The organism is Acinetobacter sp. AOR12_HL (assembly GCF_027855275.1).
GTDB classification, from domain to species: Bacteria; Pseudomonadota; Gammaproteobacteria; order Pseudomonadales; family Moraxellaceae; genus Acinetobacter; species Acinetobacter baumannii.
Genome location: NZ_JAKTIJ010000001.1, coordinates 1 through 55,448, shown reverse-complemented (window position 1 = coordinate 55,448; position 55,448 = coordinate 1). Strand labels below are relative to the sequence as shown.

Genomic DNA, 55,448 nt, shown 5'->3' with positions numbered 1-55,448 from the left:
CAGGGCGCTTAGCTCAGTTGGTAGAGCGTCTGCCTTACAAGCAGAATGTCGGCGGTTCGATCCCGTCAGCGCCCACCATAATTTTTTAAAATTTAAAAAATTAAATACACTAATTTATTTGGTGTTTTTTGCGTTTCTGCTCTTCCTATTTTTTATCTATCTATTTTATCTTTTTTTAGTTAATCCTTTATTTTCCATACTTAATTTTTGAGTTCAGATTTTATTACTTTAAATTATTATTACTAGCGGGTTTAACTAAAGCTGCCATGCTGGAAAGCAATAGCAGCTTTCTGAACCAAGATTAATACTCGTTTAGAAGCCAACCACTCGCGTACGCAAAATATTCACGTAGCCAAGCGTTGTAGCGAGTAATTAAAGGTGTTTCTGCAGCGACCATATAAACCTGTGTATAGCCTTGTTTCTTTGCAATAGCTGCAGCTCGTGGTGTATGGAAGTCACTTGTAACAATTGCAATAGGTTGATTAACATTAATATGAGCTTGTTCAAGTAAAGGTTTACTATTTTTAAGATTAAGTTCTGTACTTGTGCTTTTGTCTTCAAGGATCATTCGATCTTTTGTTATATGAAAATGTTGTTTCAAGTAGCGTGACATGACTAATGCTTCAGGTTCTTTTTCTGAAAAGTCCAAACCTCCTGTTAAAATAACCTTTGCTTGCGGTTGTGAAAGGGCAACTGGAGCTGCTGTGTCAAGACGCTTTGCAAGAATAGCTGAAGGCTGTCCATTTTCGACGCCACTACCTAAAACAATAATTGCTTTAACTGCGGGAAGATTTTGACTTGCGTCTTTATTTTCTTTAATAAAATTAAAAAAATAGCCTAAGCCAATTAACCAAATCCAGAAACACAACCACCCAAAACGCCAAAGAGTATGAAGCCGATAGTGATAGAAGAAAAACCGTTCTAAATGATAATAAAATAATGCATAAAGACAGAAGAATGCTCCTAAAACTAAAGGAACAAGTGTGCCTACATGAATTTTATTTAGAAAAGCTAGAAATAAGCCGTCCAAAAATAAAATTGAACCAATGACTGCTAAGAAAATCCGAATCCACTTACTGACTTGCATTGTGTTTAAAGCTGCAATTTAAATTGCAGACAGTGTATGCAAAATCATTCCAAATTCAATGCTGATTGTAATAAAAAGCCGAGTAAAGCATTTTGGCTATTACTCGGCTTTGTTATTTATTGATATTTAATAAACATCACGGCGATAACGGCCTTGTTGTCTTAACTCATCGACTTGTTCTTCGCCTAAAATATGAATAAGTGCTTGATCGACTCCACTTGCCATTCCATCAATACTGCCGCATACATAGAGTACTGCACCGCGTTCAATCCAGTTGATTAACTCCGCTGCATTTTGTCGGATGATATCTTGAACATAAACACGTTGTTCTTGATCGCGTGAGAATGCAAGATCAAGTCGTTTTAATATTCCCATCGTTTGCCAAGCTTCAATAGTTGATGCATAGAAGAAATCATGAGTGCGTTGGCGTTCACCGAAAATTAGCCAGTTTTCAGTATAGTTATGGCGAGTTCGTGTATGAAGTAAGCTCATTAAACCAGCGATTCCCGTTCCATTACCAATACAAATAATTGGACGATTATCATCAATCAAATGAAAAGACTCATTGGTACGGATACGCAGTGCAACATTTTGATTAATTTCTGTATGTTGAGTCAGCCAACCTGATCCTAAACCTAAATCACCAGACTCATCATATTGTTGACGAACAACTAGACGTAATACTTGCTGAGAAGGGATGCTAGCAATTGAATATTCTCGCGTTGGTAGGGTGGGGAGTTGTTCTAATAAGTGGTCCAGATTGGCAAACGGTTCAATTTCACCAGTTAAATCTTTATTCCAAAGTGCCTTTTCAATAGAAACCTGTAGCGAGTCTACCACTGCATTTTTAAGAATGTGATGATGCTGTAAAAACTTATTAATACGTTCAGGGCTGTTACCTGGTTGTATTTCAGCAATGTCTCCAGCTTGCCATATAGCTTCATGACTGGCAGTAAGTTCAATATTGTAGGCAGGCTGACCTAGACTATTTGGATTGAGTAAATCACGTTGTTGTAATGTCCAATTATCAAACACTTTTTCGATATTAACAGCATGCAAATCTAGTTTAGTTGCTTTTACAAGCGCCTGATTCCAGTTTTGAATATCTGCCGGATTTGCATTATCTACTTCTATAGTATCGAAGAGGGCTTTGGCTCCATTGTTTTTAAGCCATTCATCTACTATGTGGCCAAAACTACAATAAGTATCCGGATATTCCTTAGAACCTAAAGCTAATACTGCATATTTGATATGTTGAAGTCTTAAATTAGTTTTTAATAACTTTTTAGCAAAATTAGAAGCTAAGTCAGGTGCTTCTCCAGTACCATAGGTGCTAATCACAAATAATATTTGTTCATGTTGCTGTAAATCAGCTTCGGTTAGTTGTTGTACAGATTTAACCTGAACTGGTTGATGCGCCTCTTGTAAGCTCGTTGCCGTACTCCACGCGAGTTGTTCCGCAACTCCAGTTTGGGTGGCATAAGTGATTAACCAAGGCTTAGCATTTTGATCGATATAATGGCCTGCTAAAGACTGGCGAGCCGCTTGAGTAAGTTTTTTCTGCTTACGGCGTTTAAGGTAAAGCATCCATCCGGTAACAAAGAATAATGGCATGGCTAAAGAAGCAAGCATCGCCACAAATTGATAAACTGGTCCGAAGAAACTACCTCGGTGCACAGGTAACATACTGCTCATAATTTTTTGATTAAGCTTTTTATCTTCATAAAGCTCCATTTTTTCAATATTGGCAGTTTTATAGTTATAGACAGCTTGGTTACGTGCACGTTCGTGTTGTGGCGTTGCATCTACAAAACTTAATTCAATTTTTCCATCATCTTTTTTAGGTAAGTTAACTGTTAAAGTCGAATAATCACGTCCAATCTGATTATTAAAACCACTCCAAGTTTGGTTGAGTGCTGTAATCAGTTGAGCATTATCTAGTTGAATTTTAGGCAATTGATCTTTATTTCGCCCAGATCCACCATGGCCTTGCATTTTAGGTTGTTCTACACCTAATACTTTGAACATACCACTACGCCACCAGTCATATGACCAATATAGACCTGTACATGCAAAAAGAAGATAAAAAACAATAACCCATGTACCTACAACAGCGTGTAAATCCCAAATAAAATTTCGACCTTTAAGTTTGGGTTTGACAGCAAGCCATTGACGTGCAGAGTGCTTTTTCGGCCAGCGTAAATATAAACCGCTCAAAACAAAATATATGAGCATTAGGGCACAAGCACCGGTAATTTGTTTACCGAACTCACCAGCAGTTAAGTTTCGGTGAATTTGTTGTATTAATAAAAGTAGCTTACGACCTTGTACCTCTGGTAATACCTGAGCTGTATAAGGGTTAACCATCATATTGTAGCCGCGTCGTTCGCCTTCTTTTTCAATGTTTACTACGGATGAGGCGGTAGGATCTTTGGCAATTGTAATGCTATTAATTTTAATTTCAGGCTGGATTGTTGTGAAATGCTGGTAAAGCTGAGCAGGGGTAAGCTTAGGCGAGCTTTGTACTTGCACAACATAACTATCTGTATTTACCCATTTTAAAATTTGCTGATCATAAGAATAAATTGCGCCTGTAACACCCATAATGGATAAGATGAGGCCAGCACTAATACCCAGAAACCAATGAATTTGAAATAAAAACTTTTTAAACATGGTCGAATAATGTAAATATGATGGAGATCTTGTAACGAAGTATAGCCGAAGATTGAGTAGATAATATGGATTTTGGAGATAATATTAATTTTCATTATCATTTATTTTTAGCATAATAAAAAACCTCCTGTAAAGGAGGCTTTTTAAAGAGGTGAAATTATAAAGTTTTCGGTTCACCTACACTTTCTTTCAAATGCTTACGAATTGTATTGAAAGAAAAGTTTTTAGAGTCCATACGTTTAGGCAATATATATGCACCTTGTTGTTCCTGACCTTTAGGATCTTTTACTTTAAAGTTAACTAAAATAAAGTCAGGGGTGTTGTACCATTCATAGATATTTTTCCATCCGATAGTTCCAACGCCTTCTTGTAAGCCCATTTGCTGGCGCATTACGATACCGTGAGGTTGTACGCCTAAGCGAATACCCTTGATTTCCTGCACAGGAAACTCATTCATCTTACGCTTAACATACCATTCCAAACCATATTTACGGCCAAGGTAATAAAGTACTACACAGACAATGGCAACCCAGCAAATCACTGTAGAATAGTTCTTGATAAAGATAAGACCTAAAATCGCAAGGGCTAAAATTACGCCCATAATCGCCCAGATTTTTGTGCTGATTTTATTGGTGCTGCGCCAGATAAGAAGTTGTGCATTACGTTGCTCAGCTTCTGATACCTCGTAAGGAATAGGCTGAAGCGTATAAGCATATAAAGTTTTCGCGGTCATAGTGCAAATAACAAATTGTAAACTGTTTTAAGTTTAGCATTAATTGGCATAAGTCAGGAAAGGATATTATGCCAATTTCATACTAAATTCTGACTCAAATTTATAATGATGCAAGTTCGCTAGCATCATTATCCAGATCATGACTTAGCCGTTGTTTTAACATACTAAATCGATTTAATACACTGAGCATCAGCGATAATTGCTGTAAAATAATGAGCGATTTTTGGTCATCTTCATCATTTTGGCTTAAGCGCTGACGTATCGTCTGTAGCATATTTTGTGCCGTAAGATCAGGCATTTCATCTCTTAACAAAGCACCTTGTATATCATCTAATGCTTGATCTAATACGTTAAGAACCGCTTGATCCTGAATCTTTTCCCGATGTGCTCCAAGTGCAGCGATATAACTTAAAAATGTATGATTGAGGCATAAAAATTCAAATATATCGGACTTACGAGTAGGGTCGAAGTCCGGCTCTGTTGCTAAGGTAGAAATAAGCGAAGCGACTTCTGCATCAGTATTATGTGCTGCTCGGCGGACAATACGGTAGTTGAGGGCATGATTATGGCCTTCATGATATTGTTTTACCACTTCAGCTAAATAATTACATTGTGCTTGTAAGGAGCGTCGAATACTGCGCGGTAGGCGACGGAATTTCCAGTCAGGCCAAATAAAGGTCACACCAAACCATGCTAAAGCACAACCAATTAGAGTATCAACAAACCTAGGAATAGCTGCAGCGACTGCTGAACCGTCCAGATTAAAGTTAATTAATGCCAAAATAGTAATAAAAGCAGTTGCTTGAGCATATTGCTTACTACGTAACTCGAAAAACAGTACGCCACTCAAAATTAGCATGACTAATTGCCCTTCCACAGAAGGTACTAAAAATACTATGCTAAGGCCGACAATAATCCCGACTAATGTACCTACAATACGTAAACGTAAGCGACGTTTTGTTGCGTTAAAGTTAGGTTGGCTAACAAATAAAGCAGTCAACATAATCCAGTAGCCATATTCGATATGGGTCATTTGAATAAATACATATCCAATAAAAAGAACAATCGAAACTCGTATGGCATGACGGAATAGTACAGATTCAGGTGTTAGATTTTGTTTTATTCGGACAACAATATCATTCCAACCTTTTAGATCATCATCTTTAAGTTGGTTTTCAGCCTGCTTTACTTTGTCAGACTGAATATGCTGTTCCGTTTCTAAGTTGAGTAATTGTGAATCAATAGACTTTAAGTTTCGGTATAAGGCAAAAAGAGCATTTACCCACAATAAGTCATACTGCTGATCATCTCTTAACTTTACTAAAGATAAGCGTAAATTCTCGAAACTCTGCTTAAAGCGTTTGTTATGGATATAGGGTTTACGCTGTAAAATACATTCATTTAGCTCTTGGCAAGCTTTACCCTGAATTGCCAAAATGCGCTGAAACCTAAATAAAATATCACTGTGCTGGAAAATTTTAGCTAATTTTTGATAGTCAATATGGGCAGAATCTGCACGTTCATGGATATCTTGTGCGACAAAATAATAATGTAGGCTACGGCGAGTACCTTTTTGTCCACGGTCACCCTTTAAACGGGTTAAAAGGGCGGTTTTAAGATCATTAAAAATCGTTATTAATTTGCCATTTTCTAATGAAAGATCAATCATGCTTTGCTGATAACTCGCAGGAGTCATATCGACATCAAACAAATTGGATTTGGCAAATAAAAAGTCGCCTAATGAAGCATAAGAGGCCGCAAGTTTATCTTGAAGTTGGCGAACCGGAAATAATAAAAAGCTAATGGTTGCAATAAGTCCGTACCATGCTGCTCCCGCAACCAAAAGAGCTGGCTGAATATACCACTGGTCAAATAAATGAACTCCCAGCATGGTATAAACTGAAACAACCAGACATCCATAAGAAATTGTTGCGTAACGGCGGCCTAATGACCCTAGTAAAATCCAGCCAATACAAGAGGCAATCAGCCCTAGCGCAAAAAGCATTGGATAAGGGAAAAGTAATTGTACGGAAGCTGCGGTAATGAAGAAACCAATATAGGTGTAAATCAAATTCATGATTCGCACTGAAAAGCGATCATCAATATCACTTAAACCAGCTGCGACCACACCTAAAGTGAGGGGAATTGTTGCTAATTGATGTCCTAGAAAATAAGGCGCGAACGCAGTTCCTGAAAAGGCAATCAGCATCCGCACGTTATACATAAATGATGTGTTATAAGTCGCTCTTTTTAGGCGTTTAAACCAAGATTTCAAATGAAGTCCTTGCTGATCAACCTGAGTGATAAAGGATTTGCGTATTTCTACACCAATGTTGCACAAATCATACGATAGACAGTGTAAGCTTGTCTGTATGCAAATGATTGAAAAATGAAATATCGTTATGTCTGAACAAACAGCCCAGCGTCAATATTCTATTGGCTGGATTATGTTGCTCGCTTTACTCACGGCTTTAGGGCCATTATCCATTGATATGTACTTACCTGCGTTGCCTCAAATGGCCCATGATTTTGGGGTGAGTACGCAAATGGTAGCAAACACATTGCCAGCTTATTTTTTTGGTTTAGCCATTGGACAACTGGTGTATGGACCTTTAAGCGACCGTATTGGTCGAAAAAAGCCTCTTTATTTTGGGCTTGCGCTTTATGCAGTTGCAAGCTTGTTCTGTGTGCTCGCTACAAATGAATGGAGTCTAATTGCTGCCCGTATTTTACAAGCCTTAGGTGGTTGTGTGGGGGTGGTTATGGCTCGTGCTGCTATACGAGATAGATTAGATGTCCAAGGCTCGGCACAAGCTTTTTCAAGCATGATGATCGTAATGGGCTTAGCACCTATTTTGGCCCCGATGATTGGGGCCTGGATATTAATCTGGTTTCCATGGCAAGCGATTTTTATTGCGCTTTCAATTGTAGGGGCAATCTGTTGGCTATGTGTACATTTCTTTTTTAAAGAAACTTTGGCAATGGATAAGAGGCTCAAGTTATCTCTATATCAAGTGGCTACCTTATATGGTGCTATTTTCAAAGATGCAAGCTTCCGTTTACCTATGTTTGCAGGATGTTTAACAGGTGCAGCGTTATTCTGTTATATCAGCTCAGCTCCAGCCGTTTTTATGGATCAATATGGCTTAAATCAGCAAGAGTTTGCGTATGTATTCGGGCTAAATGCTTTTGGCATTATGTTAATGTCATCTTTAAATAAGCACCTAACCACACGTGTTGAAATCACTAAGCGCTTAAAAGCAGGTTCAATGGTACAAGTGACAGGTGCAAGCATTGTGTTGATTGCTGGTTTAATTTCTGCAGCACCTTTATGGCTAGTAATGTTAGGACTGTTCTTAGCAATTTCAGGAATTGGTTTAACTGGACCAAATGCTATGGCTCTAGCCATGTCAAAGCAAGGTGCTCGTGCAGGAACAGCCAGTGCAATTATGGGCAGTATGCAATTTGCTTGCGGTTTATTGGGTGGAGTATTGCTTAACTTCCTTATTTGGTCTGCATCACTCAATATGGGAGTGATGATGGTGTTATTTACATTAAGTGGTTTTATTGTTGTTTTAAAAGCGATTCGTCAAGCAAAAAGCCAATCACTCTCTTGATTTTAAGAGAGTGATTGTCTTGCATCTTTAATCAAGAAAAACTGCAAAATTCTCAACAGGCTCTCTAGGCGTAATAAAGGTATTCACAATATGTTCAGGGTCGGCATGACCTAGTGCAATTGCACATACCAACTCTTCATCATCTGCTGCGCCTAAAATATCTAACACTAGGGGATGAAAATGGTTCCAAGCTGCTTGAGGGCAGGTGTCTAATCCCCGAGCCTTGGCAGCGACCATGACATTTTGAATCATCATAGCGATATCCATTTTGGAACCAATTCCCATTGCTTTATTGACTGTAAAGAAAATTCCGACTGGAGCATCAAACAGTTTGAAGTTACGTAACTGCTGAGCAGCCATTTTTTCTTTTTCACCTTTTTTGATATCTAACAAACCATAGAGTCCCCAACCATTTTCACGGCGGCGGTCAATAAAAGGAGAGACCCATTTTTCAGGGTAATATGCAAAAGTTTCTTTATATTGCTCTGCAAGTTCGGGATTTTTGGAAACCTCAATCTGTGCTGCACAAACACGCTCTACCATTTCATCACGTTTATGACCTGTGACTACATAAACTTTCCATGGTTGAGTGTTGGTACCGGAAGGTGCTCGACTTGCGACTCTTAATATATCTTTAATGACTTCTGGCTCAATGGGAGTGCTTAAAAAAGCACGGACAGAATGTCGAGAGGTAATTGCTTCGTCAACAAGGCGGACTTGTTCCAAATTCATGAGTACTCCTGATCTTTTTCCTCAATATTTAATACTTTTTGAGATGCAATTTTATATGCTGAAATTGCTGTATTTATAAGCAAAAAATATTAGAAAACAGATATCCTTATATATATGATTAATGACTTGGGTCAGACATGATGTCTGCTCAATGATAATTCGAATATGCCACTTTAGGCTTAAAATGGTAAAGTGGTGTGACTTTGATAGTCATTCGATTAAAGCCAAAATAAGGGTTGAGTGAAAATTGCTCAATTAGAAAAAAGGTATAATATGTTTAAAAACAGTACAAAACAGATGTTTTTGCATAAAAAATAATCTTAAGTAGCATAAACTTTTAATGAAAAACATACACAAAATTTTAAATTTCTGCATAATACCGACTTTTTTACGCAGGTATGATTTCTCCATACTCACGTTAGGAAAAAAGTAGTGGCTGCAAATAAAATACTTTTACAGAAAGGATTTTGTGCAGAAATGGAGAAATACACGAGGTATAAGGAGCTTTACATGAGTTTACCGCTCATCAACAAGCAGTTCATGAAACAAGGATTGGCGATTACCATTGCAACCATGAAAATGAACGTAACTCACGCAACTACTGAGCCACAAGAAATACAACAGCTTGGTACAGATCTCAATGCACTCTTCTTTAATGAAAAAGAAAAGGGCACAGATAGTCGTGTTATAACGATGGCTTGTTACAGTCTTTGAAATTTAAATCCAGTTTAGACATTCGCCCAAAAGTATATGTAAATATGCTTATTGGCTTAAATCCAGTTTTTATAACTCGATTAATTGATGGGAATCATTAAACGAGCTGATTTAGCGGTGGTCATTTGTTAGTTTCCAAGTTTGTAGCCGAGTCGATGCATTCTGTTCACCCAAATGGGAATATGTTCAGTGGTGCGATGAATTTATTTTATCTGAAGGGTGCTTTCTCTCATGTAACCTTCAAAGGCTTAGTGCTGGGCATGATGTTGCTTAAACTTGTGACGGTAATTGCTATTCAAGTGACATTAAAAGTTTTTCCTTAAATGTACTGAAGAAGTCCCTATTTTTAGGGGCTTTTTTGTTTATTGCAGTATTTTGGCTTGTGCTAATAGCACATTAGCAAGAACGTAAGCGGACCGAGTATGAATGAACAACTCAATGCCACACTGATGTCGTGGGTACAATTTTTTAATGAACCTTTATGGGATTTTCTGGTTATTTTCTTGCTGGCCGTCGGTATTTTTTATACGGTCTTAACAGGAGCAGTGCAAATTCGCATGTTCTTGCAAAGTATTCGTGTTATGAAAAGCAGCCGTACAGAAGGCGAAGATGAGCATGGCCTTACACCTTTCCAAGCGTTTGTAACAGGTCTTGCGAGCCGTGTTGGGGTAGGTAACATTGCTGGTGTGGCAATTGCGATCGCAATTGGTGGCCCAGGCGCTGTGTTCTGGATGTGGGTAACCGCTGTACTTGGTATGAGCTCTGCTTTTATTGAATCCACTCTTGCTCAACTTTTTAAGGTGAGAGACAGTAATAGCAAGCAATTCCGCGGTGGTCCAGCCTACTATATTACTCAAGGTTTACGTAGTAAAACTTTTGGTGTGATCTTCGCGTTAGCATTGATCTTTACTTATGGTTTTGTATTTAACTCAGTTCAAATCAATGCAATTGCTAATGCATCTTCACACGCGTGGGGTTGGGATAAAGCTAACCTAATTGCGCATTTAGGTGGTGTTGATTTAGAAATTTCATGGGTTGGTCTTGCTCTTGTTGTGATGGTTGCATTGGCAATTTTTGGTGGTATTAAACGTATCGCTAAATTCGCAGAGATGTTTGTTCCTTTAAAAGCAGGTCTTTATCTCTCTGTAGCGTTATATATTGCATTAAGCAACTATGCGATTTTGCCTGATGTTTTAAAACTGATTGTGACTGAAGCTTTCCACTTTAATGCTGCGGCAGGTGGTTTCTTCGGTGCTGCTGTATCAATGGCAATGATGCAAGGGATTAAGCGCGGTTTGTTCTCAAACGAAGCAGGTATGGGTTCTGCACCAAATGCGGCGGCTGCGTCTGATGTAAAACATCCTGTAAACCAAGGTTTGGTACAAATGCTTGGCGTATTCGTAGATACATTCATTGTATGTACAAGTACAGCAATCATCATTTTAGTTTCTGGCGTTTACCAAGATGCTGGTTTCGTCGGTGTTGAATTAACCCAACGTGCACTAGAGACTCAAGTGGGGCACTGGGGAGCTGACTTCTTAGCTGTTCTATTATTCTTGTTCTGTTACTCAGCTGTATTAGGTAACTATGCTTATGCAGAAAGTAACGTACAGTTCATTAATAACAACCCGAAAGTCATGTTCATCTTCCGTATTTTTGTATTGGTGATGGTGTATTTCGGTGCAATTGGTAGTGTGCCATTAGTATGGTCAATGGCAGACTTGTTTATGGGTATTATGGCTACCATTAACTTGGTCGCAATTTTACTCTTAACCCCAATGGCTCGTACTTTGTTGAAAGATTACCGAGCGCAATTGAAGCAAGGTATTAAAGAACCTGTATTTAAAATTAATAAATATCCAGAGTTGAAGAAAAAAGTCGATTCAGATATTTGGTAATTTTGTAAGAAAAGCCTCTTAGAAATAAGGGGCTTTTTTTCGGCATAATAAAAACACTTGAGTATAAAAATTAAACATGACAAATTAAATAAATTCACTACAGCATTTCACAAAACGAGCAACTAAAATTGCAATTCGAAAATTAACGTCACAGTGCAAAGATGGGCCATGAAACAGCTTAAATTGTGGGTTCTCGGACTTTCTATGGTGTTGGCTGGGTGCCAAACCACCTCACACTTATCTGCCTTAAAACCGCAAACGGCAGAGGCATACTCACGTTTCGTCGATCAGCCTTTTGCACAGCTTAAGAAGCAGCATAAGAAACCAGTAGTCGCATTAGTACTAGGTAGTGGTGGTGCACGAGGATATGCACATATTGGTGTTATTGAAGTTTTAGAACAGCATGGTATTCGTCCTGATTTCATTGTTGGAACCAGTGCAGGAAGTATTGTTGGTGCAATTTATGCGAGTGGAAAAACACCCGATGAACTTCGCGATACTGCATTGAAAATGAAAGCTGCAGATGTTCGTGACATCAGTATTGGTTTAAAAGGTTTTTTTGATGGCAAAAAAGTTGAAGACTATGTAAACCAACAAGTAAATAACTTGCCGCTCGAAAAAATGAAAATTCCGATGTATGTAGTGGCAACAGAGCTAAAGCATGGCACCAAAACCGTATTTAATTATGGCAATACGGGACAGGCCGTGAGAGCATCAGCCTCAATACCAAGCATGTTTGTGCCGACTAAAATTGGTAAATCTGAATATGTAGATGGCGGTTTAGTCAGTCCGGTACCTGTTGAAGTAGCCCGTGATTTAGGAGCCGATGTCATTATTGCTGTCGATATTCTGGCTCAACCCATTTATACGGAAACCTCAAATGTATGGGGACTCTTTAACCAGAATATCAATATTATGCAAGGACGTTTGGCTGCCGAAGAACTTCAATATGCAGATGTAGTAATTCAACCGGATTTAAGAGAAAAAGCACATATTTTTGATGTAAAAGGCCGTGAAGCAACCATGAAGGCAGGCATAGATGCAGCAAATGCAAAACTGTCTGATATTCAGTTTGCGATTGATGAAAAAATAGCTGAACAGAATCTATCTACTGACGGTTTAAGTGCGCAAACGCAATAAATTGAAAGCAAGTATATGAAAAATTAAGTAAAAGCCCGCTAAGGGCTTTTTTGTTGAAAAATAAAAGATTTGTATGTGCTGACAAAAATTTTTGTATAGTGGAGCTATGCTGAAAACTACTCATGACACATATGAGATATTCATGCTATTTTTCAAAAAAATAATTGATTTGTAACATATTGAGGCCAGCTACTTAGATGATTCAGCAACAGGTAAAAAATGAGTTTCCAACATTAGAAGATATACATGCCGCTGCAGAGCGTTTAGATGGTTTAGTTGTTAAAACACCTTTTGTTTTTTCAGAAACCATTTCTAAAACCTTAGGGGCTGAAATGTGGCTGAAATTTGAGAATCTACAGTTTACGGCTTCGTTTAAAGAAAGGGGCGCACTAAATAAACTTTTGAGCTTATCTGAACAAGAAAAACAACATGGTGTAATTGCAGCTTCAGCTGGTAATCATGCGCAAGGGGTCGCTTATCATGCACAGCGCACAGGAGTCACGGCAACTATTGTTATGCCAAAATCGACGCCCAATGTGAAGGTGCAACGAGTACGTGAATACGGTGCGCGTGTTATTTTGCATGGACAAGACTTTTCGGAAGCTGCTGCTGAAATGCACCGTGTGGCACAAGAAGAATCTTTAACCATTATTCATCCATTTGATGACGCTGAAATTATTGCGGGTCAAGGTACTATCGCGCTCGAAATGCTGGAAGCTGTTCCTGATTTAGATATCTTGGTCGTACCTATTGGAGGTGGTGGTCTCATTTCTGGTATTGCGATTGCTGCAAAATCAATAAATCCTAAAATCAAGATTATTGGAGTTCAGTCGGTTGTTTATCCAAGTATGGCGAAACTGCTTTGTAACTATCAACTCGCGGTTTCAATGGGTTCAACGGTAGCTGAAGGTATTGCGGTTAAAACTCCGGGCGAGCTGACCACACAAATTGCTAAGCATTTTGTAGATGATATTGTGGTAGTCACTGAAGATATGATTGAGGAAGCGATTGCGCTATTACTCAACATTGAAAAAACAGTGTGTGAAGGAGCTGGCGCGACTGGAATTGCTGCAATTATGTCTCGTCCCGATCTATTTTTAGGCCATAAAGTTGGTGTGGTATTATCTGGTGGCAATATTGATACACGCGTAATGGTTTCAGTATTACAGCGTCACTTAACGCGTACTGGCCGTATGGTTCGTATTCGCGTTGAATTACCAGATAATCCGGGTGCCTTGGCGCGTCTAACAGCAATTATTGCGGAGCAGGGCGGTAATATTTATGAACTTCGACATGAACGCTTTGCAGCAACAAGCCGTGCTAAAGAAAGTGCGGTGAGTGTCGATATTGAACTAAAAAGCGCTCCAGATCTGGAACCATTAATTCAGGCTATGCAACTTGAAGGCTATATTGTTCGTAAAGAAGAGATTTAAACGTACATATGGCTGTGATATAAAAACTGTATATGGCTCTTAGGGGAGCCATATACAAAGCAATTTAAACGGATTAAATTGCATAAAGGGATGAATTTACAAAAAAACGATCAAATCCTTCAATGAAATGGGAAAAATTGACAATTCTCTAAACTTTAGCCTTCACAATTTTAAGGTTTAGGTTTTAGTATTCCTTTCATTGTAAATTTGAAGAAATATAGGGATATCAACACTCAATGTTCAAATCATTTTTTCCATCACCACGGTATTTCTTTATATCTGCGGTTATTTGGATCGCGCTTAATATGGTGCTTTGGTATTCTGGTGGTAGTACATGGGGGAGTTTCATTGGATTCCATCAGGGTTACCATAGTGAACAATTACCAATTGGTGTTAGCCGCTTCTGGTCTCCGACTTTTATATGGTTTTATATTTGGTTCCTAGTTTCTACAGCAATTTTTGCAGGGTTTTGGAGAATTATTTCTAATCATCCATGGCAACGTTGGTCAGTTTGGGGCTCTGCTTTTATTTTATTTAATATCTGGTTTGGCGTGCAAGTCAGTGTTGCCGTTAATGCATGGTATGCACCTTTTTATAATCTTATTCAAGCAATGCTAGATCATGGTGGCGGTGATATTAATAAGCTATATAGCGGAACAGTTACTTTTCTTTTAATTGCCATGGTTGGCGTGACTTTAGCCGTGATTAATGCATTTTTTGCTAGCCATTATGTATTTCGTTGGCGTACGGCTATGAATGAATATTATACAGAGCATTGGGCGAAACTTCGCCATATTGAAGGTGCTTCACAGCGTGTGCAAGAAGACACCATGCGTTTTGCATCTGTTTTAGAAGATTTAGGCGTAAACTTCATAAAGGCAATTATGGTATTGATTGCATTTTTACCTATTCTATTTGAACTTTCTAAGCAGGTTAAAGTATTACCTATTGTAGGAGAAATTGATCATTCATTAGTATGGGCAGCAATTGTATGGGCTATTTTTGGTACAGTTCTACTCATGGTGGTTGGTATTAAATTACCCGGTCTACAATTTAATAACCAGAAGGTAGAAGCTGCTTATCGTAAAGAGTTGGTTTATGGCGAAGACTATGAAGAACGGGCACAGCCAAAGACATTAAAAGAATTATTCTCGAAAGTCAGATTTAATTATTTTCGATTATACCTTCATTATTCTTATTTTAATCTGGTTAGTATCTGGTATCTACAATTAGATATTTTATATAGCTTGGTTGTTTTATTTCCGTCTATTGCAGCAGGTAAAATGACATTAGGCTTAATTACGCAAATTAGTAATGTCTTTGATAAGGTCCGTGAATCATTCCAGTATTTAATTACTTCATGGAAAACAATCATTGAACTACTTTCAATTTATAAGCGTTTGAGAACATTTGAAGATACTTTAAATTAAAAGTAATCATCATTCTTTAAGGTGCCTTGATTCAAGCCAGGGCATCTTTAAAATATTGAGTATTTAGTAAAATAACCTGTTATGTATGGCTCTTTATTTATAATTTTGATTTATATAATAAAATATATTTTTTGAAATATTATATTTTCGCGGTATAGAATTTGCTTCTATATTGATTTTAATTTTGCTATTCGCTTAATTAATAAAAAAATAATCAATTTAAATCATTGTTTTAGATTATTAAATATTTAAATACGAGGTTAAGTCTTTGAAATCTATTTTACTTAAAAGTGCTCTTACGATTGCACTTATGTCTTCTGCTAATTTGGTACATGCGGAATTAGTGACAACTTCTCAAATCAAAAAAATATCAGGTATAGATCAACAATATATTGATTCTTCTATTAGTGAAAAGAACGATTTTTATGCTCATGTAAATGGTATTTGGTTAAAAAATACTGAAATCCCAGCTGATAAAGCAAATTGGGGAGCTTTTAATCAGCTCCGTGAGTTATCAATCAGTCAAGTACATGGGATTGTAGAAGAGCTATCTAGAAAAAAATGGGCGGATGGTAGTTTAGAGCAGAAAATAGCTACTTTATATGCGAGCTTTATGGATGAAAAAGGCATTGAAAAGCAAGGTATTATCCCCCTACAAGCTGAGCTACATCAAATTGATAGCTTGAAAAATAAGAAGCAAATAGCAGTTTTAATGGCCTATTTTGCTCGTATTAATGTTAATAGCCCGATTGGCTTAGGCATTGAACAGGATATGAAAAAATCTACCGAAATGGTGGCTGGATTGGAGCAAAGTGGTTTGGGTCTACCTGACCGCGATTATTATTTAAAAGATGATAAAAAATTTATCGAAACTCGTGCACAGTATTTAAAGTACATTGAAAAAACTTTATCACTTGCAGAAGATTCACAAGCCGCGCAACATGCTCAGGAAATCTTAAAACTTGAAACTCAGTTAGCACGAATACAGTGGAGCAATGTACAAAACCGTGATCTTGCAAAACGCTACAATAAATACAAACTCGCAGATTTGTATAAATTGACCCCCGATTTTGATTGGCAAGGTTATCTAACTGCAACTGAATTAAAAGGAAAAATTGATACTATTCAGGTAAATCAGCCAGATTACTTTCAGGGCTTAAATACAATTATTCAAGATACACCCTTAGATATATGGAAAGCTTATTTTAAACTGCATTTGATCAATAATTTTTCTCCATTACTAAATAGCGCTTTTGTAGATAATAAATTTGATTTTTATAACAAGACACTTCGAGATATTACTGAACAAGAAGCGCGTTGGAAGCGTGGTGTACAGCTTGTTGATAAGGTGCTGGGAGATGGTATCGGCAAACTTTATGTTGAAAAATACTTTCCAGCTGAGAAAAAACAACAGATGGAATTATTGGTTCAAAATCTGATTCGTGCTTATGACCAAAGCATTACAGAATTGGACTGGATGAGTCCTGCAACGAAAATACAAGCTCGTAAAAAGCTTTCTCACATGTCAATAAAAATCGGGTATCCAAAAAAGTGGCGTGATTATTCTGACCTGCACATCGCTAAAAATGATTTAGTTGGGAATATAATTCGCGCAAGTGAGTTTAGATATCAATATGAACTTAATAAATTAGGTAAGCCGGTTGATCGTGATGAATGGTATATGAAACCACAAACGGTGAATGCCTATTACAATCCATCATTGAATGAAATTGTATTTCCAGCAGCGATATTACAACCACCTTTTTTTAATATAAACGCAGACGATGCAGTAAATTATGGTGGTATAGGTGCTGTGATTGGCCATGAAATTAGTCATGGCTTTGATGATCAGGGTAGCCAGTTTGATGAATTGGGCAATATGAGAAACTGGTGGAATGCTGAAGATCACCAGCATTTTAAAGCTAAAACACAAGCGTTGATTGAACAATATAACCGTTATGAACCGATTGCTGGTTATCATGTTAATGGTGAATTGACATTAGGTGAAAATATTGCAGATAACTCTGGGTTAGCAATTGCCTATAAGGCCTATCAAATTGCATTAGGCGGTAAGCCCGCCCCTGTAATTGATGGACAAACTGGGGAGCAACGTTTTTATATGGGGTGGGCTCAAGTTTGGCGTGCGAAAACCCGCGAAGCTCAAGCGATTATCTATTTAAAAACTGATCCTCACTCTCCTGATAAAGTACGTGGTAATGGAGCTTTAATGAATCAAAAACCATTTTATGAGGCTTTTAAAATAAACGAAGATGATCAGATGTATTTACCACCAGAGAAACGGGTAACTATTTGGTAATTAAGAAAGCCCGCGAAAGCGGGTTTTTTATGGTTATTGATTTAATGGGTTGCGTTATAAAAATTAAGGATAGGGCCAACTAGAAACTGCTGCGACTTATCTAAGGTGACTTGAATCTCTTTATAGTTAAAAGTGTCTTCATCATCATACTTGGCAATACCATGGGTTTTATTGTTCACTTGAGGAATTTGGTAGCTAAAAAAAGCGACTTTTTTAGAGGGATGAACAATATTGATAAGGTTTTTAGGGTCTTTAAAACCACCATATTCATTTTCAAGACTTTCTTTTAATAGTTCAGGAAAATAAAGCGTTGCATTGGGTAATCCACATCCAACGCAAAATGAAGAGTCATAAAGCTTTATCGCTTGCTTTTGATCTGGACTCATGATTAGAGCAAAACCAGTTCCATTTGCGCCTGCATTTGCTTGAATATCTTGCCAGTTACGTGGAACAAGTACTACACCTACTTCAGGTAATGCAAGAAGCTTTAATTGCTTGGCATGTTGAGCATCAAGTTTAAAATTAAAACTACAGCTTTTAAGCGTACATTTTTCAAAATTTTTAAGTAAACCATCTTCTATTGGGTTTTGTGCCGTAACGCCATAAAAAGGGACTACAACGCCGTTTAAAAATTTTGCCTCTCCAAGAGCATAGAATTGATTGTCTGCTTTGCGGGTTGCAGCAGAGTTATAAAATTTGGGGAAATGAGGAGTAAAGCTTTTTACTTCTGCATAAGCAGTTGAATTTAGGCTGACTAATGTTGCCCATAATAAAAAATTTAGTTTTTTCATTTTTAGAAAGTAATCAATTTAAATCTTATATAAATCTAACATATTCTTTTAAACTAGGCGGTAACTCAAAATTTAACACTGTTGTTAACTTCATAATAAAACAGACGTGTAGAGACATGAAAAAATGAAAAATATGCTTTCAATTTGTTGTTTGGCAGTAATAAGTTCTTATAGTTTTGCTCAAGATATAAAAGGTATTTCATTTTCTCACCAAGAGTGGGAAATCTCTTGCAGTAATACGGGCACCTGTAAGGCAGCAGGGTATCAAAACGAAGAAAATGGTGATAATCCAGCTTCAATTTTATTAACACGTAAAGCAGGCCCAAAACAACCTGTGCAGATTGAGTTTGCTTTGTCTGACTATGAACAAAGCATACCTGCAAACCAGCTTAAAAATATCCATTTTTATATAAATGGCAAAGATTTAGGTATGGTGGGTGTAGATGGTACTGAGCTGCCAATTATGGGTAAGCTAAACAGCTCGCAAGTCAATGCTCTACTACAGCAGTCCAAACAGAAGACTGAAATTGTATTTAAAAATGCGCAGCATAAATGGAAAGTTTCCGATGCTGGGATGACTGCCGTATTATTAAAGATGGATGATTTTCAGAAGCGTATAGGGACTATTGGTGCTTTGGTTAAAAAGGGCAGTGCCAATGAAAATCAAGTGCTTATGCCTGAACCAAAACTAGTTGTGAAGCGTATTAAGACTTCAACCAAACCTTATTTAACTTTACAGCCTAAAAATAAACAGTACCAAGCAATACACCGTAGTTTGATGGCTGCTAAACCGAATCCGAAAGAAGACGGCTTTTGTGAAGGTATTTATGGTGGTAACAGTGATGGAACCGAACCACAGAAAATTGAGCTATATAAACTAACCAATAAGAAAGTTCTGGCGACTACATTGTGTTGGAGAGGGGCTTATAACGAAGGGTATGGGGCATGGGTACTCGATGAGTCTTTAAACGGTAAGGCCGCGTTTGTAACTGAGTCCGCCTCAGATTTTGATAGCGGTATTATTAGTAGTGCTCAAAAGGGACGAGGCATTGGAGATTGCTGGGCAAGTGAAGAATGGGTATGGGACGGCAAGAGTTTTGTGCATACTAAGGATATGTGGACGGGTATGTGTAAAGGCTTGGCAGCAGGTGGAGTGTGGGAGCTTGATCGAATAGAGTCTGTGGTGAAATGACTACTTTGTGGTTACAGAGTCATAACAGGTAACTTTAGTGACTCTGTGATAAAAAGAACAGATTGTTTATTGGAGCTAGACCTATGTCACGTCATCTTTATGCTATTGCTCGCCGTAAGTTTTCACATCTGAGCCGTTCAATATGTGTGGCGGCGACTGTACTGGGTGTAACACAAATTGCGATGGCTGGTCCAACAGTTGATCAGCTCAGTGATTGTTTAGTTAAAGCAACGACAGCTTCGGATAAAACCACAGTGCTCCAATGGACATTTACAGCTTTAGCAGCTCATCCTGATTTAAAAGCATTTAGTAATGTAACGCCTGAGCAAAAAGATCAGTTAGATCAAAAACTGGCTCAGGTTTTACAGCGGATAATTGTAGAGCAATGTTCTGCTCAGACCAAAGCTGTAATTCAGGCTGAAGGTGTGAAGGCAGTTGGGGAGGCTTTCCAGCAGTTAGGCCAAAGTGCGGGTGAAGATATTGTTAAGGACCCAGCCGTTAAACAGCAGTTGCAGGGCACATTACGCTATATCGATTTAAATAAATTGGTGACAACGTTTTTAACACCAGAAATTTGGAATAAATTAGGAATTACAAGATAAAAATCTAGTTTTCTATTTTAGTAATAAAGCCTGCTATCTAAATTCAGGCTTTATTGTATTTGGGGTGAAGAATCTTTTTAGATACTAATCTTAGCGCCTAAAACTTTCACAAATTGTGCTAACCAAGCTGGATGTGCAGGCCAAGCCGGAGCCGTTACTAAATGTCCATCGGTAACGGCATCAGTTACAGCAATGTCTGCATATTGCCCACCTGCTAATTTTACTTCGGCTGCACATGCTGGATAAGCCGAGCAGAGGCGGTCTTTTAAAATGTCTGCTGCAGCGAGTAACTGAGCACCGTGGCATACGGCTGCAATTGGTTTTTTCACTCTATCGAATTCACGTACAATTTCGACAACACGTTCATTCATGCGTAAATACTCTGGCGCACGACCACCTGGGATGACTAAACCTACATAGTCTTCGGTATTAACGGCATCGAAATCATAGTTAATCGCGAAGTTGTGGCCACGTTTTTCGCTATAAGTTTGCTCACCTTCAAAATCATGAATAGCCGTCGCAATATGATCGCCGTTTTTTTTATTTGGGCAAACAGCATGCACGGTATAACCCAAACCAGTTAAGAACTGGAAAGGAACCATAGTTTCATAGTCTTCTGCATAGTCACCGACCAACATTAAAATCTTTTTAGACATGATTTATCCCTCTTTTTAAAATATAAGTGATTTCAATTTTTAATTTAAATTAGCACAGCCGTTATGTGATTTTTTAGAAAAAAGAATATTCTTTAGTCGAAGTGTATCTTGTAGGTCATATAAAAAAGCCCCGATAAATCGAGGCTTTTTTGTTGAGTTAGTTAATGAAATTAACCAATCAATTTTTTCATTAATTCATTTACTTGTGCAGGGTTAGCTTTACCCTTAGAAGCTTTCATGACTTGACCAACAAGACCGTTAAAGGCTTTTTCTTTACCAGACTTGTACTCTTCAACCATTTTTTCATTGGCTGCAAGTACTTCTTTAATGATTGCTTCAATTGCACCCGTGTCAGTTTCTTGCTTTAAGCCTTTTTCCGCAATAATGTCATCGGCAGATTTACCTTCCGATTCCCACATAAAGCCAAAGACTTGTTTAGCAATTTTACCGCTAATGGTGTTGTCAATAATACGCGCAATCATGCCACCAAGCTGTTCAGCAGAAACAGGTGAGTCTGTTAACTCTAGGCCCGCTTTGTTTAAAGCACCAGAGAATTCACCCATTACCCAGTTTGCAGCAATTTTACCTTGCTTCGCACCACCAGCCGCAGCAACAACAGCTTCATAGAAGTCCGCCATTTCGCGTGAGAGCGTAAGTACGTGTGCGTCGTATTCAGTTACGCCAAAGTCTGCAATAAAGCGTGCACGGCGTGCTGCTGGCAACTCAGGCATAGTTGCTTTGATGGCCTCAATTTGCTCATCTGGAATAATTACTGGTAACAAGTCTGGATCAGGGAAGTAGCGGTAGTCATTCGCTTCTTCTTTAGAACGCATAGAACGTGTTTCCATTTTATTTGGATCGAACAAACGAGTTTCTTGGTCAATTTCGCCGCCCCATTCCAAAATTTCCATTTGGCGTTCAATTTCTACATTGATCGCTTGCTCAATGAAACGGAATGAGTTGAGGTTTTTAAGTTCACAGCGTGTACCGAATGGCTGTCCCGGACGACGTAAAGACACGTTACAGTCCGCACGGAATGAACCTTCAGCCATGTTACCGTCAGAAATACCTAACCAACGTACTAGTGTGTGAATTGCTTTGATGTAGGCAACAGCTTCTTCAACCGAACGCATGTCCGGTTCAGAAACGATTTCAAGCAAAGGCGTACCAGCACGGTTTAAGTCAATGCCAGACATACCTTCAAATTGGTCGTGCACAGACTTACCCGCATCTTCTTCAAGGTGAGCACGAGTTACGCCAATGCGTTTAGTCGTACCATCTTCAAGCTGAATATCGATATGGCCCAAGCCCACAATCGGGTTATCCATTTGGCTAATTTGATAGCCTTTTGGAGAGTCAGGATAGAAGTAGTTTTTACGTGCAAATACTGAAGCTTGGTCGATGTAAGCATCAATCCCTAAACCAAAACGAATTGCGAGTTCAACCACTTTTTCATTTAAAACCGGCAATACACCCGGCATCGCCAAGTCTACAAGGCTCGCTTGTGTATTTGGGTCTTGACCAAATTCAGTTGATGAACCTGAGAAAATTTTAGAATTGGTTGCAAGCTGAGTATGAATCTCAATACCAATAACGACTTCCCAACCGTCAATCAATTTCAACTTTTGAGCTTCAGCCATTATGCATTCTCCTCAGCAATTGCCGCACGTTTGGTGTGCCAGTCAGTGTTTTGTTGGTATTGGTGAACAATCGACAACAATTGTGATTCTGACCAGTAATTACCGATTAACTGTAAACCTACTGGTAAGTTGTCTTTATCAAAACCAACAGGAGCATTAATCGCTGGCAAGCCCGCTAAGTTCACTGCGATGGTATAGATATCGCCTAAGTACATTTCAACAGGGTCTAAAGATGCACCGATTTTGTAGGCAGTTGTTGGTGCAGCAGGTGCTGCAATTACATCTACATTTTCAAAAGCTTTTAAGAAGTCTTGTTGAATTAAACGACGTACTTTTTGTGCTTTTACATAGTAAGCATCGTAATAACCCGCAGAAAGTGCGTATGTACCAATTAAAATACGGCGTTGAACTTCTGGACCGAAGCCTTCTGAACGCGAACGTTTGTAAAGATCCATCAAGTCAGCTGGGTTTTCACAGCGGTAACCGTAGCGAACACCGTCATAACGTGACAAGTTAGAAGATGCTTCCGCTGGCGCGATGAGATAATACGTTGGTACATATGCTTCAGTCATGTTGAGGTCGATTTCAACAAGCGTTGCGCCCATTTCTTCAAGCTTTTTCAAAGACTCTTCAACACGTGCTTTTACGTCCGCATCTAAACCTGCAACGTTAAAGTATTGTTTAGGAATACCAATGCGTAAGCCTTTTACAGATGTGTTATTTAGGTTTGCAACGTAATCATCGACTTCTTTTTTAACCGAAGTTGAGTCTTTAGCATCGTGACCTGCAATTACATTCATCAGGTAAGCACAGTCTTCAGCAGAGCGTGCCATTGGACCTGCTTGGTCTAATGATGATGCATAAGCAATGATCCCGAAACGAGATACACGACCATAAGTTGGTTTTAAGCCTGTTAAACCACAGAAAGAAGCAGGTTGACGAATTGAGCCACCTGTATCGGTACCTGTAGCAAATGGTGCTAAATCAGCCGCTACAGCCGCAGCAGAACCACCAGATGAACCGCCAGGAACATGGTCAAGTGCCCAAGGGTTACTCGTTGCACCTACATATGAACTCTCAGAAGTTGAGCCCATCGCAAACTCATCCATGTTCACTTTACCTAAAGTAACCAGACCAGCTGCTTTAGTTTTTTCAACAACGGTTGCATCGTAAGGTGAAATGAAGTTATCGAGCATTTTTGAACCAGCAGTGGTTTTAATACCTTTGGTACAAAAGATGTCTTTGTGGGCAAGAGGAATACCCGTTAAAGCAGTTGCATTGCCAGCTTTTAATGCGGCATCGGCAGCATCGGCTTCGCGAAGTGCCTGTTCTGGAGTAACCGTCACATAGCTCTTAACTTGCGGGTCGATTTTAGCAATACGTTTTAAATAATGTTCAGTCAATTCGCGAGATGAAAACTTCGCTTGGCTTAAGCCTTCAGCAAGTTCGCGAATTGATAAGCGATGTAAATCAGTCATGAGTAAAATTTCTTTACATTCAAAATAGGGAGGATGGGTTAATTGATTAAAAGTTATTCAATCACGCGAGGAACAAGATACAAACCATCTTGAGTTGCAGGTGCAACTGCTTGGTATTCGTCCCGATGATTGCTTTCAGTTACCACATCAGCACGTAAAGGTTGAGGATTGTCAAAAGGACTCTTTAAAGGTTCTACGCCTTCCGTATCAATGCCTTTTAAGGTTTCCATCATGCCTAAAATTTTATTTAGACTTTGAGCATATTCAGCAGATTGCGTATCATTGAGCGACAATCGAGCAAGATTGGCGATTGCTGAAACTGTTTGTGCATTTAAATCTGCTGAATGCTGTGCATCCGATGTAGACATAACATCACCTAATCAGTATTAAAAATTTTCAAAATATCGTGCGTTATAATAAGCGATTGACTTGTTCAAATCATCACATTTAGTTTAAAGTTGCCACCTTGCATCCACATGAAAGTTTAACTGAGAACGAACCGTGATTCTAAAACGACTAATTGGCTTGTTTTCGCCGGATCTAGCCATTGATTTAGGTACAGCAAATACACTTATTTATGCACCAGGCCGCGGCATTATATTAAATGAACCAACAGTTGTGGCAATTCGTCACAGTGGTTCACAAAAAATTGTTGCTGCTGTAGGGCTAGATGCTAAGCAAATGCTAGGCCGTACACCTGCGAATATTTCTGCAATTCGTCCAATGAAAGACGGTGTAATTGCAGATTTTGAAGTGACTGAAACCATGTTGAATCAGTTTATTGGTAAAGTTCACGAAAAACGTTTGTTCCCACCTGCACCTCGTGTAGTTGTATGTGTACCATGTAAATCAACTTTGGTCGAGCGCCGTGCAATTCGCGAAGCCGTATTTAATGCGGGTGCTCGTGATGTACGCCTAATTGAAGAGCCAATGGCTGCTGCAATTGGTGCTGGCATGCCAGTTGAACAAGCATGTGGTTCTATGGTTGTGGATGTTGGTGGTGGTACAACTGAAATTGCAATTATTTCATTGCAAGGTTGTGTCTATGCTGATTCTTTACGTATTGGTGGCGATGTATTTGATGAGCAAATTATCAATTATGTTCGTAAAGCTCACGGTTGCGTAATTGGTGAAACCACAGCTGAAATTATTAAAAAAGAAGTTGGTATGGCTGTTTCTGATGGTACGACATTAGAAATTGAAGTACGTGGCCGTAACCTTGCAGAAGGTGTACCTCGTGCAATTACCGTAACTTCTGACGAAATTACTCAAGCAATTTCTGACCCGTTACAAAGTATTGTAAGCGCGGTGAAATCTGCACTTGAACAAACTCCTCCTGAACTTTCTTCTGATATTGCTGAGCGCGGTATTGTGTTGACAGGTGGTGGAGCGTTACTTCGTAACCTTGATAAATTATTAGCTCAAGAAACCGGTTTACCAGTTGTTGTTGCTGAAGACCCTCTTACTTGTGTAACCCGTGGTGGTGGTAAAGTATTGGAATTCTTCGACAACCCGAACCATGACATGCTTTTCGTCGGTTAAGTTTAAGGATTAGGCGGTGCAACCGAATATTTTTTCAAGACAGCCGCCATCTTTCCGCTCGTTCATTATTGCGGTCATTACATGCTTGGTGGTGCTGTTCTTTGATTGGCGCATGCCTTATGTAATTCAGCCAGCAAGGGATGTCTTGTACGCTGCATATAATCCAATTTATGCACTTGCAAGTTATCCGGTACTGTCGAGAGAATGGCTGAATCAACAAACTAAATCTGAAACACAACTGCGCCGTGAAAACACTGCAATGCAGGCTGAGCTATTACAGGCTCAGGTCCGCTTGCAGAAGTTGTCTGAATTATCTGCTGAAAATACCCGCTTACGTGGTTTACTCGATACACCATTAATTATTGATGGTCGTATGGAAATTGCGGAAGTGATTGGGACAGATGCCGATCCGCTTCGTCACATTATCATTATCAACCGTGGTGCAATGGATCATCTTAAAGTTGGTCAAACGGTTCTGGATGATAAAGGGATTATGGGGCAAATTATCAATGTATATCCTCATAGTTCACGTGTGATGCTGCTTTCTGACAAAGAGCATTCTCTATCTGTTCGTTTAGAGCGTACAGGTATGCGTGCAATTGTCTCGGGTACTGGTGATTTAGGCCGTTTGAAAATGGAATATGTGCCAACGAGTGCAAATATTCAGGTCGGCGATAAAGTATTAAGTTCAGGCTTAGGTGAGCATTTTCCAGCAGGTTATGCCGTGGGGACGGTGGCTAAAATCCGTCGCCATAATTCAGGTGAGTTTGCTGAAATTGATGTTACACCAGCAGCACAATTAGCAACTGGTCATCATGTTGTTGTACTTTTCTCTGACTCATTAGCGAAGGAGCAACCATATGCCGATCGCTAAGTTGAAACGTGAGAAGCGTAAAGATCCATTATGGGGAATTATTCTCTCTATAATCGTAGGGTCTGTCCTCATGATCTATCCATTATCTTACGACATCTCGGGCTGGCGACCATTGTTCATGCTTATGATCATGTTGTTTTGGGTTGTTTGCCAGCCAACATGGTGTGGGGTGTGGTTCGCATTTGGTATGGGGATTTTTACAGATCTATTGCTTGATGCACCTTTAGGATTAAATGCACTGAGTTTTGTTATTGTCACGTTTATTACCCGATTTTTAATACGCGAACGCCGTATTTTGACTTTTGGTAATTTATGGACAATTGCTACATTGGTGATTATTGCTCACTTAGCATTTATGTGGGTGACTCAAACGATGGGGGGCATTCATTTTTCGATTGCTCGACATTGGCAACCATTGATGACAAGTATCTTAACCTGGCCTGTTGTCTATTATTGTTTAGCAAAATGGCGCATTTAGTTTTAGCTTCTAGTTCTCCGCGTCGGAGAGAGTTGTTGCAACAACTGGGCTTAAATTTTGAAATCTATAGCCCTGATATTGATGAATCTGTTCATGAAGGTGAGCTGGTACATCAATATGTAGAGCGTTTAGCGAGAGAAAAAGCCCAGGCTGTATTAAACATTTTTCCAGATTCAGTGATTATTGCAGCAGATACGAGCCTTGGTCTGGATGGTCAGATTATTGGTAAACCTGACTCAAAGCAGCATGCTTTTGACATCTGGAAACAATTATCTGGTCGTTGGCATGATGTATTTTCCGGAATTTGTATTGCAACACAGCAACAAATCTTAAGTGAGGTGGTGCAGACCCAAGTTGAGTTTGCATCTTTAACTACGCAAGATATGGAAGATTACTGGGCCACAGGAGAACCTGTAGGGAAGGCCGGTGCATATGCAATTCAAGGAATTGCTTCACAATATATTCCCAAAATTCAAGGAAGTTATAGTAATGTGGTAGGGCTTCCTTTGTACGAATTTTCACAGTTATTCAAAAGAGTGAAGACATAAGGGGTTGTTGATAATTCTTGATTGAATTGCATTGTCGATGAACAATGGACAAAGCTACATTAACAGTCCCTCTGACTCTTTAATAAAAATTTTATAATGCTTTGAGTTTATGTATGTCAGAAGAACTACTTATTAATGTCACACCTATGGAGTGTCGGGTGGCATTAATCGAAAATGGAACTGTTAATGAGCTGTATGTTGAACGTACAGTTAAACGTGGACTTGTAGGCAATATCTACAAAGGTAAAGTTGTACGTGTGCTTCCGGGTATGCAAGCGGCCTTTGTTGATATCGGTTTATCCAGAACGGCCTTTTTGCATATTAATGATATGGTTTGGCCACGTTCACAGCCAACTCCAAATGTGTTTGAACTACTTCATCCAGGGCAGATTCTTACCGTTCAGGTGATGAAGGATATGCTCGGTACTAAAGGCGCTCGCCTGAGCACAGATCTTTCAATTCCTTCTCGCTATTTAGTTCTTATGCCATATGGTAACCATATTGGTGTTTCTCAGCGCATTGAGTCTGAAGAAGAGCGTGATCGGCTACGTAATATTATTGAGAGCATTCAGGCGGAGCATAATTTACCCGGTAGCGTAATTGTTCGTACTGCTGCTGAAGGGGTAGATGAAGCCGAAATTGCACAAGATATGTGCTACCTCAGTAAGTTATGGGAATATATTCAGCGTAAGCAAGTTGATGTGGCAGTACCTTCCTTAATTTTTGAGGAACTACCCCTGCCGCAACGAATTATCCGTGATCTGGCAAGTGAAGAAACCGCAAAGATTTATGTCGATTCGAGAGAGATTCATGGAAAACTGCGTGAGTTTGTAGATGAGTTTGTTCCGAATATGCAAAGTCGCCTGATTCATTACCCAGGTGAGCGTCCATTATTTGATCTTTACAACGTTGAAGAAGATATCCAAAAAGCACTGCAAACACGCGTTGCTTTAAAGTCTGGTGGTTATTTAATGATTGACCAGACTGAGGCGATGACCACAATAGATGTCAATACAGGCTCTTATGTCGGTGGCCGTAGCCTTGAAGACACTGTCTTTAAGACCAACATGGAAGCGACTCAGGTGATTGCGCGTCAGCTTAGACTACGAAATCTAGGCGGCATTATCATTATTGATTTTATTGACATGCAAGAAGCGATTCATCGTGAAGAAGTGATGCGTCAATTTGAAAAAATGCTTGAACGTGATCATGCCAAGACCAAAATCACACAGGTTTCTGAACTTGGTCTGGTAGAAATGACACGTAAACGTACACGTGAATCATTAGAACACTTGTTATGTGAATCGTGTCCAACGTGTCAGGGACGTGGTTTTGTCAAAACTGCAGAGACAGTGTGTTACGAAATATTTCGAGAGATATTACGCTACACCCGTGCATTTGAGTCTACGAGTGGCTTTACTGTCGTTGCTCATCCATCCGTGATTGACCGATTATTAACAGCAGAAGCACCTGCAGTGGCGGATTTAGAGCATTTTATCAACAGAGTTATTAAATTTCAGGTCGAAAATTTATATACGCAAGAGCAATACGATATCATTTTAAGTTAAAGTTGTAACAAGATATCGCTTAATCCTTGTTACAACTGAAATTTTACTTTCATTCATGAATTTTAAATACTACTTACATACAGTAGCCCTAGACGTTCTCCCTATTAAACGTCTTAGCAAACAATAAGAGGTATAACCCATGAATGTAAGTGAAAACTTAATTAGCAACGGTCTTAAACATGTTTTAGAAAGCACGCCAGTCAATAGCTGCTATATGTTGAATGACCAAGGTAAAGAAGTACCAATCACAACTGCAATGATTCGTTCAGTATGTCATCAGTTGCTTAACCAGTGCCGCGCAATTAAAAAATAAGGGGCCATTTTAAAGCCCCTTAATTTTTCCTAACTCGCTGAATGATGTTTCAGCTGTTTCTCTTCAATAATTTCTTCGAACCGTTGAATTTCATCTTCAAGATGCGTTAAAAGGTTTTGCATTTTAGGCAAAGCATTTCGACATGCTGTTAAACCTACTTCAAGCTTATCCAGATAGCTCGTCATTGTAATATTGAGCGCTTGCCCGTCCATGACAATAGAAGCAGGGTAGAGTGCATCTAATTTCGCCCCATTCCAATAAAGCGGCTCACGTGGGCCAGGTACATTGGAAATCACTAAATTGAATGCCTGACGCTTAGGAAGCATCCCAGACATGATGTTAAGTCCAGCTGGACCATAAACAACAGCGCTATAGTTTAAAATCTCATTCGCGGTCATGCGGCTAAAGCGTTGCTTTGAATTTTGCATACTACGACGAATGATCTCGAGCCGCTCTAGAGGTTGGTCTTTATGGGTTCCTAAATTTGCCAAAATCATGGTAATACGATTGCTCACGTCAGAGTCATCTGTGCGTAGGGAAGCAGGAACCATGGCAATAAGAGGCTTTTTAGGCAGGCTGTTGTGACTAATCAGATATTCACGTAATGCCCCAGAACACACAGCAAGTACGACGTCATTGATCGTTACACCAAGCGCTTTAGAAATTTTTCTAAGACGGCTTAATTCAAAAGATTGAGCTGCAAAGCGACGTGAAGCACTTACACGTTGATTTAAAATTGAAACCGGAGCCTGAAAGGTGGAGACATAATCAGGATTTTTACCCATTTCTTTAAAAATGGTTTGCGATAATTCCTGCATGACTTTAGGGGTCACCTCAAGCTGTGATTTTATACCCCCTAAAATACTTTTGATCTTACTTGTGCTTGGTTTTGGTACTTTTAGGCGTTTTGTTCTTTTACTTTCTACACACCAAAGTGGAACCACATGTTTTTCTTGTGGTGTTTTTGACAATGACTTCTCAATTAAGCGCATACCTGCAACACCATCAACCATGGCATGATGAATCTTAAAGTACATCGCGAAACGATTGCCTTCGATCCCTTCAATAATGTCACACGTCCAAAGTGGTTTTGCACGATCAATTAAAGAGCTGTGCTGCTGGGAAATATAAACTAGTAATTCACGAATCCGGCCAGGATGAGGCAAGGCAATATGGCGAAAATGGTGGTCGATATCGAACTCTTCATCTTCATCCCAAAATAGACCATTTAAACGATTATTGAAGGGTGGGACAGGAATACTTTTAGATTGGCGAATTTCTTCTACTAAATCATGAACGAAAGTTTCAGGGGCATTTTCAGGTATTTCAAATAAAAACAATCCGCCAACATGCATCGGTTGTTGTCTTTTTTCTAGTGATAGAAAAATAAAATCAATAGGGTGTAATGGACGCATAACTCGTTGTGCCTCATGCTTTTTTCTAAGAAGCCCTTAACTGAGCTCTTATTAGAATTATAGAACCGTAAATTTAGTATATAGCGTTTATTACAGATTAAATATGACTTTGTGTACGAGATATAACTGTAAAAAAAACCACTGATTCATCAGTGGTTTTTTTATACCGAACTATTTTTTCAAGTTACCTGCATGTAAGCCACATTCTTTTTGTGTTGCTTCTTCCCACCACCAACGGCCTTCACGTTCATGTTGATTTGGAAGTACTGGACGTGTACATGGCTCACAACCAATCGAAACAAAACCACGCTCGTGTAGAGGGTTATATGGAATTTCCATCATGCGGATATAACTCCACACATCGGCGCTAGACCAGTTGGCAAGCGGATTATATTTAATGAGTTGCTTACCCGGACCAGAGAAGCCTGCATCAGCTTGTACCACTGGAATTTCAGTACGTGTACCAGGGCTTTGATCTTTACGCTGACCTGTAATCCAGCCATCTAAGGTTGCTAGTTTCTTACGTAAAGGTTGAACTTTTCGAATGCCACAGCATTCTTGATGTCCATCTTTAAAGAAACTAAATAAGCCTTTTTCATTCACCATGCTTTGCACAGCTTCCGCATCAGGGAAACAAATCTCGATATTAATATTGTAGTGCTTACGAACAGTTTCAATAAATTGATAAGTTTCAGGGTGTAGACGGCCTGTATCAAGACTAAAAACACGGAAAGGTTTACCTAAACGTGAAGCCATATCAATTAAGACTACATCTTCTGCTCCAGAGAACGAAATTGCAATCTCACCTTGTTGGCTTAATGCAAGTTCTAGAATCTCGCGCGGACTTTTAGCTGCATATTCAGCCGCGAGAGCATCAACGATATCAATAGTCGGAATAACGGTCATGGGTGTTCCTGGCAAAAGGCTTGGGCGCATTGAGTTATGAAAAATATTCTAAAGGATAGTGAATAAATTGCTTAGCACTTTAATTTCGATCCTTATGAATAAAATTGATTTGATCAATAACAACGCAAAACTGAAAATCTTAGTGGTATGATACAGCAATTTTTAACCAACGTTGGAAGCATTCATGGAAATCGTATGCCTAGATCTTGAAGGAGTTTTAGTTCCTGAAATCTGGATCAATTTCGCAAAAAAAACAGGGATTAAAGAACTAGAAGCAACAACTCGTGATATTCCGGATTATGATGTTTTAATGACTCAGCGTCTGAATATTCTAAAACAACACGGTTTAGGCTTAAAAGACATCCAAGAAGTTATTGCCGAGATGGGGCCACTACCAGGTGCAAAAGAGTTTGTTGAATGGGTAAGCAATCATTTCCAATTGGTCATTTTGTCGGATACTTTCTATGAGTTTGCCCATCCTTTAATGAAACAGTTAGGCTGGCCAACAATTTTCTGTCATAAATTAGAGACAGATGAAAATGGTATGATTACAGCTTATAAACTTCGCCAACCTGACCAAAAACGTGAGTCGGTTAAAGCACTACATGGTTTGAATTTCCGTGTGATTGCAGCAGGTGATTCATATAACGATACAACGATGCTTGGTGAAGCCGACCATGGTTTCTTGTTTGATGCGCCTGCAAATGTTATTGCAGAGTTTCCGCAGTTTCCTGCAATCAATGGTTATGATGCATTAAAAGAAGCAATCCGTTCAGTTTCACAGCGCAATATTCCTGCTTAAGAAAGAACAAATGGACAATAAAAAAGGCGCTTATAGCGCCTTTTTTATTTAGATTAGTTTTTGAAACTTAGAATTTATAACCAAGTTTTAAACCGTAAGCGATAGCGTTGTTATCAGAGAAATCTGCAACATATTCATCGCTACCTGCTTGCGCGCCTGTTTGAGCTTTGGCATCACCCAACCAGAAGTATTTTACGCCACCAGCGATGAAAGTTTGTGGAGTAGGGCTATATTGAACACCTAAACCTACGTTCCAGTAACCTTCTGTTGGCCCTAATGTTGTTACAGGATTACCTGCACCAGAGTCCCAACCTACAGAAACATTACCAGCCCATTTATCATTAAGTTTACGGCCTACACCAGCGTTCACAGACCATTGGTCATCAGAATATTCAACTAGGTTGAAGCCATTTGGACGCCCAACAAGACCACCTACAGCTTCTGAGACTTTGCCAAATTTATATGGTTGAATTGAGAAATCTTTCCAATTCACCCAGCGTACATTGGCAAATGCAACTGTATCCGCCATGATACCTGTCTGAAAATCAAGGTTAACAGACTGTGGTGTTGTGATTGTAGTTTTACCAGATGAATTAATTGCTTGAAGTTTAGATGCTGGAACGTCTAAACCAGCCAATACTGAAGTAAGACCAGGGAAATTTAATATAGATAAATTTTCATCAATATTTACTTTGTGATCAATTTCAGAACGATAAGTTACAGATGCTCTAAGTGCGATTTCAGGAATCTGATAAGCAGCACCTGCTAACCAACCAGCACCTGTAGTTTCTTTAATACTTGCATCATAACCATTATAAAGACTATAAGCTTGACCTCGTAAACTTACATTACCTTTAACTGTTTGTAATACAGGACCTGCGTAGAAATTGAAGTTTTTAGTTGGTTGATAACCAAATACAAAAGATAAGTTTTGTGTATCAACTTTAACTTTAGTTCCACCAGTACCTAAATAATTATTTGCTGCGTTAATAGCAGCTTGGGTTTTTTGTAGTGCTGTCAGTCCTGCACCTACAGTTGTATTTCCTCCGGCAGCAACTTGTTGTAATGCACCTAAAATCTCTGTTTGAGTTGGTTTTGTAGGGTCACCGCCAGTAACCTTCGTCACCTCTATAAGAGCTGGTGTAAATGCTGATCCAGATGCTTGAACTAACTTCTGAATTGAGCTGGTTGCTAAGTCACCTAATGCCTTTTGACTTAAAATAGTATCACTGCCTGGATTCGAAACGAATACGTTATTACCTGAATATTCTGCATCTGCTCCAAATGGTTGATCGTAGAGTAGACCGAAAGAAAATTGGTCATTAATTTGTAATTTTAATGCAGCACTTGGGAAGTAGTAGTCATTCGCCATATCGCCAATATCACGACGTGTGGCACTAGATCCAGCTTCTTTACCAGCTACATCAGGATCTAGAACAGAAATACCTGCTTCAAAGTAATTGCCAGGTTGGAAGAACGCAGACATTGACTGTCCAGAGCGATCTAAAGCTGCTGCAAAAACCCCAGTTGCAGGCAGCGTTGCTAAAATCATTGCAGTGCTCAGATGTTTTAATTTCATTTTTAATCTTTCCTTGAACTTCAAGACATTTTTTTAAAAGTAACAGAGTTAAACCGTTTAAACTGTGTTGCCTTCAGTGCTTTGAATTACAAGTTTCAAAGCATTGATAACTCCATGTAACAAAAATAGCATAATTACACTAAGAGTAAATCTGTTCTATGAACTGCAGAGTACTCACTTTTTATACAAAAAATGGCAATAATGAATGAAATATGAAGGAATATTTTTGTTGTTTAATTAATTTAAATAATTGATATTTATATTTTTTATCTATTATTAAAGTTGCTTGTTTTTATGACATTTTTGTCATAAATCCAAGAAAAATGGTCAAAGATTTTTTTGTAAAAATATGAATTGATTGATTATGAAATGAGTATTGGTCATCATTTTTAATGGATATGTCTAGTTTCTCTACACATGTATATTATTGATTCGGTTTTATATTGTTATTTGCTTGATAAAAATTGAGAGTATTTCCTTTACTATTTGGTCAAATTTTTTGAGGAATTAATTGCTGGATTTAAGCTTGCTTTATTTAAGGGATAACCGAAATAGAAAATAAATCGGTTATCGCGCCTTTTAGATTTAAAACATAGCATTAGAGGGGATATAACTTTTCATCAAATTCTTCAAGTTTAGGAAATTTTAAAGGTTCAAGTTGGTCAAGGTGAGTGAGATACGTGACATAGTCCTCAAGAATAGTTTCACGTGCTTCTTGGCTAATGTAAGGTACATGGTAGGCAATGAATGGGGGAAGAACTTCAAAGCCAGTATAAGCCAAAGTACCGCGTTGAATCGGTGATAGATAATGTTCAATTGGTCCGTGAATAGAATTTTCCCCAAACATATGTGTTCTACCACCGAGTGTTAAACAGAGCATTGCTTTTTTACCTGCCATGCCACCATGGTTGTAAAACCGCTTACCCCCATAAAAAAGTCCAGAGACAAATACACGATCAATCCAGCCTTTTAAAATTGCTGGAACAGAAGTCCAATAAAGCGGAAAGTTCAAGATTACTAGATCGGCACGGTTTACTTTGTCAATTTCTGCTTGAATATCAGGAGACAAAAGTTGTTGTTTTGTGGCATTCCGCTGTTCTAATGCATAGTTAAAATAATCAGGTTGATTGAGTTCTAAAAAATCTTCCTTAGAGGCCACAGGATTAAACTGCATTGCATATAAATCGGAAATTTCTACTTGATGGCCCAATTTTTTAAAGGTTTGCTGTGCTGTCGTTTTTAGGGAAGTTGTAAAAGACAGAGGTTCTGGATGAGCATGAACAATCAGGATATTCATAGTGTCTTTACTCTTAAAGATAAGATTAGTTTTTAGTGGAATGTCGGAGAGTTAAGTCAGTTTGTCTTAAGTGACTATGCCTGAATTTAAAAGCATGGCATAGTTCATGAACTGACAGTTTTTACCATTTAACGCCACAATTACGCTTTCTAATGGGCCGCTCATGACTCCAGAATTACCCGGAACTTATATTAATTTATTAGCTGAGATCGTTAAGCGCAGAGGTATCTCTTGTGAGCAGTTTTTAGAGGGTAGTGGAGTAACACCGGAACAATTAAAAAAACCGTATTGGTATGTTGAGTTTAATATCTTAAATAACTTACTTGAGCATGCGATTCAACTCACTCATGAGCCAGCATTAGCAGGTTATTTGGCATTGGAAATGAAAGCTTCTTGTTATGGTTCTGTCGGTATGGCGGCCATGGTGTCTGCAAATCTTGAGGAGGCTTTAAAAATACTTGAACAATTTATTGGTTCGCGTTGTGATGCTTTTAAACCTGAGTTAAAGCAAGAGCAAGACGATGTTTATTGGTCTATTCATCAACCTTTAAAAAGTTTTCAATTAAGTTCAGATGCGACTATTTTTTTGTTGTTAGGTTTTGTTTACATCGCAAAACATCTAACAGGATTATCTTCTTTAGGTACAGTGCAATTGAATATGCCCGAACCACTAGGTTTTTCAAAAATAAAAGATAAATTAGGCGTAAGTTGTTTATTTGAGCAAAAACATAATATTTGGATTTTTCCAAAAGAATATTTAATGCAGCCTGTACTCACGGCTGATCCTATGCTGGCACCTTTACTGAAAGCACAGTGTAAAAAAGATATTGATAAATTGAAGTTACGAAGTGGATGGAAAGCAGAAATTAGCCAAGTAATAAAAAAATTATTGATCAATAGTCAGGGGGAAATATTAAAAGTTAAGCAAGTTGCCCAAATGATGAATATATCAGAACGTAGCCTACAGCGGTATTTGGCAATAGAGAATACAAGTTTCTCAGCATTAGTTGATTTAACTCGAAAGCAATATGCACAAGATCTTTTGCAAAATAGTTCAATGTCAATTGAAGCTGTGGCTTTAAGATTAGGCTATGCCGATACACCCCATTTCACCCGCGCTTTTAAACGCTGGATGGGTGTAACACCGAAGTATTATCAAACTCAATTAAAACTAAAAAATTTAGAGATACGTGAATAATCAAGAAGACCACAAATTTGAAAGTGGTCTTCTAACCCTATCTTAATTTGTTAACTCTTGTTTTGATGAAAGTGTATGAATTACTTCAAAATAGCTCGGTGGGGTGGGCACATGCCCACGTTCTCTTAATATTTTGTGCATACGCGGTAATTTAAAATATGGAACAGACGCCATTAAATGATGTTCCATATGGTAATTGACGTGAATAGGAGCTACAAAGCTTCTCGCAATCCAACCTGCACGTGTGGTACGAGTGTTAGTTAAAGCAGTATTGCTGGTTTGCATACCTGCATGTTCTGCCATTGAACGAATTCTTAAAAATAATGGAAATGGTGTCAAATAAGCCAAAGGCCATAACCAATAAAAACGTTGTTGACCACAAGCTTTTAAAACACCATAAAGTACTAGGTTGGTTGCAATAGCGCCTGTACTGTTTTTTGCAATACTCTTTGCATATTCAACGAAATTTTTATCACTGCGGTCTAACCAGATTTGATCATTGGCTACAGTCCATTTCATGACATCAAGGTCCATCAACACACGGCCTAAGCTAAACTTTAATCCTGTTATACCGGTTAAGTCGCGTAAGAATTTACGAGTAAGAGATTGTTTACTGACAGGAAAGCCTGCAACTAAAGAAAGATCTGGGTCATCTGGTGTAGATGTTTTTGCGTGATGACGAACATGGTGTACACGATATTTTTGTAGGTCGTTCCAGATTGGGCGGGCACATAGCCACTCTCCAACGAAATCATTTATTTTCTTATTTTTGAATAAACTTTTATGGGATGCATCGTGCATTAAAATTGCGAGGCATAACTGACGGCCAGCTAAAACAGCTAGAGCAAGCATACATGCTAATAATTTCCCCCAACTCGGTAAGTAATCCCACATCATAATTAAGCTGGCAAATGTTCCTCCAATAACAGCCCATGTGCTAACAACGGCCCAAGCGCCATATGTATCTGAAGGTTCTGTAAGCTCTTGTATTTCTTCTCTGCTAAATAGATCGGTAACACTCACCTGTGCATTCATTTTTATTCTCCCAAATTAGAGTTTGGTATCCATATTTTATATTACAAATATAGTCATAAAAATTTAAAAAGTGAAATATTTGTTTGTAAAAAAATAAATCAGATGGCTATAAATTTAATTCCTGTTCATATATTTTTTTCCAAAGTTTTTGGCCAATTGCATCTAGTTGCTGTACATCTTGAGCAAATTGATTACGAGCAGATTCATTTACAAATGGCTCTGGTAATAATGGGTCATTCATGAGTAAGGCAATTGTTTCCCTTCCTAAAAGAAGTGCCTTGACTGCTGCATCGTTTAAAGGGGAGTGAGCATAATTTTCAAGCCAGTGTGTAATATCTCGGCTATACATTTCATAATTTTTTTCGAGTTGTTTGGTATCCCATAAAGAAAAAATTTGCTTAAGTGTTGTTGAGTCGACATGCTGAATAATACAAATTTTTGCTTCTTTCTCTAGCCCTGCTAAAACAAGCTCATCACAGGTTTTTTCAAAGCTATAAGCTAAATTGTCTGGGCGGATGTAAATACCAGTTTCCAATTCTTTAAAACCAAATTGACGAAGTGCACGTTCCCGTTTTTTTAGTGCTGTTCGGTCTATGCGGCCTAAGGTTCCTGTAAACACGGCAAGATAATGCTGCTGCCATTCTTTAGTTTGTTTAATTCCATTTTTACGATTGAGAATAACTTTCGCCCAATCTTTTGCAGATGGAGAAAGTTGATAGATTCCGCGTTCTACGCTCTGGATCATACCTTCATTTAACAAGCGTGTTGTCGCAACTCGAATACCATTTTCACTTAAGTTAAAAAGTTTAGCTGCAACCAAAATTTGTTTGATACTGAGCTGAGGATAAGCAGAAGAAAGAAAGAGGTCGATAATAAGATGACGTGCGTTAATTTTGGTATTTTTCATTCAGTCTGAATTTTTGATATGAGTTGTATTTAATTGGAATAATAACATGTTTTTTTAAGGACTTTTTAAGATGATTTTCTAAACTCATCTATTGTAAAAGACTTATCTATAACAAAAGAAAATTTGGCCATTTTTAACCAAGTTTTATCTTTTTACGATAGTTAACCTAAGTTTGTCATTATGATGTGATACATTATCGCACTTTAAATAAACTGCCTTTCACTAGAGGCAATAACCACAAATGCTAGAAATGATCTGATATTGAACATGTGTTGAGCTAAATAAAAGGCTAACTGTGGCAATAAAATAAATTTTAGATCGTTCTAGTGATTAACTAACTTTCTTTGAGCAAGTTATGGAAAATTTTGAAGTTATAAAAGCACTGTTTCTAGGCTTTGTTGAAGGCTTAACTGAATTTTTACCTATTTCGAGTACTGGTCATTTAATTTTATTTGGTCATATTATCGATTTCCATTCAGATGGTGGTCGTGTCTTTGAAGTAGTGATCCAGTTAGGTGCTATTCTGGCAGTGTGTTGGTTATATCGTCAGAAAATCATTAACTTAATCAAAGGTTTTTTTAGTGGTGATGTCGAGTCACGCCATTTTGCCATTAGTGTCTTAATTGCTTTTTTCCCGGCAGTGATTATTGGCGTTTTAGCTGTAGATTTTATTAAAAGTGTTTTATTTAGCCCAATTGTAGTTGCGATTGCTCTGATTGTCGGCGCGCTTATTATTTTCTGGGTTGAATCTAAACAATTTGAACATAAAACGGATGATGCGACCAAGATCACGTTTAAACAGGCGCTTTTAGTTGGTCTGGCTCAATGTGTTGCGATGATTCCTGGAACCTCTCGTTCTGGTGCGACAATTGTAGGCGGGATGTTTGCAGGCTTGTCTCGTAAAGCTGCAACAGAGTTTTCGTTTTTCCTTGCAATGCCGACCATGCTAGGTGCAGCAACATTTGACCTAATTAAAAATGCTGATGTGTTGACTTCAGACAATATGGTTAATATTGGAGTGGGTTTTGTTGCGGCATTTATTGCTGCTTTATTGGTTGTAAAAGCACTCGTACTCTTCGTTGAGCGTCATACATTACGTGTATTTGCATGGTATCGAATTGTATTAGGTGTAATTATCCTAATTGCTGCTATGTTCTTTAACTTATCTGCTTAATAGTCAGGTTAAGGATAAAAAACCTAGAGAAATCTAGGTTTTTTTATGCCTAAAAATAGCTTTAACTTGCTTATTTATACAAAGTACTACCAAGAAATACTTTTTCCTTTTAGTTTGATTGATATAGTAAATCTTAAATAGCCCGTAAAAAATAAAGCAATGCAACAGAATGACTTGACGAAAAGTTTGGTAGAGGCTTTTTTGTATTTGGCTCCTCAAGAGGGGTTATATCCCACTCATATTTCAAATATCACCCTGATGAGGGTAGATCATTCCACACAGCCGGTTGCTGTATTGCAAGAGCCTTCCATTGTTTTAGTCATTCAGGGTGTAAAACGAGCTTATATCGGAAAAGATATTTTTAAGTTTCAACAAGGCCAGTGTTTATTTATCTCAATTGCTATTCCTTTTGATTGCGATACGTTGGTTGAGCGTGAACCAATGCTTGCAATTGCGATTAAATTTGAACCTCAAATGATGGCCGAGCTGGCGGCTAAAATGGATAAAGAGCAGCGACCACTTATAGAAGATTTTGATAACAAAGAGATAAAACTGAGCTGTGGTTTAAATATTATTGAAATGAACTCGGTTATATCTGATGTTGCTTTACGCTTGTTGAACTTACTTCGTTCCAAGCAAGATACTGCAATCTTAGGAGAGCAGGTGAAACGAGAACTTATTTATCGGGTTTTACAAGCCGGTGGTGGTGATTTTATCCAGAACCTTTCGGCTATTATGAGCCGAAGTGGAGTGATTTATACAATTTGTGAAATTATTCAAAGAGATTATTATCGTAACTTAACGGTTCAGGAGTTGGCTAAACAAGCAGGAATGAGCGTTTCGCTTTTTCATCAAGCTTTTAAGAAAGTTACCAACTATTCTCCATTACAGTACATCAAAATTACTCGGTTACATAAGGCACGTGATCTAATCCTAAATAACCAAATGGGCGTTGCAGAAGCTGCCTATGAGGTAGGATATGTGAGTGCCTCACAGTTTAGTCGAGAGTTTAAGCGGCTGTTTGGAGTTCCACCTAAATTATCAACAAACTAAAGTAAATCAACACGTCTTAAATATAAACCAAACATGGAGCATATCAATGAATCTTCCGACAACCATGAAAATTGTTGAAATTACGGTTCCTGGCGGACCTGAGGTTTTAAAACTTCAAGATTCAAATGTTCCGGTACCTCAAGCTGATGAAGTTTTAATTGAGGTTAAAGCCGCTGGAATTAACCGCCCTGACGTCTTACAGCGTATGGGGTTATATCCAATGCCTAAAGGGGTTACTCAAATCCCTGGACTTGAAGTCGCTGGAGTAGTGGTTGCTGTGGGTGAGCAAGTGCAACAGTTTAAAGTCGGGGACAAGGTTTGTGCTTTAACCAATGGTGGCGGGTATGCAGAATACTGTGCGGTAACTGCAACTCAAGTATTGCCAATACCTGAGAATTTATCATTTACTCAAGCTGCTGCGATTCCAGAAACATTCTTTACGGTTTGGGCAAATCTTTTTGATATTGGCCGTTTAAAGAAAGATGAAACTGCCCTGATTCATGGCGGTGCAAGTGGGATTGGAACCACTGCTTTAGCGATTTGCCATGCTTTAGGGATTAAAACTTTTGCTACGGTTGGTAGTGAAGATAAAGTTGAAGCACTCTCTGACTTAACCACAGCAATTAATTATAAAACCCAAGATTTTGAGCAGGAAATTTTGAACCATACTCAAGAACAAGGTGTTGATGTTATTTTGGACATTGTGGGTGGCTCTTATTTTCAGAAAAACTTAAATCTATTAAAACGTGATGGCCGACTTGTCATTATTGGCTTTATGGGAGGTCGAATTGCAAAAGAATTTGATTTACAAAAACTGATTTTAAAACGCGCAACGATTACAGGCTCAACGATGCGAGCGCGTAATAGCCAAGAAAAAGCACAGATTGCTCAATCTTTACATGAACATGTGTGGCCGTTATTGGAGCAAGGCAAGTGTTTACCACAAATCTATAAAACCTATGCTTTTTCAGATGTACAAAGTGCTCATGCATGTATGGAGCAGGGCGACCATATTGGAAAGATCGTTTTAGAGATGAATGCTTAATCTTATCTGTGACAGTTTAGGTGAATGACATGTTTGCCTAAACTGAAATTTTATAATTATTAATTGTGCCTATTTCTATATAAAAATTGCCAAATTCTATTGGCTTGTTGCACCTGTTTCTTGATCTGAATATACATTTACTAAGAAATAATAACTGTCTTAAAGCTGTTATTTCGCTCTTCAATTCTAAAGGATGGTAACCATGAATACCCCAGCAACAAATGATAAAAATCCAACTCCAGATTTAGCTGAAGATAATGCGTTCTTCCCATCACCATATTCACTGAGTCAATATACTTCTCCTAAAACAGATTACGATGGCACAACCTATCCAACGCCGTATGCGGGCAATAAAAAGGTTTTAATGATTGCAACTGATGAACGTTATATCCAGATGCAAAACGGTAAGTTCTTTTCTACCGGAAACCATCCAGTAGAAATGCTTTTGCCAATGTTCCATTTAGATAATGCCGGATTTGAAATTGATGTTGCGACACTTTCAGGTAATCCAGCCAAACTTGAAATGTGGGCAATGCCAAAGCAAGAACAAGTAGTATTAGATACTTTCCAGAAATATGCAGATAAATTAAAAAATCCGTTAAAACTTGCCGATATTTTAGAAAATGTAGTCGGTGAAAACTCTCCATATGCGGCTGTATTTATTCCGGGGGGGCATGGGGTATTAGCGAAGATTCCGCATAGCCTTGAAGTGAAGAAAGTTCTTAAATGGGCAGTTGAACAAGACAAATTTATTATTACGTTATGTCATGGTCCAGCTTCGTTACTGGCTGCCGCAGTAGATGAACAGCCTGAGAATTATATTTTTAAAGATTATCAAATTTGTGTATTCCCTGATTCGTTCGATAAGGGAGCGAATATTGATATTGGTTACATGCCTGGAGCTTTACCGTGGTTAGTCGGTGAAAACCTTGAAAAGCTCGGCGTGAAGATTTTGAACACTGGCATTACTGGTCAATGTCATCGAGACCGTAAATTGTTAACGGGCGATAGTCCGCTTGCTTCTAATAATTTAGGCAAACTTGCAGCTGAAACATTGCTGGCTGAAGTGAAGGATTAATTCACTAAAAGTGTGCGCCCTGCGGGACTCGAACCCACGTCGGTCGCTTAGGAGGCAACTGCTCTATCCAGTTAAGCTAAGGGCGCATAATTTTCTGATTATAAACAAAAAAGCCATTGCCGAGGCAATGACTTTTTATAGTTTTAAGTACAAGCTTTTAGATTACTGTTCTTTGGCATTGAGTACTTTAAACAAAATAAACATGAGAACGATCCAAATAGGAATCATCATCACTGATTCTTTAAAGCCCTGACTCCACATAATGTAGAGTACTACAGCAATAAAACCTAAAACCAGATAGTTACTAAACGGTGCCCAAAGTGCAGGAAAGTGAGTTTTTTGACCGAGTTTTTTCATTGCTGATTTAAACTTGAGGTGAGTCATACTGATCATCGCCCAGTTCAATACCAGTGCTCCAACAACAATGTACATTAAGTGGCTTAAAGCATCTTCTGGTACAAAGTAATTTAAAAGAACACAGCCAAAAATGAGTAATGCCGATAGCAAAACTGCTGGTACAGGTACACCTTGTTTATTTACTTTCTTGAAAATTTTTGGTGCATTGCCTTGTTGAGCTAAACCGTAAAGCATACGGCTATTTGCAAACATCCCACTGTTATAAACAGAGAGAGCAGCGGTTAAAATAATAAAGTTCAGTAAGTGTGCAGCCCAACCAATACCCATTTGACTAAAAATCATAACAAATGGACTTTTATCGAGTCCGCCTAGATCTAATTGGTTCCACGGCACTAATGAAAGTAAGATCGCTAGTGAACCGATATAGAAAATCAAGATACGGAAAACAACTTGGTTAATTGCTTTTGGAATGGTTTTTTTCGGATCTTTTGCTTCTGCCGCGGCCATACCAATTAGTTCAATACCACCAAAGGCGAACATCAAGAAAGCCAACATATAGAAGAGGCCACTAAAGCCATTTGGAAAAAATCCACCATGAGACCAAAGGTTACTAAACGAAATGCTTGAACCTACATCTGCTGTAAATAGCAAATAAAGGCCAAAAACAATCATAGAGATAACCGCAGCAACTTTAATAATAGCGAGCCAGAATTCGGACTCACCATAAAATTTGACGTTTGTTAGGTTAATTGCCGTAATCACGACAAAGAAAAATAAGACAGAAGTCCATGCTGGAATATGAGGCCACCAGTAATTAATATATTTGGCTACCGCGGTGAGTTCACTCATCGCAACCAAAACATAGAGCATCCAATAATTCCATCCAGCTAAAAATCCGGGAAATTTCCCCCAGTATTTATACGCAAAATGGCTGAACGATCCTGCAACAGGTTCTTCAACAATCATTTCTCCCAGGTGGCGCATAATTAAAAAAGCAATTAAGCCACCAATGGCATATCCTAAAATAATGGATGGTCCCGCAGATTGAATCACTTGCGCCGAGCCTAAAAATAATCCGGTACCAATTGCTCCACCCATAGCAATTAATTGGATATGTCGATTTTTTAGTCCTCGTTGAAGTGTAGAAGATTCGTTGGTCAAAGGTCTTCACTCACAATGAATAAGTAAATTATTCTAATAGATGGATTTATTTTAGCCTAGACTACAATTGAACAAGGGATGACTGTAAAGTAACTATAAAAAATATTTAAAATCATAAACTTGCTTTTAATCGTGTTAAATTGGTTGAAAAATCTTCCAAAAATATATTTTTTGATAGACTTTTTTTCTTATGATTTTGCTTTATTCGGTCATTGCAGGCATGAATTGAAATTTCCAAAATAAACCCGCGTCAATACGATTGATGTATAAAAGTAGAGTGCTATCTCTTGATCATAAAACGATTTAAGATGAAGCGAATGACTAAACAAGTCTGCTTGTTTTGAGATATAAAAACACAATAGTAAGGATAACAGTTGATATGAGCTTCGTACCGCAAATTAAAATTCCAGCAACTTACATGCGTGGTGGAACCAGTAAAGGTGTATTCTTTAAACTTGATGATTTGCCGGAAAAAGCTCAAGTTGCAGGTCAAGCAAGAGATCAACTCTTGCTACGTGTCATTGGTAGCCCAGACCCTTATGGAAAACAAATTGATGGAATGGGTGGAGCGACCTCGAGTACTAGTAAAACCGTTATTCTCGCTAAAAGTACACAGCCAGATCATGATGTCGACTATTTGTTTGGGCAGGTTTCAATTGATCAAGCTTTTGTAGATTGGAGTGGTAACTGCGGTAATTTGACAGCTGCGGTTGGTTCATTTGCGATTTCAAATGGTTTGGTTGATGCCGATCGTATTCCTGAAAATGGCCTCTGTACTGTTCGAATTTGGCAAAAAAATATTCAAAAAACTATTATTGCGCATGTACCTATCACCAATGGCCAGGTTCAAGAAACCGGAGACTTTGAACTAGATGGGGTAACTTTCCCTGCTGCTGAAGTTCAAATTGAGTTTTTAGACCCTGCCGATGATGGTGAAGAGGGCGGTGATATGTTCCCGACAGGGAATGTTGTTGACCAATTAGATGTTCCAGAGATTGGTAGTTTTCAAGCCACATTTATTAATGCTGGTATTCCAACCATTTTCTTAAATGCAGAAGATTTAGGCTACGAAGGTACTGAATTACAAGATCATATTAATGGTGATGCAGCAGCATTAGCACGTTTTGAAAAAATTCGTGCCTATGGTGCAGTTCAGATGGGCTTAATTAAAGATATTTCAGAAGCAGCCGCACGTCAGCACACACCAAAAATTGCTTTTGTCTCTAAACCAAAAAATTACACAGCTTCAAGCGGTAAAAACGTTTCAGAGAACGAGGTCGACTTACTCGTTCGAGCTTTGTCGATGGGCAAACTTCACCATGCCATGATGGGAACAGCAGCGGTAGCAATTGGTACAGCGGCTGCGATTCCAGGCACTTTAGTAAATTTAGCGGCTGGTGGTGGAGAACGTGAAGCAGTACGTTTTGGACATCCATCTGGAACATTACGTGTTGGTGCCCAAGCTGAACTTACAAATGGCCAATGGGTGGTGAAAAAAGCCATTATGAGTCGTAGTGCGCGTGTGTTAATGGAAGGTTGGGTACGCGTTCCGGGTGACAGTTTCTAAAAGTCATTTAAATGAAAAGCCTCTCTACCCTAGAGAGGCTTTTTACTTCTGACATCTATAACTCATCACGCACTTTTTACAGTGAATCGTGTATGATGTAACACATGAATGTTTCATCACATTCAATAAAATTTCTCTACTGATTTTACGAGGCGACTGTGTCATCACTCTCTCAAGTTAATGCGGATGTTTTAAAACAAGCTCAACAACGTATTCAACAAGATTTATTGACGACACTGGCTGCATTTTCAATTCCCGAACCTTTAAAAAGCGCTGTACACCATGCAGTTATGCTCGGTGGAAAACGTGTGCGCCCGGCTTTGTGTTACGCTACAGCTTCTTTACAAGATAATCCAAATTTTGCGGCTGCTCGCCGTGCTGCGGTTGCTGTTGAACTCATCCATTGTTATTCCTTAGCACATGATGACCTGCCTTGTATGGACAATGATTTGCTTCGCCGTGGTCAGCCAACGTGTCATGTTGCATTTGGTGAAGATACCGCGTTACTTGCGGGTGACATTTTACAATCAATGGCTTTTGAAGTTTTAGGTAGCCGTTTGTTTGATGAACAAGGGCAGGGAACGGATGCTGCAATTGTCTTAAAGCAAATTCAAATTTTAGCTACAGCTAGTTCTAAAATGGTTTGTGGACAGGTTTTAGACTTACAAGCCGAAGCTAAGCAAATTTCTCAAGACGAACTAGAGAATATTCACCGTAATAAAACGGGTGCGCTTATTCAGGCTGCCATTATGATGGGTGCAGTGACAATTTTCTCGGGTACAGATCAGGCAATTCCAAAATTGCGCCAATACGGACAAGCAATTGGACTGGCTTTTCAGGTCCAAGATGATATTTTGGATATTACGTCGAGTACTGAAACTTTAGGCAAAACCGCTGGTAAAGATGAACAAGTACAAAAATCGACTTATCCTGCTCTAATGGGACTAGAGCAAGCACAGATTTATGCTAAAGAATTGCATGATCAAGCTTTCGAAGCTTTAGCGCATTTCGGTGAAAATGCAAAAGAATTAGTTGAGATTTCACAATTCCTGTTAGCTCGTACTAATTAATAAAAACATAAATCAATCTTCCTACTTCTATTCATACTTAATGAATACAGGAGAAAAGAATGAATGGTGAACAGCTTCATCAACTCGCAATAGAGGCGGCGCGTAATCTCCCTTTTAGTGAGCAAACTCATCCATTTGGTCCAGAGTATGAAGTTTTTAAAATTTTAGAAAAAATGTTTATGCTGACAGTGGAAGTGTCTGGCGTAAAAATGATTAATGTCAAATGTGACCCTTATAAAAGTCAGGAATATCAGGAACTCTATCCATTTATTATTCCCGGCTATCACATGAATAAAAAACACTGGATTTCGATTAAACCGCATAAAAATTTAACAAGCGATTTTCTCCGGGATTTGATTCGCGACTCTTATGACTTGGTCGTAAAAAAGCTTCCTTTGAAAGATCAGAAAAGATTAAACAACCAATAATATAAAAGAAAAACGGCGACATGATTGTCACCGTTTTGATTTCAATGTCTTATTTGAAGCAATTAAATTAATTATGCTTTCCCATAATGCCACGAATTGTATTTAAAACATCGGCAGGTAACACAACAGTTTTGGCATTGCTTGATTTCGCCATCTCTTGCATTGCTTTGACGTACTGTTCACCTAACAGGTAAGCAACAGGAATTTCTTTATCACCTACGGCACTTGTTACCATTTCAATCGCTTTTTGAGAAGCTTCTGCTAAAACAACCTGCGCTTCGGCATCACGGCGAGATGCTTCTAAACGACCATCTGCTTCTAAAATTGCAGCTTGTTTCTCACCATCAGCTTTGGTAACTGTAGCACGACGTTGACGTTCAGCAGCGGCTTGAGCTTCCATGGCAGCTTGCATGGTGGAAGATGGCTGAATATCTTGAATTTCTACTGTTTTTAAAGTGATACCCCAATCTGAAATATCATCAGAAATCGCAGCTTTTAGTTTAGCTTTAATGTGATCTCGTGAAGATAGGGCATCATCTAGATCCATTTCACCGACAATTGAACGTAGTGAAGTCTGTACAAGGTTCTGAATGGCCCATGTATAGTTTTCAATACCGTACACCGCTTTTTCAGGTGTAGTCAGATTGATATACGCCACGGCATTCATGAGTAATACAGCATTGTCACGGGTAATGACTTCTTGTGATGGAATATCAAGCACAATATCTTTAGTGGTGACTTTATAGGCCACGTCATCGATATAAGGAATAACGAAGTTAAGCCCCGGATTAAGCGTAGAATGATATTTTCCTAAACGCTGAACAATCCATTTATAACCTTGAGGAACAATACGTACCCCTTTAAAAATGGTAACAGCAACAAAAGCCAAAAAGGCTAAAACAATAATAGTACCAACTGGCATGAAAATAACCTCTCTTTATCTTTAATGTTTATGAAGTGCTGTGGGGCTGAACAATTAAGTCATTACCCGAAATATCAATGACTCGAACCCGATCACCGACCTTAACAGGGGTGGTGCTTCGGCAGTTCCATTCATCGGCCCCTAAAATAGGCATAGGGAAACGAACAATAATTTGGTCATGAGCAAGTTCGGTCTGAATCACCATACCAATTTGCCCAATAGTCGCTTCTCGAGGTAAACCTGCTTTAGTTTTATCAATAGATAAAGGCTTAATAAATTTAAACCAGAGAAGGGTACATAGCACCGATAACACAATCCACAGCACTATTTGAGTAGTAAGGCTGATATCTGGAAATAACCAATAGAGAAAGCAAACCATTATGGCTGCAATACCAAACCAGAGAGCGGCAAAGGCAGGGAGAATCAGCTCAGAAAGAATAAGTAAGATACCCAATACAAACCAGTGCCAAGGTTCTACAACAAACTCCATAGATCTGCTCTTTTATATGTCTTTATGATGGGTAAAAGTTATTTCATATCACTTTTACCACTGTAGCAGATGATGGAGAGTGTGGATAGAAAAAAACCACCTCAATTAAAATTTAGGACGTGGTGCAGGCTTAAATGCGGCTGGAGATTTTTTGAAATTTGCAATTGCAGTTTCAATTTGGCGAATTTGACCTTGAGCAGCTTTTTCGCCTTCTAAAATAGCTTCATTACTTGATTTTAAATCGAGTGTACCTAAGTGCCCAACTTTAGGCTGAATCACCACGTTAGCTTGCTTTAACTCTTCATTAATACTTTGTTGACCCATAATATTAATGGTTTGATCAAGCAATCCCCACATATTCGCAGGTCGGTTTCCTGCCGGACGTGCAGAAATATCAACTGCAATCACAATATCAGCACCCATATCACGTGCTGTTTTGACCGGAATTGGGCTAACCAATCCGCCATCTACATATTTCTGCTTACCAATGGTTGCTGGTACAAACACATTTGGAATACTGCATGATGCACGAACAGCTTGTCCTGCATTACCTTTAATAAAGTCTGCTTTTTGGCCATTATCAAGACGAGTTGCTACCGCTGCAAAACGAATTGGGAATTTCTCAATCGGTTTATTGCCTACGTTACGGTTAACATAGTCCTGTAGCTTTTGCCCAAGAATAATACCTTGGCGATTCAGGGTTAAATCGCGGATATCAGACTCTTGCAATTTGAGCGCAAGATTTTGGAGTTGATAAGGCGTTTGTCCACTGGCATAGATACTGCCTACGAAGCTACCGGCACTTGTACCCGTAACAATTTTCGGTTTAATACCATGTGATTCTAAAACCTTGATGACACCAATATGTGAAAATCCTTTTGCTCCACCGCCACCCAATGCAAGTGCAATCACTGGTTCGCGCGCTTTAACTGAAGTGGTCGGTGTTGGTGTTTTGCTGAACTTATCACAGCCGAATAGGGCTAAAAAGATAAATCCGATACTGGCAAATTGAGCAATTTTCATCTTTGAAAAACAATCTATGGCAAGATAAATTAAGATGGCCCATCAGACCAGATTCGTTCAATTTTTGCTAGGTTTTTTTCACAAGATTTTGTAAAGGCTCTGCAAGCCAATTACGATTTTTCGGTGATATTTTTCCTTCATAACGTTCAAAAATCTTGGCGAGATCTTCATCATAATTTCCGCTTGGAGTTAAATAGCCTAAGCTGTGAATAGTCTTACGGTCATAATCAAAAGAAAACATCACAATAGGAATATTGGCTTTTGCAGCAATATGGTAAAAACCACTCTTCATTTTTTTTGCTTTCTTACGTGTGCCTTCTGGCGCCATTCCAATCCAGATCTTGTCATACTGTTGAATAGTCGCAACGACTTGTTCAGTCAGACCATTGGCCGAGTCACGTTTTACAGGAATAACACCCGCCCAATCTAAAACCCGTTTAAAAGGTGGCTTAAATAAACTGTCTTTACCTAGCACCGTAATTTGGATACCGAGTCCAAAAATGGCAAGAAAACCATACCAACCATCAATATTGGATGTATGTGGAGAAATAATGGCTACAGCTTTAGGAAAGTTGGGAACTTCACCTTCTATGGTCCAGCCTTGTGCCAAAAAGAGTTTTTTAAATAATGCTCGACTTAAAGCATTACCACGTTGGGGAACTTGAGACGGTAGATTAGGGAAATGTTGTTCCATATTTTTAAGTTTTAAATCATCCTTTGTTTTATCTTAATCTTTTGAAATCTGCGCTTCATTGGCAAAATGTAAGACCACGCATGGTATTTCATGTTATTACCGCACAAATAAATAAAAGTAGGTATATATGTTCCGACAGCAAAATCTTTATCTTTTGCTCTTTTCCTTATATTGGGCACAAGGTTTGCCTGTAGGTTTTATGACGCATGCCTTACCTGTCATATTAAGAGCTCAAGGTGTATCTCTTGCCCATATTGGTGGTTTTGGGCTGCTCATGTTGCCTTGGTCAATCAAAATATTTTGGGCGCCGTGGGTAGATCGACATGCCATCTCGCATTTAGGTCACTATCGTAGCTGGATTTTACCTGCTCAGTTTTTGACGGTGGGTGTACTTTGTATTTTATCTTTTTTCCCTATACAAGTTTTAGATCAGCCTCTTTATCTCTTTATATTTTTTATTACGCTGTTATTTATGAACTTAACAGGCGCAACTCAAGATATCGCGACCGATGCTTTAGCGGTCAATTTATTGCAACACGATCAGCAACATTGGGGAAATACTTTTCAAGTTGTAGGTTCACGACTTGGTTTTATTGTGGGCGGGGGAGCCGTGTTATGGTGCCTAGACTGGTTATCATGGCAGCCGACTTTTCTATTATTAGCCGCTTTAGTCTTTATTAATACCTTACCTATTTTACTATTTAAAGAGCCATCTCATACTTCTCATTCACCTCATCAATATAGCCAACCAAGTCTAGTTACAAAGATTAAAGCTTACTTGGGGTACTTCTCTCAAAATAAGGAACTTCGTTCTTGGTTAATCGTCCTTATAACTTTTAAGGTTGCAGATGGTTTAGCCGGGCCATTACTTAAACCTTTAATGGTGGATATGGGTTTAAGTTTTACTCAAATTGGTATTTACATCACCATGCTTGGGGCTGTTGCTGCTTTATTGGGGGCACTTAGTGCTGGCTGGATGTTAAAACATATTTCTAGGTCTACAGCATTAATGGTTTTTTCAATATTAAAAATTATGAGTTTAGGGGGCTATGCGTATTTGGCTTATGCTTATGAACAAAAGGTAAAGATAAATGTATGGCTTATCTATGCCGTAAATGCCCTGGAAGATGCCTTTGCTGCCATGCTACTGGTCGTGATGTTAACTTTGGTTATGCATTACAGTCGAAAAAACTATGCGGGTACCGATTTTACTTTTCAGGTTTCAGTCATGGCGACAGTCAGCGGAGGGCTTTATAGCTTTAGTGGAGTCATTGCAGATGCGCTTGGTTATTTCCATTATTTGATAGCTATTGTCAGTATTGCGGTACTCTTTTTAATTCCTATTTACTTATGGAAAGCTGCCAAAACTGTATAAAAAATAATATTAAGTAGATGAAATAAAGAGACTTAAATATAACTAAGCTGCACTAAAAAATCATACTTATATTTTTAGCCAATCTTTTAAAAATGTATATTTTTGGCTATTTAAATGGCTTATTAATTGTGCCATCTTGTTTGGAAAGCAAAAGGAAGCTGCAAGGAGAGAAGTGGATGCAAATAACAAGAAAAATCATGTGAATCAAATAAGACTGGCAAAAAAATATTCATTTAGATTGGATATTAGCCTAAAGTCTAAAAAAGAATAATGAAATAATGATTTAATCATTCTATAAGATAAGAGAGTTGTGTAGGATTCGTTACAACATGAAGTTAAGGTAAAGGTTCTGTAAACCAAAAAGTAAATGCTGATTCTTTTGGACCGGAATTTTTAATCTTACCCAGCGTTAAAATTGGTTTTGATTGCGGTAATAAAATTAATGCAATCAAATTTGGAGGATGGTTGATTCTTTAGTGCTTAATGGTCACACGAGTCAACTTGGCATGGACAGGCAGCATAAAATATATTTTTAGGAGTCTTTGATGGATCTATTCCTTAATCGTAAATCGTTTGTTGTTAAAAGTTTAGCTATTACAGTAACAGCTTTAATGATGAGTGGGGCAAATGCGGCAACTTCTGATAAAGAGGAAATTCGAAAGCTTCGTCAAGAAGTTGAAGCATTAAAAGCATTAGTTCAAGAACAACGTCAAGTACAGCAACAACAGCAACAAGTACAGCAGCAACAGCAAGTACAGTTAGCTGAAGTAAAAGCGCAACCTCAACCTGTGGCAGCACCTGCTTCTCCATTAGCAGGATTTAAGTCTAAAGCTGGCGCTGATGTGAACCTTTATGGTTTTGTTCGTGGCGATGCTAACTATATTATTGAAGGTGCAGATAACGACTTTGGTGATGTAAGTAAGTCAGACGGTAAAACACATGATAAATTACGTGCGACTGCTAAAACAACACGCCTCGGTTTAGATTTTAATACACCTGTTGGAGACGACAAAGTTGGTGGTAAAATCGAAGTCGATTTTGCTGGTTCAACCACAGATTCAAATGGCTCATTGCGTATTCGCCATGCTTATTTAACCTATAACAACTGGTTGTTTGGTCAAACGACTTCAAACTTCTTATCTAACCATGCACCAGAAATGATCGACTTCTCGACAAACATTGGTGGTGGTACTAAACGTGTACCTCAAGTACGCTATAACTACAAACTAGGCCCAACTACACAATTATTTGTTTCTGCTGAAAAAGGTGATAGTACTACTTCGGTAACAGGTGATAGTATTAAGTATAGCCTACCAGCATTAACTGCTAAAATCACTCAAGGCTATGCAGAAGGCAGAGGTTCTGCTTCAGCTCGTGTTCTTGTAGAAAATTATAAATCACAACTTGCAGATGATGATAAAACTGGTTGGGGCGTTGCAGTTGGTACTGACTTTAAAGTGTCTGATCCTTTAAAACTCTTTGCTGACGCATCATATGTTGTGGGTGATAATAGTTACTTGTATGGTAGTAACTCTCCATACGCAGTAGATGGGAATTCTATTGAGCAAAATGAATTTGTAGCAGTACAAGTGGGTGGAACTTATAAGATTTTACCTAACTTACGTTCTACTTTAGCGTATGGTGCTCAGTTCTCTGATGATGGCACTGATTATGCGAGATTAAATGCCTCTGCAAATGAAAAAGTTCAACAAGCATGGATCAACTTTATCTATACGCCAGTTAAACCAATTGATTTAGGCGTTGAGTATGTAAACGGTAAGCGTGATACCTTTGATGGTAAGTCTTACAAAGATAACCGTGTTGGTTTAATGGCTAAATATAGTTTCTAATAACGATTTTTAGCTAAAAATAGAAAAGGCGAGGTTAAACTTAACCTCGTCTTTTTTTATTTGTTAAATTTAAAAAATAATAATGAAATAAGGCCCCTGAATTAGATCATTTTTTATTTAAGTCATTTTTAAGTTTCAATTTCTACATTAAAGCATCCTAAAAAGATTGTAGTCACTCACGATGCTGAATTTTTTTTCAACATTAAGAAATAAACAGATTTCCCTGTTTATGTTTAATCTCATTATAGCCATTTGGCTAGGTGCAATTTTAAATATTGGTTTTTATCATCAAGTCCATACTTTAACTCCATATTTTGGAGTAAAGGCTATTTTGTTTTTAGCTGCTACTCTCGTAATTCTTGTTGCTACCTATTATGCGGTTTTACAAATCTTAAATTGGAAATGGACTGCCAAAATCTTTGCAATTTTATTGATATTTATTGGTGGCTTTAGCTCTTATTTTGTAAACACATTGGGTATCATTATTTCACCCGACCAAATTCAAAATATGGTGCAGACCGATGTGTCAGAAGTTACCGACCTAATCTCTTTACGCTTTGTTTTATGGACAGTTTTTTTTGTTATTTTGCCCATTTTTTTAATTTCTCAAGTTAAATTTAAACAAGAAAAAGTATCACGGTTGTTATTGAAGAAGGTATTTTCACTGGTAGCTTCATTGGCCGTGGTCGGTGTTTTACTTTTTACCTACTATGTCGATTTTGCTGCAATATTTCGTGAACATCGTGATTTAAAGGGGATGATTTCACCGCAAAATAGTATTTCATCGCTTATGTCTTACTACCATAAGAAGGCTCCGAAGAAAAATCTGCCTCTTGTGATATATGGACAAGATGCTCATCAAGTTCAGCGCGTACAAAAGAATCTCCCTAAGTTAATGATACTTGTTGTGGGTGAAACGGCACGTGCCGAAAGTTTCTCTCTAAATGGGTATGCAAAAAATACGAATCCGGAGCTTTCTAAACAAGATATTTTCAACTTCTCTCAAGTGAGCTCATGCGGTACGGCAACAGCGGTTTCTGTGCCATGTATGTTCTCGGGTATGCCACGTGTAGATTATGATGAGCAATTAGCCAGTCACCGCGAAGGTTTACTAGATATTGCAAAACGTGCGGGTTACCAAGTAACTTGGATTGATAATAACTCGGGTTGTAAAGGTGCATGTGATCGCGTTGAGCAATACCAGATTCCAGAAAACTTAAAGAAAAAATGGTGTAAAGATGGCGAATGTTATGATGACATTCTCATTGACAGCTTAAAGCAGTATTTGTCTACTATTGCCAAAGATGATGATCGTCCACGTTTGATTGTTTTGCATCAGGTGGGTAGTCATGGACCTGCATATTACAAGCGTGCGCCTGAAGCATATCAACCCTTTAAACCGACTTGTGATACGAATGCGATACAGGGCTGTTCGCAAACCGAATTGCTAAATAGTTATGATAATACAATCGTATATACAGACCATGTATTAAGCCAAATGATTAATACTCTAAAAGAAATATCAAAATATCAGACAGGTTTATGGTATTTATCTGATCATGGCGA

49 protein-coding genes and 2 tRNA genes are annotated in these 55,448 nt (G+C 38.5%); 29 read left to right on the top strand and 22 right to left on the bottom strand.

The window, feature by feature from the left end; all coding sequences use genetic code 11:
* Positions 1 to 2 precede the first annotated feature (2 nt).
* A tRNA-Val gene (locus MKL36_RS00255) sits at positions 3 to 78 on the top strand.
* A gap of 223 nt (positions 79 to 301) precedes the next feature.
* Here MKL36_RS00255 and MKL36_RS00250 read toward each other — a convergent pair.
* From MKL36_RS00250 to yccS, 4 genes are all read right to left on the bottom strand, one after another.
* Positions 302 to 1,087 (bottom strand): YdcF family protein, encoded by a 786-nt coding sequence (locus tag MKL36_RS00250; RefSeq protein ID WP_001198165.1) that lies wholly within the window; start codon positions 1,085 to 1,087, stop codon positions 302 to 304.
* Between the two features lie 126 nt (positions 1,088 to 1,213).
* Positions 1,214 to 3,760, bottom strand: coding sequence for a PepSY domain-containing protein (locus tag MKL36_RS00245; RefSeq protein ID WP_086374071.1), 2,547 nt, complete (start codon positions 3,758 to 3,760; stop codon positions 1,214 to 1,216).
* Positions 3,761 to 3,917: 157 nt separating this feature from the next.
* A complete protein-coding gene (locus MKL36_RS00240) occupies positions 3,918 to 4,493 on the bottom strand; it encodes an SdpI family protein (RefSeq protein ID WP_086374070.1) in 576 nt (191 codons plus the stop codon).
* Positions 4,494 to 4,593: 100 nt separating this feature from the next.
* Positions 4,594 to 6,768: a YccS family putative transporter gene (gene yccS, locus MKL36_RS00235; RefSeq protein ID WP_031222894.1), complete on the bottom strand. Its 2,175-nt coding sequence runs from the start codon at positions 6,766 to 6,768 to the stop codon at positions 4,594 to 4,596.
* Between the two features lie 127 nt (positions 6,769 to 6,895).
* On the opposite strand from yccS, the gene MKL36_RS00230 reads away from it, so the two are divergent.
* On the top strand, positions 6,896 to 8,110 hold the full coding sequence (locus MKL36_RS00230; protein ID WP_000003698.1) for a multidrug effflux MFS transporter: 1,215 nt from the start codon (positions 6,896 to 6,898) through the stop codon (positions 8,108 to 8,110).
* A 27-nt stretch (positions 8,111 to 8,137) separates the two neighbouring features.
* Here MKL36_RS00230 and MKL36_RS00225 read toward each other — a convergent pair whose 3' ends face one another.
* Complete coding sequence (locus tag MKL36_RS00225; RefSeq protein ID WP_001047593.1) at positions 8,138 to 8,842, bottom strand: nitroreductase; 705 nt, start codon at positions 8,840 to 8,842, stop codon at positions 8,138 to 8,140.
* 510 nt (positions 8,843 to 9,352) lie between these two features.
* Here MKL36_RS00225 and MKL36_RS00220 point away from each other — a divergent pair.
* The 7 genes from MKL36_RS00220 to MKL36_RS00190 all read left to right on the top strand — a co-directional run bounded on the left by MKL36_RS00220 (position 9,353) and on the right by MKL36_RS00190 (position 17,774).
* Complete coding sequence (locus MKL36_RS00220) at positions 9,353 to 9,556, top strand: hypothetical protein (RefSeq protein WP_031222895.1); 204 nt, start codon at positions 9,353 to 9,355, stop codon at positions 9,554 to 9,556.
* Between the two features lie 182 nt (positions 9,557 to 9,738).
* Positions 9,739 to 9,879: a hypothetical protein gene (locus MKL36_RS00215; protein ID WP_000490937.1), complete on the top strand. Its 141-nt coding sequence runs from the start codon at positions 9,739 to 9,741 to the stop codon at positions 9,877 to 9,879.
* A gap of 99 nt (positions 9,880 to 9,978) precedes the next feature.
* Positions 9,979 to 11,454, top strand: a complete 1,476-nt coding sequence (locus MKL36_RS00210; RefSeq protein ID WP_001005337.1) for an alanine/glycine:cation symporter family protein — start codon at positions 9,979 to 9,981, stop codon at positions 11,452 to 11,454.
* Positions 11,455 to 11,622: 168 nt separating this feature from the next.
* Positions 11,623 to 12,594 carry a patatin-like phospholipase family protein gene (locus MKL36_RS00205; RefSeq protein WP_000811534.1) on the top strand — a complete coding sequence of 324 codons (972 nt, stop codon included), beginning with the start codon at positions 11,623 to 11,625 and terminating at the stop codon, positions 12,592 to 12,594.
* Between the two features lie 197 nt (positions 12,595 to 12,791).
* Entirely contained in the window at positions 12,792 to 14,027 is a 1,236-nt protein-coding gene (locus MKL36_RS00200; protein WP_000615951.1) for a threonine ammonia-lyase, read from the top strand.
* Positions 14,028 to 14,263: 236 nt separating this feature from the next.
* Positions 14,264 to 15,457 carry a peptide antibiotic transporter SbmA gene (gene sbmA, locus MKL36_RS00195; RefSeq protein ID WP_002041898.1) on the top strand — a complete coding sequence of 398 codons (1,194 nt, stop codon included), beginning with the start codon at positions 14,264 to 14,266 and terminating at the stop codon, positions 15,455 to 15,457.
* A 268-nt stretch (positions 15,458 to 15,725) separates the two neighbouring features.
* Entirely contained in the window at positions 15,726 to 17,774 is a 2,049-nt protein-coding gene (locus MKL36_RS00190; protein ID WP_086374069.1) for a M13 family metallopeptidase, read from the top strand.
* Positions 17,775 to 17,815: 41 nt separating this feature from the next.
* On the opposite strand, the gene MKL36_RS00185 is transcribed toward MKL36_RS00190, so the two are convergent.
* Positions 17,816 to 18,565, bottom strand: a complete 750-nt coding sequence (locus tag MKL36_RS00185) for a DUF4850 domain-containing protein (RefSeq protein WP_000735826.1) — start codon at positions 18,563 to 18,565, stop codon at positions 17,816 to 17,818.
* Between the two features lie 124 nt (positions 18,566 to 18,689).
* Here MKL36_RS00185 and MKL36_RS00180 point away from each other — a divergent pair, with 124 nt between their 5' ends.
* Together MKL36_RS00180 and MKL36_RS00175 are read left to right on the top strand one after the other, a co-directional pair.
* Complete coding sequence (locus MKL36_RS00180; RefSeq protein ID WP_021511310.1) at positions 18,690 to 19,757, top strand: DUF1176 domain-containing protein; 1,068 nt, start codon at positions 18,690 to 18,692, stop codon at positions 19,755 to 19,757.
* An 83-nt stretch (positions 19,758 to 19,840) separates the two neighbouring features.
* Positions 19,841 to 20,359 (top strand): hypothetical protein, encoded by a 519-nt coding sequence (locus tag MKL36_RS00175; protein ID WP_009519718.1) that lies wholly within the window; start codon positions 19,841 to 19,843, stop codon positions 20,357 to 20,359.
* Positions 20,360 to 20,436: 77 nt separating this feature from the next.
* Here MKL36_RS00175 and MKL36_RS00170 read toward each other — a convergent pair whose 3' ends face one another.
* From MKL36_RS00170 to gatC, 4 genes are all read right to left on the bottom strand, one after another.
* Positions 20,437 to 21,015 carry a DJ-1/PfpI family protein gene (locus MKL36_RS00170; RefSeq protein WP_000037732.1) on the bottom strand — a complete coding sequence of 193 codons (579 nt, stop codon included), beginning with the start codon at positions 21,013 to 21,015 and terminating at the stop codon, positions 20,437 to 20,439.
* A gap of 170 nt (positions 21,016 to 21,185) precedes the next feature.
* Positions 21,186 to 22,655, bottom strand: a complete 1,470-nt coding sequence (gene gatB / locus MKL36_RS00165) for an Asp-tRNA(Asn)/Glu-tRNA(Gln) amidotransferase subunit GatB (RefSeq protein WP_000796648.1) — start codon at positions 22,653 to 22,655, stop codon at positions 21,186 to 21,188.
* Complete coding sequence (gene gatA, locus MKL36_RS00160) at positions 22,655 to 24,133, bottom strand: Asp-tRNA(Asn)/Glu-tRNA(Gln) amidotransferase subunit GatA (protein WP_000130660.1); 1,479 nt, start codon at positions 24,131 to 24,133, stop codon at positions 22,655 to 22,657. The genes gatB and gatA overlap by 1 nt, the downstream gene beginning before the upstream one ends.
* Before the next feature lie 53 nt (positions 24,134 to 24,186).
* Positions 24,187 to 24,501 carry an Asp-tRNA(Asn)/Glu-tRNA(Gln) amidotransferase subunit GatC gene (gatC, locus tag MKL36_RS00155; RefSeq protein WP_000107699.1) on the bottom strand — a complete coding sequence of 105 codons (315 nt, stop codon included), beginning with the start codon at positions 24,499 to 24,501 and terminating at the stop codon, positions 24,187 to 24,189.
* 133 nt (positions 24,502 to 24,634) lie between these two features.
* Between gatC and MKL36_RS00150 the strand changes: the two genes are divergently transcribed.
* The 6 genes from MKL36_RS00150 to MKL36_RS00125 all read left to right on the top strand — a co-directional run bounded on the left by MKL36_RS00150 (position 24,635) and on the right by MKL36_RS00125 (position 29,456).
* On the top strand, positions 24,635 to 25,675 hold the full coding sequence (locus MKL36_RS00150) for a rod shape-determining protein (RefSeq protein ID WP_000601379.1): 1,041 nt from the start codon (positions 24,635 to 24,637) through the stop codon (positions 25,673 to 25,675).
* Positions 25,676 to 25,691: 16 nt separating this feature from the next.
* On the top strand, positions 25,692 to 26,549 hold the full coding sequence (mreC, locus tag MKL36_RS00145) for a rod shape-determining protein MreC (RefSeq protein WP_001182997.1): 858 nt from the start codon (positions 25,692 to 25,694) through the stop codon (positions 26,547 to 26,549).
* On the top strand, positions 26,536 to 27,027 hold the full coding sequence (gene mreD / locus MKL36_RS00140) for a rod shape-determining protein MreD (RefSeq protein WP_001121008.1): 492 nt from the start codon (positions 26,536 to 26,538) through the stop codon (positions 27,025 to 27,027). Before mreC ends, mreD begins: the two co-directional genes overlap by 14 nt.
* On the top strand, positions 27,015 to 27,575 hold the full coding sequence (locus MKL36_RS00135) for a Maf-like protein (RefSeq protein WP_000940844.1): 561 nt from the start codon (positions 27,015 to 27,017) through the stop codon (positions 27,573 to 27,575). Before mreD ends, MKL36_RS00135 begins: the two co-directional genes overlap by 13 nt.
* A gap of 113 nt (positions 27,576 to 27,688) precedes the next feature.
* Positions 27,689 to 29,143: a ribonuclease G gene (gene rng / locus MKL36_RS00130; RefSeq protein WP_001288187.1), complete on the top strand. Its 1,455-nt coding sequence runs from the start codon at positions 27,689 to 27,691 to the stop codon at positions 29,141 to 29,143.
* Positions 29,144 to 29,282: 139 nt separating this feature from the next.
* Entirely contained in the window at positions 29,283 to 29,456 is a 174-nt protein-coding gene (locus MKL36_RS00125; protein ID WP_001103036.1) for a PA1571 family protein, read from the top strand.
* A gap of 29 nt (positions 29,457 to 29,485) precedes the next feature.
* Here the strand turns inward: MKL36_RS00125 and MKL36_RS00120 are convergent, their stop codons facing one another.
* Positions 29,486 to 30,871, bottom strand: coding sequence for a WS/DGAT/MGAT family O-acyltransferase (locus tag MKL36_RS00120; protein ID WP_001247585.1), 1,386 nt, complete (start codon positions 30,869 to 30,871; stop codon positions 29,486 to 29,488).
* A gap of 171 nt (positions 30,872 to 31,042) precedes the next feature.
* The gene (locus MKL36_RS00115) at positions 31,043 to 31,777 is read right to left on the bottom strand and encodes a phosphoadenylyl-sulfate reductase (RefSeq protein WP_000216076.1); all 735 of its coding nucleotides are present in this window, start codon (positions 31,775 to 31,777) and stop codon (positions 31,043 to 31,045) included.
* Positions 31,778 to 31,961: 184 nt separating this feature from the next.
* On the opposite strand from MKL36_RS00115, the gene thrH reads away from it, so the two are divergent.
* Entirely contained in the window at positions 31,962 to 32,579 is a 618-nt protein-coding gene (gene thrH / locus MKL36_RS00110) for a bifunctional phosphoserine phosphatase/homoserine phosphotransferase ThrH (RefSeq protein WP_000406996.1), read from the top strand.
* 67 nt (positions 32,580 to 32,646) lie between these two features.
* On the opposite strand, the gene MKL36_RS00105 is transcribed toward thrH, so the two are convergent.
* Both MKL36_RS00105 and MKL36_RS00100 read right to left on the bottom strand, forming a co-directional pair.
* Positions 32,647 to 34,158, bottom strand: coding sequence for an OmpP1/FadL family transporter (locus MKL36_RS00105; protein WP_009519746.1), 1,512 nt, complete (start codon positions 34,156 to 34,158; stop codon positions 32,647 to 32,649).
* A gap of 598 nt (positions 34,159 to 34,756) precedes the next feature.
* Positions 34,757 to 35,455, bottom strand: a complete 699-nt coding sequence (locus tag MKL36_RS00100; RefSeq protein ID WP_002157317.1) for an NAD(P)H-dependent oxidoreductase — start codon at positions 35,453 to 35,455, stop codon at positions 34,757 to 34,759.
* 163 nt (positions 35,456 to 35,618) lie between these two features.
* Between MKL36_RS00100 and MKL36_RS00095 the strand changes: the two genes are divergently transcribed.
* Complete coding sequence (locus tag MKL36_RS00095) at positions 35,619 to 36,653, top strand: AraC family transcriptional regulator (RefSeq protein WP_021511311.1); 1,035 nt, start codon at positions 35,619 to 35,621, stop codon at positions 36,651 to 36,653.
* A 42-nt stretch (positions 36,654 to 36,695) separates the two neighbouring features.
* On the opposite strand, the gene MKL36_RS00090 is transcribed toward MKL36_RS00095, so the two are convergent.
* Together MKL36_RS00090 and MKL36_RS00085 are read right to left on the bottom strand one after the other, a co-directional pair.
* The gene (locus tag MKL36_RS00090; protein WP_021511312.1) at positions 36,696 to 37,688 is read right to left on the bottom strand and encodes a fatty acid desaturase family protein; all 993 of its coding nucleotides are present in this window, start codon (positions 37,686 to 37,688) and stop codon (positions 36,696 to 36,698) included.
* A gap of 106 nt (positions 37,689 to 37,794) precedes the next feature.
* Positions 37,795 to 38,595 carry a PaaX family transcriptional regulator C-terminal domain-containing protein gene (locus tag MKL36_RS00085; RefSeq protein ID WP_000799167.1) on the bottom strand — a complete coding sequence of 267 codons (801 nt, stop codon included), beginning with the start codon at positions 38,593 to 38,595 and terminating at the stop codon, positions 37,795 to 37,797.
* Between the two features lie 355 nt (positions 38,596 to 38,950).
* On the opposite strand from MKL36_RS00085, the gene MKL36_RS00080 reads away from it, so the two are divergent.
* The 4 genes from MKL36_RS00080 (at position 38,951) to hchA (ending at position 42,945) form a co-directional block, all read left to right on the top strand.
* Positions 38,951 to 39,769 (top strand): undecaprenyl-diphosphate phosphatase, encoded by an 819-nt coding sequence (locus MKL36_RS00080; protein WP_000426931.1) that lies wholly within the window; start codon positions 38,951 to 38,953, stop codon positions 39,767 to 39,769.
* Positions 39,770 to 39,928: 159 nt separating this feature from the next.
* Positions 39,929 to 40,822: an AraC family transcriptional regulator gene (locus MKL36_RS00075; RefSeq protein WP_001186870.1), complete on the top strand. Its 894-nt coding sequence runs from the start codon at positions 39,929 to 39,931 to the stop codon at positions 40,820 to 40,822.
* A gap of 46 nt (positions 40,823 to 40,868) precedes the next feature.
* A complete protein-coding gene (locus tag MKL36_RS00070; RefSeq protein WP_001053074.1) occupies positions 40,869 to 41,867 on the top strand; it encodes an NAD(P)H-quinone oxidoreductase in 999 nt (332 codons plus the stop codon).
* Positions 41,868 to 42,069: 202 nt separating this feature from the next.
* Positions 42,070 to 42,945, top strand: coding sequence for a glyoxalase III HchA (gene hchA, locus MKL36_RS00065; RefSeq protein ID WP_021511315.1), 876 nt, complete (start codon positions 42,070 to 42,072; stop codon positions 42,943 to 42,945).
* A gap of 13 nt (positions 42,946 to 42,958) precedes the next feature.
* Here the strand turns inward: hchA and MKL36_RS00060 are convergent.
* Both MKL36_RS00060 and MKL36_RS00055 read right to left on the bottom strand, forming a co-directional pair.
* Positions 42,959 to 43,031, bottom strand: a tRNA-Arg gene (locus MKL36_RS00060).
* 76 nt (positions 43,032 to 43,107) lie between these two features.
* Positions 43,108 to 44,463 carry an amino acid permease gene (locus tag MKL36_RS00055; RefSeq protein WP_002016863.1) on the bottom strand — a complete coding sequence of 452 codons (1,356 nt, stop codon included), beginning with the start codon at positions 44,461 to 44,463 and terminating at the stop codon, positions 43,108 to 43,110.
* Positions 44,464 to 44,842: 379 nt separating this feature from the next.
* On the opposite strand from MKL36_RS00055, the gene prpF reads away from it, so the two are divergent.
* The 3 genes from prpF to MKL36_RS00040 all read left to right on the top strand — a co-directional run bounded on the left by prpF (position 44,843) and on the right by MKL36_RS00040 (position 47,528).
* Positions 44,843 to 46,030, top strand: a complete 1,188-nt coding sequence (gene prpF, locus MKL36_RS00050) for a 2-methylaconitate cis-trans isomerase PrpF (protein WP_021511316.1) — start codon at positions 44,843 to 44,845, stop codon at positions 46,028 to 46,030.
* A 158-nt stretch (positions 46,031 to 46,188) separates the two neighbouring features.
* On the top strand, positions 46,189 to 47,100 hold the full coding sequence (locus MKL36_RS00045; protein ID WP_000097113.1) for a polyprenyl synthetase family protein: 912 nt from the start codon (positions 46,189 to 46,191) through the stop codon (positions 47,098 to 47,100).
* 59 nt (positions 47,101 to 47,159) lie between these two features.
* Positions 47,160 to 47,528: an MmcQ/YjbR family DNA-binding protein gene (locus MKL36_RS00040; protein WP_001012948.1), complete on the top strand. Its 369-nt coding sequence runs from the start codon at positions 47,160 to 47,162 to the stop codon at positions 47,526 to 47,528.
* Between the two features lie 67 nt (positions 47,529 to 47,595).
* Here MKL36_RS00040 and MKL36_RS00035 read toward each other — a convergent pair whose 3' ends face one another.
* The 4 genes from MKL36_RS00035 to MKL36_RS00020 all read right to left on the bottom strand — a co-directional run bounded on the left by MKL36_RS00035 (position 47,596) and on the right by MKL36_RS00020 (position 50,657).
* On the bottom strand, positions 47,596 to 48,450 hold the full coding sequence (locus tag MKL36_RS00035) for an SPFH domain-containing protein (protein ID WP_001143942.1): 855 nt from the start codon (positions 48,448 to 48,450) through the stop codon (positions 47,596 to 47,598).
* 28 nt (positions 48,451 to 48,478) lie between these two features.
* The gene (locus MKL36_RS00030) at positions 48,479 to 48,940 is read right to left on the bottom strand and encodes an NfeD family protein (RefSeq protein WP_000397559.1); all 462 of its coding nucleotides are present in this window, start codon (positions 48,938 to 48,940) and stop codon (positions 48,479 to 48,481) included.
* 105 nt (positions 48,941 to 49,045) lie between these two features.
* Positions 49,046 to 49,963 carry a patatin-like phospholipase family protein gene (locus MKL36_RS00025; protein WP_086374068.1) on the bottom strand — a complete coding sequence of 306 codons (918 nt, stop codon included), beginning with the start codon at positions 49,961 to 49,963 and terminating at the stop codon, positions 49,046 to 49,048.
* Between the two features lie 67 nt (positions 49,964 to 50,030).
* Positions 50,031 to 50,657: a lysophospholipid acyltransferase family protein gene (locus MKL36_RS00020; RefSeq protein ID WP_000434848.1), complete on the bottom strand. Its 627-nt coding sequence runs from the start codon at positions 50,655 to 50,657 to the stop codon at positions 50,031 to 50,033.
* A gap of 127 nt (positions 50,658 to 50,784) precedes the next feature.
* Here MKL36_RS00020 and MKL36_RS00015 point away from each other — a divergent pair, with 127 nt between their 5' ends.
* The 3 genes from MKL36_RS00015 to MKL36_RS00005 form a co-directional block, all read left to right on the top strand.
* Positions 50,785 to 52,032 carry an MFS transporter gene (locus MKL36_RS00015; protein ID WP_086374067.1) on the top strand — a complete coding sequence of 416 codons (1,248 nt, stop codon included), beginning with the start codon at positions 50,785 to 50,787 and terminating at the stop codon, positions 52,030 to 52,032.
* Positions 52,033 to 52,577: 545 nt separating this feature from the next.
* Positions 52,578 to 53,882 (top strand): DcaP family trimeric outer membrane transporter, encoded by a 1,305-nt coding sequence (locus tag MKL36_RS00010; RefSeq protein ID WP_000362909.1) that lies wholly within the window; start codon positions 52,578 to 52,580, stop codon positions 53,880 to 53,882.
* A gap of 181 nt (positions 53,883 to 54,063) precedes the next feature.
* On the top strand, positions 54,064 to 55,448 hold a 1,385-nt coding region (locus MKL36_RS00005; protein ID WP_270908958.1), incomplete at its 3' end, for a phosphoethanolamine transferase.

What these genes read in the sequence shown, in the direction of transcription:
- MKL36_RS00250 (WP_001198165.1), bottom strand. Translation starts at nt 1,087, where the DNA reads ATGCAAGTCAGTAAGTGGATTCGGATTTTCTTAGCAGTCATTGGTTCA.
- MKL36_RS00245 (WP_086374071.1), bottom strand. Translation starts at nt 3,760, where the DNA reads ATGTTTAAAAAGTTTTTATTTCAAATTCATTGGTTTCTGGGTATTAGT.
- MKL36_RS00240 (WP_086374070.1), bottom strand. Translation starts at nt 4,493, where the DNA reads ATGACCGCGAAAACTTTATATGCTTATACGCTTCAGCCTATTCCTTAC.
- MKL36_RS00230 (WP_000003698.1), top strand. Translation starts at nt 6,896, where the DNA reads ATGTCTGAACAAACAGCCCAGCGTCAATATTCTATTGGCTGGATTATG.
- MKL36_RS00225 (WP_001047593.1), bottom strand. Translation starts at nt 8,842, where the DNA reads ATGAATTTGGAACAAGTCCGCCTTGTTGACGAAGCAATTACCTCTCGA.
- MKL36_RS00220 (WP_031222895.1), top strand. Translation starts at nt 9,353, where the DNA reads ATGAGTTTACCGCTCATCAACAAGCAGTTCATGAAACAAGGATTGGCG.
- MKL36_RS00215 (WP_000490937.1), top strand. Translation starts at nt 9,739, where the DNA reads ATGTTCAGTGGTGCGATGAATTTATTTTATCTGAAGGGTGCTTTCTCT.
- MKL36_RS00210 (WP_001005337.1), top strand. Translation starts at nt 9,979, where the DNA reads ATGAATGAACAACTCAATGCCACACTGATGTCGTGGGTACAATTTTTT.
- MKL36_RS00205 (WP_000811534.1), top strand. Translation starts at nt 11,623, where the DNA reads ATGAAACAGCTTAAATTGTGGGTTCTCGGACTTTCTATGGTGTTGGCT.
- MKL36_RS00200 (WP_000615951.1), top strand. Translation starts at nt 12,792, where the DNA reads ATGATTCAGCAACAGGTAAAAAATGAGTTTCCAACATTAGAAGATATA.
- sbmA (WP_002041898.1), top strand. Translation starts at nt 14,264, where the DNA reads ATGTTCAAATCATTTTTTCCATCACCACGGTATTTCTTTATATCTGCG.
- MKL36_RS00185 (WP_000735826.1), bottom strand. Translation starts at nt 18,565, where the DNA reads ATGAAAAAACTAAATTTTTTATTATGGGCAACATTAGTCAGCCTAAAT.
- MKL36_RS00180 (WP_021511310.1), top strand. Translation starts at nt 18,690, where the DNA reads ATGAAAAATATGCTTTCAATTTGTTGTTTGGCAGTAATAAGTTCTTAT.
- MKL36_RS00175 (WP_009519718.1), top strand. Translation starts at nt 19,841, where the DNA reads ATGTCACGTCATCTTTATGCTATTGCTCGCCGTAAGTTTTCACATCTG.
- MKL36_RS00170 (WP_000037732.1), bottom strand. Translation starts at nt 21,015, where the DNA reads ATGTCTAAAAAGATTTTAATGTTGGTCGGTGACTATGCAGAAGACTAT.
- gatB (WP_000796648.1), bottom strand. Translation starts at nt 22,655, where the DNA reads ATGGCTGAAGCTCAAAAGTTGAAATTGATTGACGGTTGGGAAGTCGTT.
- gatA (WP_000130660.1), bottom strand. Translation starts at nt 24,133, where the DNA reads ATGACTGATTTACATCGCTTATCAATTCGCGAACTTGCTGAAGGCTTA.
- gatC (WP_000107699.1), bottom strand. Translation starts at nt 24,501, where the DNA reads ATGTCTACATCGGATGCACAGCATTCAGCAGATTTAAATGCACAAACA.
- mreD (WP_001121008.1), top strand. Translation starts at nt 26,536, where the DNA reads ATGCCGATCGCTAAGTTGAAACGTGAGAAGCGTAAAGATCCATTATGG.
- MKL36_RS00135 (WP_000940844.1), top strand. Translation starts at nt 27,015, where the DNA reads ATGGCGCATTTAGTTTTAGCTTCTAGTTCTCCGCGTCGGAGAGAGTTG.
- rng (WP_001288187.1), top strand. Translation starts at nt 27,689, where the DNA reads ATGTCAGAAGAACTACTTATTAATGTCACACCTATGGAGTGTCGGGTG.
- MKL36_RS00125 (WP_001103036.1), top strand. Translation starts at nt 29,283, where the DNA reads ATGAATGTAAGTGAAAACTTAATTAGCAACGGTCTTAAACATGTTTTA.
- MKL36_RS00120 (WP_001247585.1), bottom strand. Translation starts at nt 30,871, where the DNA reads ATGCGTCCATTACACCCTATTGATTTTATTTTTCTATCACTAGAAAAA.
- MKL36_RS00115 (WP_000216076.1), bottom strand. Translation starts at nt 31,777, where the DNA reads ATGACCGTTATTCCGACTATTGATATCGTTGATGCTCTCGCGGCTGAA.
- thrH (WP_000406996.1), top strand. Translation starts at nt 31,962, where the DNA reads ATGGAAATCGTATGCCTAGATCTTGAAGGAGTTTTAGTTCCTGAAATC.
- MKL36_RS00105 (WP_009519746.1), bottom strand. Translation starts at nt 34,158, where the DNA reads ATGAAATTAAAACATCTGAGCACTGCAATGATTTTAGCAACGCTGCCT.
- MKL36_RS00100 (WP_002157317.1), bottom strand. Translation starts at nt 35,455, where the DNA reads ATGAATATCCTGATTGTTCATGCTCATCCAGAACCTCTGTCTTTTACA.
- MKL36_RS00095 (WP_021511311.1), top strand. Translation starts at nt 35,619, where the DNA reads ATGACTCCAGAATTACCCGGAACTTATATTAATTTATTAGCTGAGATC.
- MKL36_RS00090 (WP_021511312.1), bottom strand. Translation starts at nt 37,688, where the DNA reads ATGAATGCACAGGTGAGTGTTACCGATCTATTTAGCAGAGAAGAAATA.
- MKL36_RS00085 (WP_000799167.1), bottom strand. Translation starts at nt 38,595, where the DNA reads ATGAAAAATACCAAAATTAACGCACGTCATCTTATTATCGACCTCTTT.
- MKL36_RS00080 (WP_000426931.1), top strand. Translation starts at nt 38,951, where the DNA reads ATGGAAAATTTTGAAGTTATAAAAGCACTGTTTCTAGGCTTTGTTGAA.
- MKL36_RS00075 (WP_001186870.1), top strand. Translation starts at nt 39,929, where the DNA reads ATGCAACAGAATGACTTGACGAAAAGTTTGGTAGAGGCTTTTTTGTAT.
- MKL36_RS00070 (WP_001053074.1), top strand. Translation starts at nt 40,869, where the DNA reads ATGAATCTTCCGACAACCATGAAAATTGTTGAAATTACGGTTCCTGGC.
- hchA (WP_021511315.1), top strand. Translation starts at nt 42,070, where the DNA reads ATGAATACCCCAGCAACAAATGATAAAAATCCAACTCCAGATTTAGCT.
- prpF (WP_021511316.1), top strand. Translation starts at nt 44,843, where the DNA reads ATGAGCTTCGTACCGCAAATTAAAATTCCAGCAACTTACATGCGTGGT.
- MKL36_RS00040 (WP_001012948.1), top strand. Translation starts at nt 47,160, where the DNA reads ATGAATGGTGAACAGCTTCATCAACTCGCAATAGAGGCGGCGCGTAAT.
- MKL36_RS00035 (WP_001143942.1), bottom strand. Translation starts at nt 48,450, where the DNA reads ATGCCAGTTGGTACTATTATTGTTTTAGCCTTTTTGGCTTTTGTTGCT.
- MKL36_RS00030 (WP_000397559.1), bottom strand. Translation starts at nt 48,940, where the DNA reads ATGGAGTTTGTTGTAGAACCTTGGCACTGGTTTGTATTGGGTATCTTA.
- MKL36_RS00025 (WP_086374068.1), bottom strand. Translation starts at nt 49,963, where the DNA reads ATGAAAATTGCTCAATTTGCCAGTATCGGATTTATCTTTTTAGCCCTA.
- MKL36_RS00020 (WP_000434848.1), bottom strand. Translation starts at nt 50,657, where the DNA reads ATGGAACAACATTTCCCTAATCTACCGTCTCAAGTTCCCCAACGTGGT.
- MKL36_RS00015 (WP_086374067.1), top strand. Translation starts at nt 50,785, where the DNA reads ATGTTCCGACAGCAAAATCTTTATCTTTTGCTCTTTTCCTTATATTGG.
- MKL36_RS00010 (WP_000362909.1), top strand. Translation starts at nt 52,578, where the DNA reads ATGGATCTATTCCTTAATCGTAAATCGTTTGTTGTTAAAAGTTTAGCT.